At 74.1% G+C, this 55,455-nt stretch carries 54 protein-coding genes (1 of these 54 running past the window's edge); 27 read left to right on the top strand and 27 right to left on the bottom strand.

Annotated features, from left to right (window positions below):
• Positions 1–406 precede the first annotated feature (406 nt).
• Positions 407–784: a hypothetical protein gene (locus ABZ495_RS14145; protein WP_359812394.1), complete on the top strand. Its 378-nt coding sequence runs from the start codon at positions 407–409 to the stop codon at positions 782–784.
• A 274-nt stretch (positions 785–1,058) separates the two neighbouring features.
• Positions 1,059–2,297, top strand: a complete 1,239-nt coding sequence (locus ABZ495_RS14140) for a YncE family protein (RefSeq protein WP_359835907.1) — start codon at positions 1,059–1,061, stop codon at positions 2,295–2,297.
• A gap of 110 nt (positions 2,298–2,407) precedes the next feature.
• Here the strand turns inward: ABZ495_RS14140 and ABZ495_RS14135 are convergent, their stop codons facing one another.
• From ABZ495_RS14135 to ABZ495_RS14120, 4 genes are all read right to left on the bottom strand, one after another.
• Positions 2,408–3,727, bottom strand: a complete 1,320-nt coding sequence (locus tag ABZ495_RS14135; protein ID WP_359835905.1) for an MFS transporter — start codon at positions 3,725–3,727, stop codon at positions 2,408–2,410.
• A gap of 42 nt (positions 3,728–3,769) precedes the next feature.
• Positions 3,770–5,917 carry a PEP/pyruvate-binding domain-containing protein gene (locus ABZ495_RS14130; RefSeq protein WP_359835903.1) on the bottom strand — a complete coding sequence of 716 codons (2,148 nt, stop codon included), beginning with the start codon at positions 5,915–5,917 and terminating at the stop codon, positions 3,770–3,772.
• Positions 5,914–7,317 (bottom strand): ATP-grasp domain-containing protein, encoded by a 1,404-nt coding sequence (locus tag ABZ495_RS14125; RefSeq protein WP_359835901.1) that lies wholly within the window; start codon positions 7,315–7,317, stop codon positions 5,914–5,916. The genes ABZ495_RS14130 and ABZ495_RS14125 overlap by 4 nt, the downstream gene beginning before the upstream one ends.
• 924 nt (positions 7,318–8,241) lie before the next feature.
• A complete protein-coding gene (locus ABZ495_RS14120; RefSeq protein WP_359812146.1) occupies positions 8,242–8,406 on the bottom strand; it encodes a hypothetical protein in 165 nt (54 codons plus the stop codon).
• A 231-nt stretch (positions 8,407–8,637) separates the two neighbouring features.
• Here ABZ495_RS14120 and ABZ495_RS14115 point away from each other — a divergent pair, with 231 nt between their 5' ends.
• The gene (locus ABZ495_RS14115; protein WP_359812144.1) at positions 8,638–9,369 is read left to right on the top strand and encodes a helix-turn-helix domain-containing protein; all 732 of its coding nucleotides are present in this window, start codon (positions 8,638–8,640) and stop codon (positions 9,367–9,369) included.
• A 32-nt stretch (positions 9,370–9,401) separates the two neighbouring features.
• A complete protein-coding gene (locus tag ABZ495_RS14110; RefSeq protein ID WP_359812141.1) occupies positions 9,402–9,884 on the top strand; it encodes a DUF3291 domain-containing protein in 483 nt (160 codons plus the stop codon).
• 91 nt (positions 9,885–9,975) lie between these two features.
• On the opposite strand, the gene ABZ495_RS14105 is transcribed toward ABZ495_RS14110, so the two are convergent.
• Positions 9,976–10,389 (bottom strand): RidA family protein, encoded by a 414-nt coding sequence (locus ABZ495_RS14105; protein ID WP_329485206.1) that lies wholly within the window; start codon positions 10,387–10,389, stop codon positions 9,976–9,978.
• Positions 10,390–10,462: 73 nt separating this feature from the next.
• Here ABZ495_RS14105 and ABZ495_RS14100 point away from each other — a divergent pair, with 73 nt between their 5' ends.
• Complete coding sequence (locus ABZ495_RS14100) at positions 10,463–11,356, top strand: LysR family transcriptional regulator (protein ID WP_359835899.1); 894 nt, start codon at positions 10,463–10,465, stop codon at positions 11,354–11,356.
• 142 nt (positions 11,357–11,498) lie between these two features.
• On the opposite strand, the gene ABZ495_RS14095 is transcribed toward ABZ495_RS14100, so the two are convergent.
• The 6 genes from ABZ495_RS14095 to ABZ495_RS14070 form a co-directional block, all read right to left on the bottom strand.
• Positions 11,499–11,798 (bottom strand): hypothetical protein, encoded by a 300-nt coding sequence (locus tag ABZ495_RS14095; RefSeq protein WP_359806803.1) that lies wholly within the window; start codon positions 11,796–11,798, stop codon positions 11,499–11,501.
• A 203-nt stretch (positions 11,799–12,001) separates the two neighbouring features.
• The gene (locus ABZ495_RS14090) at positions 12,002–12,856 is read right to left on the bottom strand and encodes a glutathione S-transferase C-terminal domain-containing protein (RefSeq protein WP_359806800.1); all 855 of its coding nucleotides are present in this window, start codon (positions 12,854–12,856) and stop codon (positions 12,002–12,004) included.
• A gap of 103 nt (positions 12,857–12,959) precedes the next feature.
• A complete protein-coding gene (locus ABZ495_RS14085) occupies positions 12,960–13,082 on the bottom strand; it encodes a hypothetical protein (protein WP_359806798.1) in 123 nt (40 codons plus the stop codon).
• A 318-nt stretch (positions 13,083–13,400) separates the two neighbouring features.
• Positions 13,401–14,420: an LLM class flavin-dependent oxidoreductase gene (locus ABZ495_RS14080; protein ID WP_352297020.1), complete on the bottom strand. Its 1,020-nt coding sequence runs from the start codon at positions 14,418–14,420 to the stop codon at positions 13,401–13,403.
• A 269-nt stretch (positions 14,421–14,689) separates the two neighbouring features.
• The gene (locus ABZ495_RS14075) at positions 14,690–15,043 is read right to left on the bottom strand and encodes a beta/gamma crystallin domain-containing protein (RefSeq protein ID WP_329485212.1); all 354 of its coding nucleotides are present in this window, start codon (positions 15,041–15,043) and stop codon (positions 14,690–14,692) included.
• A 328-nt stretch (positions 15,044–15,371) separates the two neighbouring features.
• A complete protein-coding gene (locus tag ABZ495_RS14070) occupies positions 15,372–16,094 on the bottom strand; it encodes a TetR family transcriptional regulator (protein WP_359835896.1) in 723 nt (240 codons plus the stop codon).
• 131 nt (positions 16,095–16,225) lie between these two features.
• On the opposite strand from ABZ495_RS14070, the gene ABZ495_RS14065 reads away from it, so the two are divergent.
• Positions 16,226–17,389, top strand: a complete 1,164-nt coding sequence (locus ABZ495_RS14065) for an NAD(P)/FAD-dependent oxidoreductase (protein WP_359806791.1) — start codon at positions 16,226–16,228, stop codon at positions 17,387–17,389.
• A gap of 273 nt (positions 17,390–17,662) precedes the next feature.
• Here ABZ495_RS14065 and ABZ495_RS14060 read toward each other — a convergent pair whose 3' ends face one another.
• Positions 17,663–18,322 (bottom strand): response regulator transcription factor, encoded by a 660-nt coding sequence (locus ABZ495_RS14060; protein WP_359835894.1) that lies wholly within the window; start codon positions 18,320–18,322, stop codon positions 17,663–17,665.
• Positions 18,319–19,608, bottom strand: coding sequence for a histidine kinase (locus ABZ495_RS14055; protein ID WP_359835892.1), 1,290 nt, complete (start codon positions 19,606–19,608; stop codon positions 18,319–18,321). Before ABZ495_RS14055 ends, ABZ495_RS14060 begins: the two co-directional genes overlap by 4 nt.
• A gap of 326 nt (positions 19,609–19,934) precedes the next feature.
• Here ABZ495_RS14055 and ABZ495_RS14050 point away from each other — a divergent pair, with 326 nt between their 5' ends.
• Together ABZ495_RS14050 and ABZ495_RS14045 are read left to right on the top strand one after the other, a co-directional pair.
• Positions 19,935–21,428, top strand: a complete 1,494-nt coding sequence (locus tag ABZ495_RS14050; RefSeq protein ID WP_359835891.1) for a dienelactone hydrolase family protein — start codon at positions 19,935–19,937, stop codon at positions 21,426–21,428.
• Between the two features lie 216 nt (positions 21,429–21,644).
• Positions 21,645–22,934 (top strand): amidohydrolase family protein, encoded by a 1,290-nt coding sequence (locus ABZ495_RS14045; protein WP_359835889.1) that lies wholly within the window; start codon positions 21,645–21,647, stop codon positions 22,932–22,934.
• A gap of 66 nt (positions 22,935–23,000) precedes the next feature.
• On the opposite strand, the gene ABZ495_RS14040 is transcribed toward ABZ495_RS14045, so the two are convergent.
• The 4 genes from ABZ495_RS14040 to ABZ495_RS14025 form a co-directional block, all read right to left on the bottom strand.
• Positions 23,001–23,462, bottom strand: a complete 462-nt coding sequence (locus tag ABZ495_RS14040) for an ester cyclase (protein ID WP_359835886.1) — start codon at positions 23,460–23,462, stop codon at positions 23,001–23,003.
• Between the two features lie 105 nt (positions 23,463–23,567).
• Positions 23,568–24,071: a cupin domain-containing protein gene (locus tag ABZ495_RS14035; protein WP_359835884.1), complete on the bottom strand. Its 504-nt coding sequence runs from the start codon at positions 24,069–24,071 to the stop codon at positions 23,568–23,570.
• Positions 24,072–24,387: 316 nt separating this feature from the next.
• Complete coding sequence (locus ABZ495_RS14030) at positions 24,388–25,122, bottom strand: dienelactone hydrolase family protein (RefSeq protein WP_359835882.1); 735 nt, start codon at positions 25,120–25,122, stop codon at positions 24,388–24,390.
• A gap of 393 nt (positions 25,123–25,515) precedes the next feature.
• Positions 25,516–26,157, bottom strand: a complete 642-nt coding sequence (locus ABZ495_RS14025; protein WP_359835881.1) for a DJ-1/PfpI family protein — start codon at positions 26,155–26,157, stop codon at positions 25,516–25,518.
• A 71-nt stretch (positions 26,158–26,228) separates the two neighbouring features.
• Between ABZ495_RS14025 and ABZ495_RS14020 the strand changes: the two genes are divergently transcribed.
• Positions 26,229–27,182: a DJ-1/PfpI family protein gene (locus ABZ495_RS14020; protein ID WP_359835878.1), complete on the top strand. Its 954-nt coding sequence runs from the start codon at positions 26,229–26,231 to the stop codon at positions 27,180–27,182.
• A gap of 221 nt (positions 27,183–27,403) precedes the next feature.
• On the opposite strand, the gene ABZ495_RS14015 is transcribed toward ABZ495_RS14020, so the two are convergent.
• Both ABZ495_RS14015 and ABZ495_RS14010 read right to left on the bottom strand, forming a co-directional pair.
• Positions 27,404–27,625 carry a hypothetical protein gene (locus ABZ495_RS14015; protein ID WP_352298391.1) on the bottom strand — a complete coding sequence of 74 codons (222 nt, stop codon included), beginning with the start codon at positions 27,623–27,625 and terminating at the stop codon, positions 27,404–27,406.
• A 104-nt stretch (positions 27,626–27,729) separates the two neighbouring features.
• Positions 27,730–28,122, bottom strand: coding sequence for a hypothetical protein (locus ABZ495_RS14010; protein WP_359835875.1), 393 nt, complete (start codon positions 28,120–28,122; stop codon positions 27,730–27,732).
• Positions 28,123–28,337: 215 nt separating this feature from the next.
• On the opposite strand from ABZ495_RS14010, the gene ABZ495_RS14005 reads away from it, so the two are divergent.
• The 4 genes from ABZ495_RS14005 to ABZ495_RS13990 all read left to right on the top strand — a co-directional run bounded on the left by ABZ495_RS14005 (position 28,338) and on the right by ABZ495_RS13990 (position 33,569).
• Positions 28,338–30,719: an FHA domain-containing protein gene (locus tag ABZ495_RS14005; RefSeq protein WP_359806766.1), complete on the top strand. Its 2,382-nt coding sequence runs from the start codon at positions 28,338–28,340 to the stop codon at positions 30,717–30,719.
• Positions 30,720–31,030: 311 nt separating this feature from the next.
• Positions 31,031–31,834, top strand: coding sequence for an alpha/beta hydrolase (locus tag ABZ495_RS14000; RefSeq protein ID WP_359835872.1), 804 nt, complete (start codon positions 31,031–31,033; stop codon positions 31,832–31,834).
• On the top strand, positions 31,834–33,261 hold the full coding sequence (locus ABZ495_RS13995) for a SpoIIE family protein phosphatase (protein ID WP_359835870.1): 1,428 nt from the start codon (positions 31,834–31,836) through the stop codon (positions 33,259–33,261). The genes ABZ495_RS14000 and ABZ495_RS13995 overlap by 1 nt, the downstream gene beginning before the upstream one ends.
• Entirely contained in the window at positions 33,258–33,569 is a 312-nt protein-coding gene (locus tag ABZ495_RS13990; protein WP_329485233.1) for an STAS domain-containing protein, read from the top strand. The genes ABZ495_RS13995 and ABZ495_RS13990 overlap by 4 nt, the downstream gene beginning before the upstream one ends.
• A gap of 245 nt (positions 33,570–33,814) precedes the next feature.
• Here the strand turns inward: ABZ495_RS13990 and ABZ495_RS13985 are convergent, their stop codons facing one another.
• Both ABZ495_RS13985 and ABZ495_RS13980 read right to left on the bottom strand, forming a co-directional pair.
• The gene (locus ABZ495_RS13985; protein WP_329485234.1) at positions 33,815–33,988 is read right to left on the bottom strand and encodes a hypothetical protein; all 174 of its coding nucleotides are present in this window, start codon (positions 33,986–33,988) and stop codon (positions 33,815–33,817) included.
• Between the two features lie 116 nt (positions 33,989–34,104).
• Positions 34,105–35,418: a helix-turn-helix transcriptional regulator gene (locus tag ABZ495_RS13980; protein ID WP_359806757.1), complete on the bottom strand. Its 1,314-nt coding sequence runs from the start codon at positions 35,416–35,418 to the stop codon at positions 34,105–34,107.
• Between the two features lie 348 nt (positions 35,419–35,766).
• Here ABZ495_RS13980 and ABZ495_RS13975 point away from each other — a divergent pair, with 348 nt between their 5' ends.
• From ABZ495_RS13975 to ABZ495_RS13965, 3 genes are all read left to right on the top strand, one after another.
• Entirely contained in the window at positions 35,767–37,017 is a 1,251-nt protein-coding gene (locus tag ABZ495_RS13975; protein ID WP_359835867.1) for an Ig-like domain-containing protein, read from the top strand.
• Between the two features lie 137 nt (positions 37,018–37,154).
• Positions 37,155–37,559, top strand: a complete 405-nt coding sequence (locus ABZ495_RS13970) for a nuclear transport factor 2 family protein (protein ID WP_359806753.1) — start codon at positions 37,155–37,157, stop codon at positions 37,557–37,559.
• A complete protein-coding gene (locus tag ABZ495_RS13965; RefSeq protein WP_359835865.1) occupies positions 37,531–38,109 on the top strand; it encodes a nuclear transport factor 2 family protein in 579 nt (192 codons plus the stop codon). Before ABZ495_RS13970 ends, ABZ495_RS13965 begins: the two co-directional genes overlap by 29 nt.
• Before the next feature lie 99 nt (positions 38,110–38,208).
• Here ABZ495_RS13965 and ABZ495_RS13960 read toward each other — a convergent pair whose 3' ends face one another.
• Entirely contained in the window at positions 38,209–39,786 is a 1,578-nt protein-coding gene (locus ABZ495_RS13960) for an AMP-binding protein (RefSeq protein WP_359835863.1), read from the bottom strand.
• A gap of 429 nt (positions 39,787–40,215) precedes the next feature.
• Between ABZ495_RS13960 and ABZ495_RS13955 the strand changes: the two genes are divergently transcribed.
• Positions 40,216–40,854, top strand: coding sequence for a hypothetical protein (locus ABZ495_RS13955; RefSeq protein ID WP_359806747.1), 639 nt, complete (start codon positions 40,216–40,218; stop codon positions 40,852–40,854).
• A 283-nt stretch (positions 40,855–41,137) separates the two neighbouring features.
• Positions 41,138–41,368: a hypothetical protein gene (locus tag ABZ495_RS13950; protein WP_359806744.1), complete on the top strand. Its 231-nt coding sequence runs from the start codon at positions 41,138–41,140 to the stop codon at positions 41,366–41,368.
• A gap of 136 nt (positions 41,369–41,504) precedes the next feature.
• Here the strand turns inward: ABZ495_RS13950 and ABZ495_RS13945 are convergent, their stop codons facing one another.
• Both ABZ495_RS13945 and ABZ495_RS13940 read right to left on the bottom strand, forming a co-directional pair.
• Positions 41,505–41,969 carry a phage tail protein gene (locus ABZ495_RS13945; protein WP_352298337.1) on the bottom strand — a complete coding sequence of 155 codons (465 nt, stop codon included), beginning with the start codon at positions 41,967–41,969 and terminating at the stop codon, positions 41,505–41,507.
• 666 nt (positions 41,970–42,635) lie between these two features.
• Complete coding sequence (locus tag ABZ495_RS13940; RefSeq protein WP_359806741.1) at positions 42,636–43,592, bottom strand: LysR family transcriptional regulator; 957 nt, start codon at positions 43,590–43,592, stop codon at positions 42,636–42,638.
• A gap of 103 nt (positions 43,593–43,695) precedes the next feature.
• Between ABZ495_RS13940 and ABZ495_RS13935 the strand changes: the two genes are divergently transcribed.
• Both ABZ495_RS13935 and ABZ495_RS13930 read left to right on the top strand, forming a co-directional pair.
• Positions 43,696–44,589, top strand: a complete 894-nt coding sequence (locus ABZ495_RS13935) for an NAD(P)H-binding protein (RefSeq protein WP_359806739.1) — start codon at positions 43,696–43,698, stop codon at positions 44,587–44,589.
• A gap of 95 nt (positions 44,590–44,684) precedes the next feature.
• Positions 44,685–45,050 carry a darcynin family protein gene (locus ABZ495_RS13930; RefSeq protein ID WP_329485244.1) on the top strand — a complete coding sequence of 122 codons (366 nt, stop codon included), beginning with the start codon at positions 44,685–44,687 and terminating at the stop codon, positions 45,048–45,050.
• 250 nt (positions 45,051–45,300) lie between these two features.
• On the opposite strand, the gene ABZ495_RS13925 is transcribed toward ABZ495_RS13930, so the two are convergent.
• Positions 45,301–46,335, bottom strand: a complete 1,035-nt coding sequence (locus ABZ495_RS13925; RefSeq protein ID WP_359806736.1) for a hypothetical protein — start codon at positions 46,333–46,335, stop codon at positions 45,301–45,303.
• Positions 46,336–46,629: 294 nt separating this feature from the next.
• On the bottom strand, positions 46,630–46,800 hold the full coding sequence (locus ABZ495_RS13920) for a hydrophobic protein (protein WP_329485246.1): 171 nt from the start codon (positions 46,798–46,800) through the stop codon (positions 46,630–46,632).
• Between the two features lie 251 nt (positions 46,801–47,051).
• On the opposite strand from ABZ495_RS13920, the gene ABZ495_RS13915 reads away from it, so the two are divergent.
• Positions 47,052–47,363 (top strand): DUF4193 domain-containing protein, encoded by a 312-nt coding sequence (locus tag ABZ495_RS13915; protein ID WP_329485247.1) that lies wholly within the window; start codon positions 47,052–47,054, stop codon positions 47,361–47,363.
• Positions 47,364–48,357: 994 nt separating this feature from the next.
• Here the strand turns inward: ABZ495_RS13915 and ABZ495_RS13910 are convergent.
• Positions 48,358–49,266: a helix-turn-helix domain-containing protein gene (locus ABZ495_RS13910; protein WP_359806810.1), complete on the bottom strand. Its 909-nt coding sequence runs from the start codon at positions 49,264–49,266 to the stop codon at positions 48,358–48,360.
• Positions 49,267–49,407: 141 nt separating this feature from the next.
• Between ABZ495_RS13910 and ABZ495_RS13905 the strand changes: the two genes are divergently transcribed.
• From ABZ495_RS13905 to ABZ495_RS13880, 6 genes are all read left to right on the top strand, one after another.
• Entirely contained in the window at positions 49,408–50,001 is a 594-nt protein-coding gene (locus ABZ495_RS13905) for an MBL fold metallo-hydrolase (protein ID WP_329485251.1), read from the top strand.
• A 1,617-nt stretch (positions 50,002–51,618) separates the two neighbouring features.
• Positions 51,619–52,995: a nitroreductase family protein gene (locus ABZ495_RS13900; protein ID WP_359835861.1), complete on the top strand. Its 1,377-nt coding sequence runs from the start codon at positions 51,619–51,621 to the stop codon at positions 52,993–52,995.
• Positions 52,976–54,442, top strand: a complete 1,467-nt coding sequence (locus ABZ495_RS13895) for a class I adenylate-forming enzyme family protein (protein WP_359835858.1) — start codon at positions 52,976–52,978, stop codon at positions 54,440–54,442. The genes ABZ495_RS13900 and ABZ495_RS13895 overlap by 20 nt, the downstream gene beginning before the upstream one ends.
• A 27-nt stretch (positions 54,443–54,469) precedes the next feature.
• Positions 54,470–54,733 (top strand): hypothetical protein, encoded by a 264-nt coding sequence (locus ABZ495_RS13890; RefSeq protein WP_329485254.1) that lies wholly within the window; start codon positions 54,470–54,472, stop codon positions 54,731–54,733.
• Entirely contained in the window at positions 54,726–55,445 is a 720-nt protein-coding gene (locus tag ABZ495_RS13885; protein ID WP_359806726.1) for a dihydrodipicolinate reductase C-terminal domain-containing protein, read from the top strand. Before ABZ495_RS13890 ends, ABZ495_RS13885 begins: the two co-directional genes overlap by 8 nt.
• Positions 55,442–55,455: the 5' end (the start) of a class II aldolase/adducin family protein gene (locus tag ABZ495_RS13880; RefSeq protein WP_359835856.1), read on the top strand. 736 nt of this gene lie beyond the right edge of the window; only the first 14 of its 750 coding nucleotides appear in the window; it begins with the start codon at positions 55,442–55,444; the stop codon falls past the right edge of the window. The genes ABZ495_RS13885 and ABZ495_RS13880 overlap by 4 nt, the downstream gene beginning before the upstream one ends.

The following is a 55,455-nucleotide window of genomic DNA, read 5'->3' as shown; positions in this document are numbered from 1 at the left end:
CAGTCCTGTAGATTTTGGCTGGCAGCGGGCCGAACCGGCCCGGCCGGGGCGCGACCTGGTGGCGACACCGACGCGCCCGTGCCGACGCAGTGCCGATCGAGTGCTCCGGGGGAAGCGACCGTGGTCCCACCGCTCAGGCTCCGCCCGGAGGGCCGAGTCGGTGGCGGGCACGTCCTGGCCCGGGGTGACGGTCGGCGCACGCGGATCGGCAGCCGGGACCACCGCGGCCGTGACGGAGCGCGAACTCCGCGGCCGGCGTCGGCGGCGCGGGTGGGCGCCGCCGCCCGGGTGGCGGCGCCTCCCTGACGACGTGCCACCGCGCGCTGTCCGGACGCCCGCCTCTGACGGAGCGTGCCCAGGCCGAGAGCCGCGCCCGCAGGACACCATGGAAACAGCAGGAGGAACAGTGAAGTCGCGCATCATCGCGAGAGTCGTCCCCGCCCTCGTTCTGGCAGGCCTGATGCTGGGCTCGCCGGGCGTCGCCGCGGCCGCGCCGGCCGCGGTCCACGCGGCCGGGTCCGTCGCCCGGCCCGCGGAGTCCGGCATCGACCGGGCGGGGGCCGGAGCGGCGCCCGCCGTCGCGCAGCCGGTCGAGAACCGCTCGGCCCGGGCCGCCGCGCTCGCGGCCGACGACAAGAAGGAGAAGAAGAAGGGCGGCTTCTTCAAGAAGCTCGGCATAGCCGTCCTCGTCGTCATCCTGTTGATCGTGCTGTTCGCCGTCGGGCTCGTCGTCGCGATCGTCTTCGCGATCCGCGCCATCTTCCGCCGCCGCCGGGAGGCGTGAGCACCGGCCCGGGTGCCGGGGGCGGGCGGCCGTGCGGCCCCGGCCCGGGCCAGGACGAGTGCGCCGGGCCACCGCCGGCGGGCGGTGGCCCTCCCCCAATTGGTGCGCGCAGACGTCTTGGCAGAAGGAGGGGGCCTTCCCTACCGTCGAGTAACGCAATCGACCGACGCCCACCCCCCACTCTGCGCGTCTGCGCGAAGGAGCGGCGATGTCCCCGCACGCGTTATCGTCCGACGCCCGCCCGTCCCGCCGGTCCCGGCCCGTCAGGGCCGCCGTGGGCGCCCTCGCGGCCGCCCTCGTCCTGCCCCTCGCCGCCGTCGCCCCGGCCGCCGCGACGGCCGGGCCGGCCCCCGGGCAGGTGCGCGCCCTGCGCGAGGTGATGTTCGTCGGCAACAACTGGGACGGCACCGCGGACGTCATCCGCTCCACCGGTGACCTGGCCAGGATCGGCCGTGTCAACGTCGTCCCCGACAAGGACCAGCGGCTCACCGAGATCTACCTCAACCCCGTCAAACTCGCCTACTTCCTGGGCATCCGGCTGGGCCCGGGCGAGGGCCACGACCAGTTCGTCGACGACATGTACTCCACCCCGGACGGGTCCGCCGTGGTCGTCTCGCGCCCGAGCTTCGCCGACGTCGTCTCCATCGACCTCGCCACCGGGCGGATCAACTGGCGCTTTCCCGTGTCGGGCTACCGCTCGGACCACATGGCGCTCTCCCCGGACGGCACCCGCGTGGCGGTCTCCGCCTCCACCTCCAACACGGTCCATGTGCTGGACGTCCGCACCGGCGCGCAACTCGGCTCGTTCGCGACCGGGGACAAGCCCCACGAGAACCTCTTCACCGACGGCGGGCGGCGGATCTGGAACATGTCGATCGGCGAGGTCAACACCGCCCTCGACGCGCCGTGGCTGGACTGGACGAAGGGCGACCGCCGGATCACCGTGGTCGACGCCGACACGTTCGCGCCGGTCAGGGTCATCGACATGCGGGAGCGGCTGGACGCCGCCGGCCGCTCGGACCTCTCCGACGCGATCCGCCCGGCGGCGTTCACCCCGGACGGGTCGACGCTCTACTTCCAGGTGTCCTTCTTCAACGGCCTGGTCGAGTACGACGTCGCCGCCGACCGGATCACCCGGGTCAAGACCCTGCCGAAGAACCCCGCGACCAGCGAGGACCGCACCACCTGGGTCAACGACTCGCGCCACCACGGCCTGTCGATGAGCCCGGCCGGTGACAAGCTCTGTGTCGCCGGCACCATGGACGACTACGCGACCGTGGTCGACCGGGCCACGCTCCAGGAGGGCCCGCTGGTGCCCGCCTCGAAACCGTACTGGGCCACCGTGAGCGGCGACGGCACGGCCTGCGTGATCTCCGAGAGCGGCGCCGACCAGGTCACCGCGATCGACTTCGCGACCGGACGGAAGACCGTCTCCGTACCGGTCGGCGACCACCCGCAGCGGGTGCGCCTCGGCCACGTGCCGGCCGACTGGACCGGCCCCTCGGGGGCGTGACCCGGGCCGACCGGGCGACCGGACGTCCGGTCGGCCCCGCCGCCGCCCCCGCCGCCCGTTCGCCGCCCGTTCGCCGCACGGACACTGCCGGGACGGGCGCGGTGGAGCGGCTACCGGGACAGCGCCCGGTCCGACGGGGTGCCGGTGTCCGCTCCCGGACCGGGGCGGCGCCGGACCAGCCGCAGCGCCACCGCGACGGCGCCCAGCAGGACGCAGGTGCCCAGGGCGGCGTGCAGGAGCAGCGCGTCGAGCCGGTCCGCCGCCAGGTAGGCGCCGACGGCGAGCGCCACCAGGGCGCACACCCCGCGGTCGATGATCGACTCCAGGGACAGCAGGGTCGCCCGGTAGGGGGTCGGCGGGATGGCCGCGTTGATCAGGTAGCGCTGGACCGGGTAGGCGAGGCCGGTGGCGGCGGCGAACACGCACAGCCACGCGATGGTCGCCGCCGCACCGGACAGGGCGGTGGCGGCCAGCGATCCGGCCATCACGAGGCTCAGCACGGTCACGGCCGCGGTGTCCGAGAGCCTGGCCCGGATCCAGCCGGGCCGGGAGGAGCCCAGCGCCTCGGCCACCGTCATCGCGGAGAGCACCGCGCCGTGGTCGGCGACCGGGACGGCCCTGGCCAGCAGCAGCGGCTGGAACAGGTTGACCTGGCAGATCCGGGCCAGGGTGAAGATCGCCACGCCCTGGACCATCAGCGGTCCCAGGGCCCGGGAGGTCCGCAGCACCTTCCACGCCTGACGCACCGAGTCCAGGAACCCGCCGCCGGGCACGGCCGCGGCCGGCGCGCCGTTCCGGGCGCCCGCCCCGGCCGGCGGAGGCGCCGAGGGCGGCGGGGGCAGCGCCGGCAACGCGGCGGCGCAGGCCAGGGAGCCGAGGGTGCAGGCGGCGGTCAGCAGGTAGGGCGCCTGGTGGACCGTACTCATCAGCACGCCCACCAGCGGCCAGCAGGCGATCTTCGCCCAGAGGCCGAGGGCCCGCGCGGTGCCCTCCGCCTGCACGTAGCGCTCTCCGGCGCCCTCGGCGTGCAGGTACTCGTAGAGGTAGGCGCTGGAGGCACCGGAGACCAGGGAGCGGGCGGCGGCGATCGCCAGGAAGTGCAGCAGGAAGCCGGTCGCGGAGGGCAGCGCCACCGGCACCAGGTTGGCGGCCGTCATCACCGCGGCCCCGAGCCGCAGGCAGGTCCGCTGCCCGATCCGGTCGGCGATGAAGCCGGTGGGGACCTCCAACAGGCAGAAGGCGACGTAGTAGACGCTCTGGATGCCGAAGATCTGGCTGTCCGACAGGCCGGCCTGCCGCTGGTACTCGTAGAAGACCGGCATCCACCACAGCAGGTTGAACAGCAGTTGGAAGCCGTTGTTCAGGCGGACCACCCGGCGGACCCCGGGCGGGGCGGCGGGACCGCGCTTGGCTCGGCCGAGCAGGGACACGGGCTTGCCTTCCTTCGCGTCGGGGGGGGTTCCGCGGGCCGCTCAGCCGTTGTAGGGGCGCAGTTGCAGCAGGTGGACCCGGCCGCCGGGGGCCAGCAGCCACTCCACGTCGAGGGGTGCGGCGAAGGTGTAGTCGGCGGCGAAGTGGGACTGGAGCAGGCGTCCGGCCAGGGCGAGCCGGCCGAGGTGTGCCCGGGTCTCGGCGTCGAGGTCCTCGGCGGCGGCGCCGAGCGAGAGCGTCCGGCCGCCGCCCTCCACGGTGTTGTAGAGGTACTGCAGCGGCAGCGCGGTGCCGTCGACCACCGCCGAGGTCGAGCCGGGCGCGCAGTTGAGGTAGACGTTGCGGAAGTCCGCCCGGTTGGTGGGGTTGCAGGTGACCATCACCCCACCGAGCGGGGACGGCTCGTAGCGCTGGACGATCACCCCCATGAACGTGTCGTCCAGGGAGATGCCGGCCTCGTGGCGCAGCCGGACGCTGCGCGGCGACAGCAGCGAGGCCCACACCTGGCGGATCGCGTCGAGCAGGCCCGGCAGGTCGGTGACCTTGGTGTGCGACTCGTAGATGCCCGCGGCGGAGAAGCCCGGCAGGTCCTCGGCGTTGGAGGAGGAGCGCACCGCCAGCCGCCCGGCGCCGGCGAGGTGGCGCACCGCGTGCGCGTCCAGCGCCCGCACCAGGTCGTCGGGGACGGGGGTGGCCACGATGAGGTGCTGGAGCTGGACGCAGACCGAGTCGACCGCGTCCATCGCGCCGAGTTCGAGCGCCATCTTCAGCTTGCCGATGCTCTGCTGCACGGCCCGGGAGGAGTCCAGGAAGCGCTGCTGGACGGCGAACGGCACCGCGATCCCCTCGGGCGCGCTGACGTGCCGGGACAGGAAGTCCGCCGCCGCCTGGACGAGGTCGGCGTCCGCGGCCACCCCCAGCCGCCCGGCCAGGTGGCCCAGCAGGTCGGGTCGCGGCGCGCGGGGCACCGAGTAGTAGCCGGTCAGCCGGGCCGATCCGTGGCGCAGCACGTGGTGGAGTTCGCCCAGGTTGGCCGCCTTGGTGCCGTAGCCGCGGCGGTCCCCGGCGCGCAGCCGGGAGAGCGGCACGATCGGTACGTCCTCCACCCGGGGAGCGTCGATCCGGATGCGCTGGGTGTGCCAGACCGGCTGGGTGAGGTCGGCCGGCTCCTCGGCCCGCTCGATGGTGACGCCGTCGGCACTGACCTCGTAGCGGACCCAGCCGCCGTCCAGGTCGTCGGCGGCGATCCGGTCGAGGGCGCCGCGCACGATGGCGTTGGGTATCCCCCAGCCGGCGGCCAGCATGTTGGTGTGCGACAGCGGAGTGGTGGGCAGGGCGTTGACCAGGCCGGCCAGCCGGGGGATGTCGTCGGGGACGACCGGCATGGCCACGATGTCGTACCAGGTGAGGTCCGCCCGGGCGGCGCGGTACGCGTCCGCGTCGGCGAAGGCGCGCAGCCGGCCGGTGGCCGAGCCCAGGGTGAGCGGGACGAAGGGCCGCGCGGCGAGCAGCGCGTCCGAGCCGGTCCGGGGCAGGACGCTCTCGGGCACGGCCGCCAGGGCGTTCTCCTGCGCGTGGTTGGCCGGCTTCACCAGCAGGGCGAGGGACTGGTCGAGGTGCTCGCGGACGAAGCGGTGGAACTCGGTGAGCAGGTCGGCGCCCATGGTGTCCGCCTCGGTGGTCTCCAGGACCATGAACGGCTCGGTCGACCGGCTGGGCTGGTCGGCCTGGCTGGGCCGGTTCGCCTGGTCGCCGGCGTGCAGGGAGAGCACGCCGAGCAGGAAGCGCCGGTCCGGGTCCTGGTAGACGCTCCGGTTGAAGCCGTCGAGGTCGGCGTCGAGCTCCTCCAGGGTCAGGCCCTCGATCGTGGTGGCGATGTAGTCGACGTGGAACGGGTGCACGGCGCTGTCGAGGATGTGCCACAGCGCCTTGTGCCGGTCGACGACGACCTTGACGTAGGGATGGCCGCCGAGCGTGCCGCAGAGCCGTTCGAAGAGCGGCATGGTGAGACGCGCGCCGATCACCGCACCGGTCTCGGTGCCGGTGTCCGTGTCGCTCTCCGTGCCGAGCATCGCGTCGGTCTCCGTGCCGAGCGGCGCGCCGTCCGGCGCCGCGTTCGTGGCCTCGTTCGGCGCCGCGTTCGTCTGCGGGTCGGCGGCGCCCGCCGACGCGCCGGGGTGGGCGGTCACCGGCTCGCTCCGGTCGTCAGGTGGCCGGTCAGTGCCTTGGGCAACGCCTCGATGATCCGGGTGCAGTCCGCCACCAGGACGTCCGCCGACCTTGCGGTCAGGAAGCACAGGGCAGCCATGGTGTTGGCGCCCTCGGCCCGCTCGTACGCGGGCATCGGGGTGCCGGCGGGCAGGCTGCGTTCCCGGACCGGTTCGATCGTGGAGCCGGGGCTGAGCAGGTCCGTCCAGTCCACGGCGTCGAAGTCCCAGCGCGGCTGCTCGCTCCAGGGCTCGCCCGCGCGGTCGGCGGCGAGGATCACCAGCGAGCCGGCGGCCCCGGCGGCCCCGCTGCCCCCGGCGCCGGTGAGCATGGCGCCGGTGAGCATGGCGGGCGGGTAGGCGACGGGCCGCCCGAGCAGTTCGCGCGTCAGCATGCCGATCATGTCGAGTCCGAAGACGGCCTCCACCTGCCGGGTCGTCATCACGCCCCCGAACCGGGCGGCGGTCTCGATCAGCCACATGTCCCGTCCGCCGGGGGCGAGTTTGATCTCGGTGTGGGTGGCGCAGGTGTCCAGACCGAGCGCGTCCACGGCGGCCCGGGAGGCCGCCTCGATCCGGCGCTGGAGGGGCTCGGACAGGTCCGCCGGAGCGATGCTCGCGCGCTCGGTGAAGGGCGGGACGGTCGGCAGCCGGCCGGTGAGGCACAGCGGGTGGTAGACGCCGCCGGCGACGATGCCCTCCACGCTGACGTAGTCGCCCCAGCCCGGATCGGCGAACCAGCCCCGGGTGCCGCCGGTGACGATCTCCTCCAGCAGGAAGTCGCTCACCCCCTCGTCGGCGGCGTGCAGTTCGGCGTATCCCTCCTCGGCGGAGGAGGCCATCACGGACCGGCCGAGCCGCCAGGCGCGGCCCGCCTCCCGGGCGTCGCGCACGGTGAGGTGCGCGGTCGATCCGGCGCTCCACGCGGCCTTCAGCAGCAGCGGCGGGGTCAGCCGTCGGAACGCCTCGTCGATGTCGGCGGCGCCGTGGATCTCGGCGAAGCCCGGGACGGGTACGCCGGCGTCACGCCAGATCCGCCGCATCAGGCGCTTGTCGCGGGCCGCCGCGACGTGCTCCCCCGGGCCGGCCAGCCCGAGGCGGCGGCAGGCGAGGGCCACGGCCACCACCGCGTACTCGGAGAACGTCAGCACGGCCCGCGCCGCGACGCGTTCGGCGTGGTCGGCGATCAGCTCGACCAGCGCCGTCCCGCCCGAGGGCGGCGCCTCGGTGACCGACGCGCAGGCCGGCCGCCAGGTGTCCGCCGTGACCTGCGGCAGTGGCGCGAGCGCCAGCAGATGGACCTCGCCGTGCGCCGCCATGCGCGGGACCGCGTACTCCAGGGGCGGACCGCCCCTCGCATGCACGAACAGGATGCTGCTCATCTCGCTCCTCGGGGTTGGGCGGACAGGGACGTTGCCTGTCGTGTCGGGTGCCCGGTGGCCGGCCCGTCCTCGGGCGCCCGGACCACGGCGGGGGCGCGGCGCCCCGGTGCGGCGTGCACCGCACCGGAGGACGGATGCCCGGTTGTACCGTTGCCGACAGCAGCAGCTGACCGGCCGTCACGTGCTTTCGGCCTGACGTCGGCAGCGCATCTCCGCCTCGGGCCGGGCCTGTCTCTATCCTCAGCAGCCATGCTTGTCATGCACCAATCGGACTGGACCCCGACCGAGACTTTCCGCCACCCGGCACAGGCCACCGGCACCGGGCCCGCTCGGCAGCCCGACCCCGCCCGGACACGCCCGCACGATCGGGGCCGCGCCCGCACCCGCCGGGCGCCGCACTCCGCTCCCCGCGCCGACCACGACCGGCGAAGTCGCGAGCGGGCGGCACCGGAGAAGCGCCGGTACGCGGCGGCGGCGCCCGTTTAGGCCTCGGACCGCTGGGCCCGCCCCCGCCCGCCGTGGCCGCGGCGGAGCCAGGTGGCGGGCCGGTTCGACGCCCGGCGCGGGATCCTCCACCGGCATCGTGCGGGGCCGTCGGACGCCGGCCCCCACCAGCCCGTGCCGCCCGCCTCGCCGCAGCCGACGATGGCCGGAATCGTCTCCCGCCCGTGGTGGGTCGGGCACCGCTCGGCCCGGCGGCTGCCGGCCCGCCGTCCCGGGAAGGGCGTGGCGCTCCTCTCCGCAGGCGAGCGGCTCGACCTCCGCGCCACCCTCAGCAGGGCCGCCGGGACGCCCCCCGCCGACCGCGCTGCTGCTCGGCCCGCCAGCGCACGAAGCGGGGCGGGACCTCGCCCCAGGTGACGACGGCAGCGATGGGCCCCCTACGGGGTGGTCTCCGGGGGGCTCACCCCATCGCCGAGACCGTCAGTCGTCCAAGGGACGCTCGTGCCTCCAGTCCAGGCAGCCCGGCATCAGAAAGCACGCGTAGAGGACCTGGAGGACCACCAGCAGCACGGCCGGCCAGGACCCGAACATGAGCCCGACCAGCAGCGGGAGGGCACTGGGCACCAGCGCGACGACGGCTCCCACCCCACCACCCCGGCCCGCTCTCGGCGCCACCGCCAGAAGGAGCACGAGGGTGGGGAACGTCACCAGGCAAGCCACGATGGACAGCGGCCACACGTACGTCGCGAAGTCCGCCCGCACGAACCCGTCCCGGCCCCGTCCTCCCGGCAACGACCCGAGCGCGGGTCAAGCCGAGCAGCCCGGCCACCAAACGACCCTTCTATCTCCGATCCACGTTGTTCCTAGAATGGCGGGGTGAACGACATCGATGCGATCGCACTGTTGCAGGATCCGGTGCGGCGACGCCTGTACGAGTACGTGGTGGCGCAGGGCCGCGAGGTCGGCCGCAACGAGGCCGCCGAGGCGGCCGGGGTGGCGCGCACTCTCGCCGCGCACCATCTGGACCGGCTGACCGAGGCCGGGCTACTGGAGAGCGGCAGCCGTCGGCTGTCGGGCCGCTCGGGGCCGGGGGCGGGCCGTCCGGCCAAGGTGTACACGCGGGCGCCGGGCGAGCGCTCGGTGTCCCTGCCCGCCCGTGACTACCGGACCGTCGCCGAGCTGCTCGCGGAGGCCGCCGAGCAGGCCGGGCTGGATTCCGGGCTGTACGCGGCCGCGCGCCGCCGGGGGGAGGCGCTGCGCGGCTCGGCGGAACCCTGCGGCGGTCTCGCGGAGGCCATGGAGTTGCTGGCCGCGCGCGGGTACGAGCCGCGTCTGGACACCCCCGGGGAGGACCGGGGTACCGAGGGCGACGACGCCGCCGACGGCGTCGAGGAGGCGACCGGGGCGGCGGCCGAAGCGGGGGTGGTCCGCATGCGCAACTGTCCCTTCCACGCGGTCTCCGAGCGCTTTCCGCCCCTCGTCTGCGGCATGAACCTGGCCCTCCTGGAAGGGCTGCTCGGAGTGGACGGCCCCGTCCGCGCCCGGATGGACGCCCGGCCCGGGGACTGCTGCGTGATCGTCGAGCCTTCTAAAACCAATACTGATTGACATAGAAAAGCGAGCCGTGCTGGGATGAGGCCATGACCTCCTCCACGCACGCCCTCCACCTGGCCCAGCTCAATGTCGCCACCCTCCGGCACCCCCTCGACGACCCCCGCACCGCACCGTTCGTCGAGCTGCTCGAACCGATCAACACCGCCGCCGACGGTGCGCCAGGCTTCGTGTGGCGGCTCACCGAGGACGGCGAGGCCGACGCGACCGGACTGCGCCCGGCGGGCGAGAACGTCATCGTCAACCTGTCGGTGTGGGAGAGCCAGGAAGCCCTCTGGGACTTCACCTACCGCAGTGGCCACCTGGACGCGACACGACGGCGGCGCGAATGGTTCCACCGGCACGCCGAGGCACACCTGGTGCTCTGGTGGATCCCCGCCGGTCACCTCCCCACCGTCGGCGAGGCCTTGGCGCGACTGACCGACCTGCGGGAGCACGGTCCGTCTCCCCGCGCCTTCACCTTCGCGTCCTCGTTCACGCCCACCGAGGCCGCCCCGCAGCCCGCGCCGTGACACCGGCTCCGCAGCCCGCGCCAAGACACCGGCTCCGCCCTCGACGACGGTCGGCGGCCGGGCCACCCGGTCCGGGGCGCCGCCTGCCGGGTCAGTCAACGGCGGAGACGGTACCCGGCCCTGCGGGCCGGCGTGCGTCGACCTCGATCTCGATCTTCATCCGGGGGTCGGAGAGGCCGCATTCGAGCATCGTCGCGGCCGGTCGCACCGCCCCGAAGGTGCGGCGCAGGGCGGGCCAGCACGGCGGGAAGTCCTCGCGATCGGGCAGGAGGTACCTGACCCGGACGACGTCCGCGAAGGTGCAACCCGCCTGTGCCAGTGCCTCCGCGATGTTGCGCAGGCACTGCTCCGCCTGCTCCACCACGTCGTCGGAGATGGTCATGGTCGGGTAGTCGAACCCGGTCGTCCCCGACACGTGCACCCGGTCGCCGTCCACCACCGCCCGGGCGTAGCCGATCTCTTCTTCGAAGGTGGAACCGCTCAGGATCGCGCGTCGCTCTGTCATGCAGCGAAAGCTAGGCAACCAGCGGGTGATATGTCCAATAGCACGGAAACCCTCGTGTGATATCTCTGGCGGTATGGATCGCCCGGAACTCGGACTGCACCAACTCCACGCCTTCGCCGTGCTCGCCGAGGAACTCCACTTCGGACGCGCGGCGGAGCGGCTGGGCATCGCACAACCGCCGCTCAGTCAGCAGATCCGCCGTCTGGAGGCGAAGGTCGGGCACCCGCTGTTCACCCGGGCGCCGGGCCGGGTCGCGCTCACCCCGGCAGGACAGGAGCTCCTGCCGGCCGCGCGGCACGCGCTCGACGAGGTCGCCGCCGCACTGAGCGCGGCGCGGGCCGTAGCCGCCGGCGAGGCCGGTCGCATCCGGATCGGCTTCTCCGGATCACTCGCGCTGAGTGTCCTGCCGGGCCTGCTGCGCGCCTACCACGACCGGTACCCCGCGGTGGAGATGGAGATCCGGGAGATGACCACGGCGGTGCAGCTGACCGCCCTGCACGAGCAGGTGATCGACCTCGGGCTCCTGCGGGAGCCGCCGGACGAGCCGGGGCTGCTGAACGAGGTGATCCTGTCCGAGGAGTTCGTCGCCGTCCTGCCGCGGTCCCACCCCCTCGCGGCCCGACGCGTGGTCCCCGTCGAGGCGCTGGCGGGCGAGCCGTTCGTGCTGCTGCCCCGCAGCGCCGGACCGACCGTGCTCGACCGGATCCTCCACCTGTGCCGCGACGCGGGATTCGAGCCGCGCCTCGGACAGCAGGCGGTGGAGTGGCAGACGGTCTCCGCGCTCGTGGAGGCGGGGCTCGGCGTCTCGCTCGCCCCGGCGAGCATCCGCCGGATCCGGCTGAAAGGCGTCGCGTACCGCCGGATCGAGCCGAACACCACACGCACCACCGTCGCGATGACCTGGCGGCGCGACGACCGGAATCCCCTGGTCGCGCGGTTCCTGGAGGAAGCCCGTCGCGAACCCTGAACCCGTTCGGTGGGCAGGTGGCGGCACGCTCCGGCTGGGGGCCGGCGGGTGGTCGGGGCGGCCGGGCCGGGCACGGTCCGGCCGCCCCGGCGGGCGGCGCCGTACGAGCTCGGCGCCGCCGGGGTGCACGTGTCAGGAATCGCTATGCCGCACCGGTGATCCCGGGCGCGACGTACCGGCGGTGGAGCGGGGCGAAGGACACCTCCGGAGCCCCGCTGATCCCGGCCGTCGCGATCGCGGGGGTGAGGCGCTGGGCCATGAACGCCTCGAACGCCTCCCGGGACTCCCACACATCGGTCACGTGGAGACCCCGCGCGTCGAACCAGGCCACATGCAGCTGTCCCCCGGCCCCGGGGACCTGCTCCCAGTCCACGGCGTCCCGCACCGTGTCGTACTGCTCCGGCGTCGCGTCGGCCCAGAGCATCGACATCACCACGGCCATGACCACTCCTCCTTCATCGGCGTCCAGGTATCCACCCCGACCAGCCAACCCCCGGCCGCCACCACGCGCACGCCGTGACAGCCGACCGGACCAGCCGCCTCTCCGGCATCGACGGGAACGAGGCGGGCGACGGGGCGCGGCCGGAGCAACGAGCTACCGGCACAGGCAGGGGCTCGTGGTGACCTCCCGGCCGACGCCGCCGCTCAGCCGGAGTGCACCCGCCGCCGGGCGTGCTCCGCCCAGTCGACGATCTGGATCGCCGCGCCCGCGGCCTCCTCGCCCTGGCAGCGGGTGTGGTGGCGGCGGGCGATGCCGTCCAGATCGAGGTGGCGGCCGAAGGCGGGGTGTCCGGCGAGCCGCCGGGCGTGGGCCCACACCCGGGAGTGCTCGGCGATGCGATGCACGGCGGTGGCGTCCAGGTGCCAGCGGTGCACGGTGTCCAGCCGCACCAGGGTCACCCAGAGCTCCACGTCCGCGAGGGTCAGCTCCTCGCCCAGCAGGAACTCCCGGGTGGCCAGGCGGTGCTCGATCGCGGCCAGCCCGTCGAGCAGGCTCCGCAGGGCCGTCGCGCGCTCGGCCGCGGTGGCGTCGGCCCGGCCGGCGCGTTGGGCCGGGGCGTTGATGCTCCGTTCGCACAGCTCCCGGACCGCCTCGATCGCCGTGTCGAGGCCGCACGGGTGGAGGTCGGGGCCGGGGAACCGCCGGGCCAGGTCGGTGAGGATCTCGGTGGTGTCGGTGCTGACGATCCGTCCGCTCCAGCTGTCGCTGAGCACCGGCGCCACGGCCGGCCCGGGGTACTGGTGCGCGCTCGCCTCGTACAGCGGCCGCAGCGCCAGGTACCCGCCGGCGCCGTCGTCCGGCAGCGCCGGCAGCAGGGTCACCGGGAGGGTGTCGTCGAGGCCGAGCAGGCTGTGGGTGACGGCGATCTGCAGACAGTGCGGACAGGACAGCGTGAGGTGCAGCCGGTAGCGGTGCGGCACGGCGTAGTACCCGCTGCGGGCGTCGCGGCCGATCCGGCCGCGGAGGGAGGGGACGGCGGAGGAGGAGGCGTCGGACATGGGTCTCCCAGGGGTCGGGGGTGCGCGCACGCGCGTGCGACGCATCGGGTGCGGGAGGAGCGGGGAGGGCGGAACTCGGGGCGGGCGAGTGCCCGGTGGGGAATCAGACGGCGAGGGCCGCCGCGCCATGGGGAGCGGGCGCTCCTGCCAGGCTGCTGCAGACCCGCTGCAGGTCGATGTGGCGGCGGCACGTCAGCACCGGGCGCAGCCGGACAGCGTGGGCCACGCCATCGACGACCGGCTCCGCGTGCCTCACGGCTCTCCCACCCACGTTCGAGGATTCCTGCTCCGGAGTGTCATCCCGGATCCGCGCCGCGTCAAGGGCCCCGGCACCGGAGGACCGGCCGTCCCGCATGGTGGGACGCGCGTCCCGCTCCGGCCGGACCGGCGCGCCCGCAGAAGACGGAGGCTCGTAGCGAACGCCGGTGCGCCGGCCGTGGTTTCACCCCCCGGGCCCCGGCGGGGCCGCCGAGGAGCGGTGCCCGGCCGGAGCCCCCTGACTTCACGTCAGGCGCGCCGCGGGGACGGCCGCGGCAGGGGTGTCTCAGTGCGCGGGCCGCCAGCCGAGCGCGGGGCCGAGGCCGGTGGCGATGTCGGTGAGGATCTGGACGTAGTCCTCGAAGTCGAAGGAGAACGGCAGTGCGAAGACGACCTCGTCGACCTCCCGGAACCCAGCGTGGGCGTAGAGCTGCTCGGCGATCTCGGCGGACGTGCCGATCAGGTCCGGGGCGAAGAGCATCCGCGCCGGTCCCTGCGGGGCGGTGGTGCGCGGAATCCGACTCCGCACGTACGCGCGGTACTTGGCGCGCTGCTGCGCCGAGGCCCCGTCGGTGGGGATGACGACCAGCCCCTGGGAGACCCGGGCGCCGGCACCGGCGGGGTGGTGGGCGCGGAAGGCGGCGATCTGCGAGCGCTGGATCTCGGCGAAGTCCTCCGACTCCTCGGCCCGCACCACGCTGCTGGTGAGCAGGCTCAGCCCCTGCTCGCCCGCCCACCGGGCCGAGCGCAGGCTCCCGCCGCCGTACCACAGGCGGTCCGCCAGACCGGGCGCGACGGGCTGGACGCGGTCGGAGTACACCTCGATGCCCTCGGTCCCGCTGAAGTCGGTGGCCCGCTCGCCGCGGACGAAGTCCAGCAGCCGGCGCACCCGTTCGTAGCTGAAGTCCTCGGCCTCGGCGGTGTCGGGGTAGAGCGCGGGGGCGATCCGGTCGTAGTGCCCGGGACGGCCCACGCTGACACCGGGGTTGAGCCTGCCGCCGGACAGGAGGTCGACGGTCGCCAGGTCCTCGGCCAGCCGCAGGGGGTTCTCCCACCCCAGCGGGATGACCGCCGTGCCCAGGTGGATGCGGCTGGTGCGCTGGGTGGCCGCGGCCAGCACCGCGACGGGCGAGGAGATCCCGTACTGCAGGTGCCGGTGGCGCAGCCAGGCGCTGTCGAATCCCAGGCGCTCGCCGAGTTCGACGAGCCGCAGCGTCGACTCGTGCCCGTGGCGGGGATCGGCCGGGTCGAACAGGCCGATGGTCAGGAATCCCAGCTTCCGAAGCGGTTGCGAGGGCGAGGGCACCGGTTCCTCCGTCCTCCGCGACGGGCCCGGTCGGAGCTGCGCGGTTCGACTGTCACGGCCCGGATTTCGATCACCGGACGTCGGCCCCACACTCACACAAGGCCCGGCGGCGCTCAAGTGCTCCACCGGAAGCGCAATCCGGGGAAACACGCACGTGACGCGCCCGTCAAGGACCGCGCGGTCCGGGGGCGAGAGACGCCGCCCGGTCGGTTCCGCGGGGGCCGCCGCCCGCGCGCAGGGCGGCGGTCCGCCGCGGAACCGTCAACGCGTCAGAGGATCTGGATGTCCTTCACCTTCGGAGGGTTGTTGGGGAAGGTGATGTCGTGCCAGCGGTCGATCCGCACCGAGTCGCCGTTGGCGTCGTAGTAGATCAGGTCGTTGTTCCCGGTGGAGATGCGGTCGACCCACCAGTTGCCGAAGCTCGTCCTTCCGGCGTTCGCGTAGCAGTCGACGCTCTGGCGCCCGTCGAGGTGCGACCAGATCTTCAGGAAGTCCTCACCACCGACGCACTCCACGTGGTTGATGGCGTAGGCGTTGCCGCTCGGCAGGGTGATGGTGAACGCGGTGGCCGTGGCGAGTGCCACGGCCAGGGAACGCGCGAGCCTCATCTTCTTCGAAAGCACGAGCTCTCCTTGCTGGGGGAAACCGACGCATGGTGCCCGGCCCCGTCGGCGGTGTCGCGCCCTGGCCGAGCGTTGAGGTCGCCGAGGCACGGAACCGACGGGAGACCGCCCCGGGCCCCGGCCGGGGCCCGGGCCGAGGGGGTCCGGGACAGCCAACATAGCGACCGCCGTTCCCCCGTCCGGCGGATACGTTCCGGACACGAAGGACCGGGGAGGAATTTCACCCGTTCGTGGAGAGCGGCTCCCACGAGGCCGGCCGAGGAGCCGGGGATTTCCGGATCCGGAGCCAGTCGCGACGGCGCGGCACCCGGCGGCCGGACGGCCGGGGTCAGACCTCGCGCGCGGGCCCGGCCGCCGGCGGGGCCGCCGCTCGGAGCCGGGCGGTGATGCCGGTCAGGATCAGGTCGACACCGGTGAGGAACTCCTCGCGGTCGTCGTGCTCGCGCATCTGGCCGGCGACGGTGCGGACGAACGCGAACTCGTCGGGGTCGAGCTCCGCCCAGGCGGTGGAGGTGGCGGCCAGGAAGGCGGTCCGGCTCGTCGGCGGGCGGTGGGTGGCGGCCGCGACGGCGTTGGCGGCGTTCTGGTTGCTCACCCCCAGGATGTAGTGCAGCAGGGCGGACGCCGAGCCGAACAGCTCGGGTTCGGGGACGCCGAGGGCCTGGACCTGGCGGCCGAGGCCTTCCATCAGGCGCAGCAGCGGCGACGGCGAGAAGGGCCGGGCGAGCTGGGCGCCGACCCAGGGGTGGGCGTCGATCGCGTCGAAGACGCCCAGCGCCAGGGAGCGGACGGCCTGCTGCGGCGTGCTGCCGGGGGCGGCGGCGGTGAGGGCGCCGGTGAGGACGGCGGCGGTGGCCGCGCCGAGGAGCTCGTCCTTGTTCGCGATGTGCCAGTAGATCGCGCCGGGGCCGGTGGCGAGCTGCTGCGCCAGGGCGCGGAAGGTGAGACCGCCCTCGCCGGAACGGTCGAGGAGTTCGACGGCCGTCTCGACGATGCGCTCGCGGGAGAGCGGCTCGTCCCGCCGCTCGGCGCGGCGCGCGCTGGTTGCCATGCCTCCATCCTGGCACACCTGGAACACCGTTCCAGCTTGACAGGACTGGAACGGTGTTCCATTCTGGCCCTGGAACGACGTTCCACGGTTCGGCCGGGCGGAGACCGCCCGCGAGCAGAGAGGGCACCGCCATGACCACCGCACCGACCGTGCCAAACGCACCCGGCACTCCCGTCACGATCATCGGCGCCGGGCTCGGCGGGCTGGTGCTCGCCCGCGTCCTGCACGTCCACGGCATCTCCGCGACGGTCTACGAGGCCGAGCCCTCCCCGCAGGCCCGGACGCAGGGCGGCCAGCTCGACATCCACGAGCACGACGGGCAGCGCGCGCTGGCGGCGGCCGGCCTCACCGAGGAGTTCCGCGCGATCGTCCACGAGGGCGGCGAGGCCTCCCGGGTGCTCGACCGGCACGGCACGGTGCTGCTGGACGAGCCCGACGACGGCACCGGCCGGCGCCCCGAGGTGCTCCGCGGCGACCTCCGCCGGATCCTGGTCGAATCGCTGCCCGAAGGGACGGTCGTCTGGGGGCGGAAGGTCGCCGGGGCCCGGCCCCTCGGCGGCGGCCGGCACGAGGTGGCGTTCACGGACGGGTCGGCCGTGACCACCGGACTGCTCGTCGGCGCCGACGGCGCCTGGTCCCGGATCCGGCCCCTGCTCTCCGCTGCGGAGCCGGAGTACCTCGGCACGTGCTTCGTCGAGACCTACCTCTACGACGCCGACGAGCGGCACCCGGCGGCGGCCGCGGCGGTCGGCGCCGGGTCGATGTTCGCGCTCGCCCCCGGGCAGGGGATCTCCGCCCACCGGGAGGCCGAGGGAGTGCTGCACACCTACGTCCAGCTGACCCGCCCCGCCGACTGGATCGCCGGGATCGACTTCGCCGACGCCGACGCGGCCAGGGCCGCGGTGGCCGCGGAGTTCGAGGGGTGGGCCCCGCAGCTCACCGCACTGATCACCGAGGGCGAGAGCGCACCCGTCGGGCGCGCCCTGCACACACTGCCGGTCGGTCACCGCTGGGACCGCGTGCCTGGGGTGACGCTGCTCGGCGACGCCGCACACCTGGCGCCCCCGGCGGGCGAGGGCGCCAACCTCGCGATGCTCGACGGCGCCGAGCTCGGGCGGGCGATCGCCACGCACCCCGGCGACACCGAAGCGGCCCTCGCCGCGTACGAGGCTGAGCTGTTCCCCCGCAGCGCGAGCGCCGCGACGCGTGCGTCCGCGATCCTGGACCTCTGCATCGGCGACCGGGCACCGTACGGGCTGGTCGAGTTCTTCACCGGCGGCGGACCGGTGGGGTGAGCCGCCGGTCCGGCCGGAATCTCCCGCCGAACAACGTGGTCGAAGAGCTTCCCATCCCGTTCCGCTGCGGCGATGTCCGTCGCTGTCGGACGCAATCCCCGGTCATCGATCAGTTACAGCGTCCCCTCCGCAGCTGACCACCGAGCGCCGCCGGTCCCGTCGGCTCACCGTGTCGGTGTGGCGGGACGCCCGGTCGCCGGCGCGTTGGAGGCCTGAAGGGTGCCGGCCCCCGACGTGGGCGCCCGGCCGGCGCCGCCACCGGCGGCGCCGGCGTCACGCCGGGTGGATGAGGCGGCTGTCGTAGGCGAAGATCACAGCCTGGACCCGGTCGCGGAGTTCGAGCTTCTGCAGGATCCGCCCCAGATGGGACTTCACCGTCCCCTCCGCGAGGTACAGGGCGGCCGCGATCTCGCTGTTGGACAGGCCGCGGCCCACCTGGACGAGCACCTCGCGTTCACGGGCGCTGAGCCGGCTCAGCCGGTCGTCGCCGTCGGTGCCGCCGCCCGGGATGTGCGGGCGGAAGTTCTCCAGCAGGCGGCGGGTGATCCGCGGGGACACCACCGCGTCGCCCGCGGCGACGTTGCGAATCGCGGTGAGCAGTTCCTCTGGCCTGGTGTTCTTCAGCAGGAAGCCCGAGGCTCCGGCATTGAGTCCGGCGAAGGCGTATTCGTCCAGGTCGAAGGTGGTGAGGATGAGCACTCTGCTCTGCGGGGCGATCTCGACGAGCTGCCGGGTCGCCTCGATCCCGTCCGTCCCGGGCATCCGGACGTCCATCAGGACGACGTCGGGGCGCAGCTCCCGGGCGAGGCGCACCGCCCCGGCGCCGTCGGCGGCTTCGCCGACCGGTGCCATGTCGGGCTGGGCCTCCAGGACGGTGGCGAAGGCCATCCGGAGCAGGGCTTCGTCGTCGGCGATCAGGATGCGGATGGTCATACGGACGCCGCTCCGCCGCTGCCGAGGAGGAGGCGGGTACGGACTCCCCAACCGCCCTCCGGAAGAGGTCCGGCCTGCAGCGCGCCCCCGTAGGCGGCCGAGCGCTCGCGCATGCCGGGGATGCCGTGGCCGGACGGTGCGGCGGCGGGCCGTGGCCGGTGGGGGCCGCTGTCGGTGATGTCCACGGTGACGGCCTCGGTCGAGCACCGGATCCGGACCGTCGCGCGGGTGCCGGCGGGGGTGTGCTTCAGGGTGTTGGTCAAGGCTTCCTGTACCAGGCGGTAGACGGTGAGTTGCGCGGTGGCGGGGATGTGGGTGTAGCCGCCGTGGACCTCCAGGCCGGTCGGCAGCCCGGCGGCGCACATCTGGTCGGCGAGCGCCTCCAGTTGGGCGATGCCGGGCAGCGGGTGGCGCTCCGCGTCCGGCTCGTCGGTCCGCAGGATGCCGAGCGAGCGCCGCATGTCGGTCAGGGCCTGTCGGCCGGTCTCGGAGATCTGGAGCATCGCGGCGGTGGCCTTGTCGGGCGACCGGTGCTGCGCGTAGACGGCGGCGTCGGTGAGCGCGACCATGACGGACAGGTTGTGGGTGACGATGTCGTGCATCTCCCGGGTGATGCGTGTCCTCTCCTCGGCGACGGCCAGGCGCGCCTGCTGGTCCTGTTGCTGTCTCAGGCGGTCGGCCCGTTCCTCCAGGGCCGCGAGGTAGGCGCGCGTGGTCCGCACGTTCACACCGAGCACGGCGGCGGCGACGACCATCGCGGTGACCGCGACGAAGGGGGTCAGGAACGCGCCGTGCGGCGCCCAGCGCAGGCAGGCCAGCAGGGCGCCGGCCTCGACGAGGGCACCGGCGACGAGCGTCCCGCGGCGGCCCGAGTTCGCGGCCGCCGTGTAGAGCGCCACCAGCAGGGCCACGTCGGCGGGCAGTTGGATGCCCATCAGCCACTGGACGAAGGCCGCGGCCGTCACGGCGGCGAACACCGTGAGCGGGGCCCGGCGCCGCCACAGCAGGGGCAGCGCGAGGGCGGCGGTGAGGGCCACGGCCGCCGGGAACTCGTGCGACCCGTCCGTGGTCACGATGTTGAGCAGCAGGAGCGCCGGCAACAGCGAGTCCCAGACCAGGGGTGGCAGCCGGACGCCCCGGCGCCAGGCGGCGGGTACCGGTCGCGCCGCCCGCCCGGTGGCCGGGTCGGCGTGCCGCGCCGGCCGCAGGGCCGTACGCGCCCACCGCCCCCGGTCGCGGCGGCGCACCGGGTGGGTGGCGCCGGGTTCCGCGGCCGCCTCGGTCATCACACGTCCCTGTCGTTCCAGCACCGGCGTGGCCCCGGCCGGGGCCACGTCCGCGTACCGCCCGCGGCCGAGGCGGGTACGGGAAGCGTCCGCCTCGCGCCGCACGGCAGGTACCGCGGCCCTGTTCACGGTAGGTCACGGGCCCCGCGACGCACATGAGTCCAGCGACTGATCGGCACCGGGCCGCATACGACCGCAGGAGGAGTCGCGCCACCTCCCGTGGTCGCAGGCCGGCCGCTGGTCCGGCGCAGTCGGTTGCCACCGCGGTCGTACGGGGCCCGCTCCGGACGACGACCGCGGTCGTACCCGGCGACGACCCGGGATCGATGTGGCGGCGCAGGCCCGGCGCCGACGATGGGCGGGTGACCGAGATCATCACGGGGCTGTCCATGTCCCCCCTGGAAACAGTTGTCCTGCTGGGCGCCGTCGCACTGGTGGTGGCGCGCTGGCTGCCCCCCGCCGCCCGCCCGCGCGTCACGATCGCGGCCGGGGCGGTCGAGGTGCTGTCCGCGATCCTGCTGGCCGTGGCGGGAGTCCGCTGGCAGATGCTGCCGGTACTGGCGGGCGCCGCCTTCGCGTTGCCGTTCGCCGTCCTTCCCCTGCGGCGACGCCCTACCGGCCGACCCGCGTGGCGGGCCCGCTGGTGGCTGGCGCTGCCCGGATCACTGGCCTGCGCCGGCCTGATCGCCACCGGCCCGGCGGCCGCCTGGGCCTTCCCCGTACCCGTCTTCCCCGAGCCGTCGGGCGACTTCGCGGTCGGCACCCGGGTGGTGCAGTGGACCGACCCGCTGCGCCCCGAGACCTTCACCGCCGACCCGGACGACCGGCGCACGGTCGTGGTCCAGCTCTGGTACCCCGCGCAGCGGAGCCCCTCGGGCACGCGGCGGGCCCAGTACCTCGGACGCACGGAGCAGGAGGCGCGTACCGTCTCCGACGCCCTCGCCCAGGGGGTCGGCCTGCCGGGCTTCCTGGTCGACGGGGTTCCGCACGCCCGCTCCCGCTCGGTCTTCGACGCCCCGGTGGACGGTGGCGGGGGCCGGTTCCCCGTCGTGCTGTTCTCTCCCGGGTCGGGCGGGGTGCGTACCCAGAACACCGCCTGGGCGGAGGAGCTGGCCAGCCACGGGTACGTGGTCGCCGCCCTTGACCACCCGTACGACTCCGCCGCCGTCGTCCTCGCCGACGGCCGGACGATCACCACCGAGACCGCCTCCAGCGGCGACCCGGACGAGGACGAGAAGCTCGCGGCCGGGTGGACCGCGATCCGGGCCGCCGACCTCGGCTTCGTCCTCACCCAGTTGGACGGTCTGGACCGCGGTGCGATCGCCGACCCGCTGAACGGACGCCTGGACACCGGCCGGGTCGCGGTGGCCGGCCACTCCATGGGTGGGGCAGCGGCGCTGCAGGCGGCCCGGCAGGACCGCCGGTTCGACGCCGTCGTCGACCTGGACGGCTTCCCCCACGGCCCGACCACGCCGTCCCTCGTCCAGCCGGTGCTCGCGCTCACCCAGGCCATCACCCCGGCGACCGACGCCCGCTACCTGCCCCGCCTCACCGAGGCGCTCGGGTCCAGTACCGCGACGAGCTACCGGCTCACCGTCCCCGGCGCCGCGCACCTCACCTTCATGGACGGCCCCCTCTATCTGCCGCCCGTGCCCTCGATCGTCGGCACCCTGGGCCGCGTCGAGAGCCCGCGCGTCGTCGCCGCGGCCACCCGCGCCTTCCTGGACGCCGTCCTGCGAGGCGCACCCGGCGACCAGGCCCGCGACCTGGCCGCCGTCCTCCCGGCGTACGGCGAGCTCAGCGTCCACCGCCCCGGATAGCCGCCGCCGAAGAACCGCTGAGCAGCGTTGGTCGGGCGAGCGTGGTGAGCTCGTGCGGGGTCGGTGCCGTCCGCGGACGGCACCGACCCCGCACCGGTGGGTGGCGCGGGTCGTAGACTCCCTGCGTGGCGGGCGGCTTCCGCGCCGGTGAGGTCGAGGACCTCGGGTGGTCTCTCGCCGTCCCGCCCTACTCAGGATCCCCCGGGGGTGGACGCCATGGCCGCGGCAACGACGATCGTGAACGCCAAGGTGTTCGACGGCACGAGGTCGCGGGACTGGACTTCGGTCCGGTTCGCCGACGGGCTGATCACCGAGTGCTCGGCGGCCCCGGCCGCCCGGGACGGCGACGACGTGGTCGACGCGGGTGGCGCAACGGTGTTCCCCGGACTGATCGACGCGCACGTGCACCTCGTCCCCGGCGCCCTCGCACAGTCGTTGACCTTCGGCGTCACCACCGTTCTCGACATGTTCAGCAAGCCCGACCTGGTGGCGCGGGCCAAGGAGCAGGCCGGTTCCCGTCCGGACGTGGCCGATGTGCGTTCCTCGGGTGTCGGTGCCACGGCGCCCGACGGACACCCGTCGCTGATGTACGCCCCGTTCCCGACCCTGACCGCCGCCGACCAGGCCGAGCGGTTCGTCGCGGAGCGGATCGCGGCGGGTTCGGACTATCTGAAGATCATCTCGGGCACCGGCGGTCTCTGGCCGTCGCTGGACTCCGGGACCGTCACCGCGCTGGTCACCGCCGCTCATGCCCGCGGCCTGCTCGTCGTCGCCCATGTGAGCTCGGTGGCCGGTGTCGAGGAGGTGGTGGCCGCCGGTGTCGACGTGCTGGCCCACGTCCCCGTGGACGCCGAGCTGGGCGAGGCTCTGGTCGGACGCATGGCCGAGGCCGGGATCGCGGTCGGTCCGACGCTCGCCACCATCGAGAACACCCTCGGTGAACCCGGTGGCGCGGCCGTGGCGGGCGACCCGCGGCTCGCCGGGCCGCTCGGCGAAGCCTGGACACGGCGGTTGACCTCGGCCGCCCCGGGCCGGCGCGGCCGGGCGATGCCGCCCTACTCCCGGGCCGAGGAGAACGTACGGCGGCTGGCCGACGCGGGGATCACGCTGCTGGCGGGCACCGACGCCCCGAACCCGGGGACCGTGTTCGGGGCGAGCCTGCACCGGGAGCTGGAGCTCCTGGTCCGGTGCGGCATCGGCCCGGCGCGGGCCCTGGCCGCCGCCACGGCCGAGCCGGCCCGGGTCTTCGGCCTCGCCGACCGGGGACGCATCGCGGCCGGGCGGCGCGCGGATCTGGTCCTGGTCTCCGGTGACCCGTTGACGGACATCACCGCGACCCGCGCGATCGAACGGATCTGGCGCGGGGGCACGGCCTGTGACCGACGCACCTTCGTCGCGAGCCCCGCCGAGGCCGAGCAGCTCGACGCCTTCGACGCCCAGGTCGCCAGGGCGGTGGCGGCCGTGCGCGAACGCCGGTCCCCCTTCGCCCCGAGGAGGGCCCGCTGACCGCGAGCCGGCACGACGCGCGGTCCCCGGCCGCTCCGATCGGCGCAGCCTGGGCATGGCAGGGTGTCAGCTGGGACCGCTCCCGGGCGCCGCTCTCGCGGCGGCCCTGATCTCCTCGGTCGACAGTCCGGCCTGTTCGCAGAGCGTGGCGAGGTCGAAGTAGATCCGCTCGCCCGCCATCCGGCCGTCCTTGAACGGCGCGACGTTGGCGAACGGCACCACGAACGACCCGCCACCCGGCGGGACACCGAGCCAGGGGCCGCCGCTCGTGCCGCGCAGCTCGCCCCAGACGACGATCACGTCGTCGCCGAAGGTCATGCCCTGGTCGACGGGCACGATGTCGGGGAAGGCGGTGAAGAAGGCCGCGTAAGCGGCACGGGTGGCCGCCTTCCCCTCGACCCGGCGTCCGAGGGCCACCGTCTCGAAGAAGCAGTCGTCGGTGAAGGTCGCGAGCACGGCATCGAAGTCGCGCGCTCTCTCGGCTTCGCGGTGGACCTCGAAGAGGCGCAGCATCTCGTCACGTTGCATGCCAACGTTCTCCCGTCGGCCGGGCCCCGCCCAACCCATGGGACCCGTTCATCAGCCGTTCGGCCCCCGGCGTCAGGCGACGGGCAACGGGCGGCGGGGCGGGGCTCAGACCGGTTCGGAGGAGCGGCAGTAGCGGTGGATGAGCTCCTCGTGGCCCGGGAACCGGGCCACGAGGTCCGCGGGCCGGCCGAGGGTCATGTCGGCGAAGTCGAAGCCAGGTGCGACCGCCTCGCTGATCAGCCCGTGGTCGCCGGACGTGAGGTGCGAGGCCTTCCAGACACCGCCCGGGACGGCGAGCGTGAGGTGCTGCCCCCGGGCCGGGTCCTGGCCGAGGACGGCGGTCTCCGCTGTTCCGTCAGGGAGCAGCAGGTGGTACGTGATCGGGTCACCGTGGTGGTGGAAGTGCAGGATGTCGGACCGGTTGAGATGCCAGTGGCCGATCGGCGACCAGGAGGTCAGCAGGTAGTGGATGGAGGTGAGGGTGTACCGCTCACCCGCCGGCGTGCGCACCCGGGCGCGGTGGTCCGCCTGGAACGTACGCCGGAAGTACCCGCCCTCCACATGTGGCTCAAGCCCCAGCAGCTCGATCCACTCGCGTGCCGTCGTCATCCCACGCTCCCTCGCCTCGGCACCCCATTGTCCCCCGCGGCCCGACGGCGAGGGCGGCGTTCGTGAGGCCTCGGGCCCGCAGGGAAGGTGCGGGGATCGGGGAGCGCGGCGCCGGCGGGAACCGTGTCGTACACGCTCCCGGCGACGCCGCGGCCGCGATCCGGCGGCGGTCCGCACCCCCGGCGCGGCTGGACCGTTGGCCGGAAGCGCACTCCGCGGAAGCCGCGGTCGGATCGACCTGACCGCCCGCCGGGGCGACCGCTCCCGTCGGGACTCCCCGGCCCGGTCCGTCAGGTCGGTGTCCGCTCGGGAGGCCTCAGCCCTTCGCCACGGTGCGGTCCAGGAGTGGGAGCAGCCGGTCCCAGTGGCGCTCCAGCCCGGACGGGCTGAAGGCGTCGGTGTCGGCCATGGTGAAGCCGTGGAGGGTGCCGGGGTAGATCTCGGAGGTGTGGTCGACACCCGCGGCGTCCAGGGCCCGGTTGAGCTCGGCGAGTGCCTCGGGTGTCATGTCGCCCTCGGCATGGCCGAGGTGGACCTGGGCGGTGAGCCTGGAGAAGAGGCCGGGCCCGTCGGCGCCCACGGGGCCGTGGAACGCGGCGACGGCGGCCACCCGGCCGGGGTGGGCCGCGGCGGTGCGCATCGCCAGGAGACCGCCGATGCAGTAGCCGGTCACCGCGACCGGACCGTCGCCGACCTCGGGCCGGGCGGTCAGGAACCCGAGGTAGGCCTCGGCGTCGCTCAGGGCGCGCTCGGCGGTGTGCGCCTCGATCAAGGGCATCAGCTGGGCGAAGACCGCGGGCCGGGCCTGCGCTCCGATGTGCGCGGGAAGGTCGAGCACCGGTGTCGGGCCGTGCCGGTAGAAGACGTTGGGGACGAGCACGTAGTACCCGTGCCCGGCCAGTTCGAGGGCCAGCTCCCGCAGCACGGGCCGGATACCGAAGCCGTCGGCGTACATCAGCACCCCGGGGTGCCGCTCGCCGTCGTCGGGGAAGGCGGCGAACGCGTCGGCCTCGCCGTCCGGGGTGGGAATCCGCAGCGTCTCGATGGGCATGAACTCTCCTGTCGTGGTTGATGTGTCGAACCCGTGGTCCACACGACAAGGGGCGGAGCCCGGGCGACGCCGGGCGCGGGCCGAGGGTCCGGGCGCCGCGACGCGCCGGGCGGGCCGGTCCTCGGCCGGCCGGGCCCTCGCTCGAACAGCGGGCCCGTACCGGCCCGTTCGGCGCTCAGGAGAGCACCGGGTCGCCGATCCGTGTGTGGCGCGAGGCCGTCCCGGTAGTCATGGTCACGAAGCGTAGTCCACCGGACCGGGCCGCCGCCGGGACGGCATGCCGACTTGGCGGTTGGCAAGGATGATCTCGGCCAACGGTGCGGGGGGCGACCTGGCGGCGTCCGGCCCGCCGCCGCTCGACCGGGCCGGACGGGATCCGGAAACCCACCGCGATCAGGGCCGCCCGGCCCCGGCGGCGGTGCTCTCGGGTGTCCAGGTGTACTCCATCTGGCGGGCGGTGCGGCGGGCGAGCCGTTCGCCGAAGAGCCGGCCCACGAGGTGCAGGCTGGCGTCGATCCCCGCGCTGATCCCGGCGGAGGTGACGATGTCGCCGTCGTCGACCCACCGGACGTCGGTGCGCACCCGGACGCCGGGCCAACGCCGGGCCAGCTCCTCCTGGTCCTCCCAGTGGGTCGTGGCCGGGCGGCCGTCCAGCGCTCCGGTGGCGGCGAGCAGGAAGGCCCCGGTGCAGATGCTGAACGTCAGCGCGGAGGTCTCCCGGCGCCGGGCCAGCCAGTCGATCACCTCCCGGTCCGCCTCCACCGCCGTGGTGACACCGCCGGGGATCACCAGCACGTCGAAGGGCGGATCCTCGTCCAGGGTGTGATCCGCCAGGATCCCGAGCCCGCCGCGCGCACGGACCGGGCGGTCGCCGGCCGCGACCGTCACGACGCGCAGCAGGGGCCTGTCGTCGGCGGTGCGGGCCAGCCGGCCGGCGGTGCTGAAGACCTCGAAGGGGCCGCCCATGTCGAGGACCTCGACCTCGTCGAAGAGGAGCATTCCGAAGGTGAGCGGTGCGGTGCTGTCGATTGGCATGCCACCAGGTTCGGGCCTCGCGGGCCTCGCGGGGCAGTGTCGGAAAAGACGCGTGCCGCTAGGATTCCGCCATGCGTAGCCACCGGATCGCCTGCCTGGCCTTCGACGGCATGGCCCCGTTCGAACTCTCCACGGTCGCCGAGGTGTTCGCGGTCCCCCGGCCGGAGCTGGCGGTGGACTGGTGGTACCGGTTCGAGCTGTGCGCCGAGACCCCCGGACCGCACCGGGTCGTCGGGGGCTTCGACATCGTGGTGCACCACGGGCTGGACCGCCTCCGGTACGCCGACACCGTCATCGTCCCGGGGGTCGCGGACGTGCGCCGTGAGGTCGCCCCGGCCGTGCTGTACGCGCTGCGGGACGCGCACGCGCGAGGAGCGCGCGTGGTGTCCATCTGCAGCGGCGCCTTCGCCCTGGCCGCCGCCGGCCTGCTGGACGGGAAGGAGGCGACCACGCACTGGCGGCACGCGCGGCTGCTCCAGGAACGTCATCCGGCGGTGGCGGTCGACGCGTCGGTGCTCTACGTCGACCACGGGTCGGTCGTCACCGCCGCCGGAACCGCCGCCGGCATCGACGTCTGCCTGCACCTCGTCCGCACCGACCACGGCGCCGACGTCGCCGCCCGGGTGGCCCGCCGCATGGTCGTGGCCGTACACCGCGAGGGCGGCCAGGCCCAGTTCGCGGAGCATCCGGTGGGCAGGGCGCCGTCCGACGATCCGGTCGACACCGCCATGCGGTTCGCGCGGGACAACCTGCACCGGCGCCTCGCCGTCGAGGAACTGGCCGGGCTCGCGCACCTGTCGGTCCGGCAGTTCGAACGCCGCTTCGTCGACGCGGCCGGTCTGCCGCCGGGACGCTGGATCACCCGGGAGCGGATCCGGGCCGGCGCCGTCCTGCTGGAGTCCGCGGACCAGCCGATCGAGGGGGTGGCCGCCCGGGTGGGACTGACCGTCGCGGGCTTTCGCCACCACTTCCGGGAGATGATGGGCGTCAGCCCCGCCGTGTACCGGCGCCAGTTCCGGCGCTGACCGGCAGGGTCGACGCCTCCGGGCGTCACGTGGTCCTGACGGTTCCGGCCCGGCGACTCGCCGGGTGGCCGGTCCAGGTCCGGCAGCCCGGCCGCGCCGGCGAAGCGAAGTCGCCGAAGAGAGGTCGCCGGAGTGACGTCGCCGGAGTGAGCGCGGCGAACGCCCGGGTGATCGGGCGGCCGCCGCAGGTCAGGACCGCGCGGCGGCACGCACGGAGCCGGTCAGATCTGCCGGTCCGGGTCGGAGAAGGTCAGGCCGCCGACGCCGAGCGGGCGCCGCACCGGGGCGGGCTCGTCGACGGTCTCGGTGGGCGGCTGGCGGAAGTCGGCGCCCTGCTCGACCGGCAGCAGTCGGCGGCCGCCGGACTGGGCGGGCACGGCGGAGGCATCGGCGACGGGCTCGGAGAACGCGGGCAGCCCGAGGCTGCGACGGTCAGGGGTCATGATCCCAGTCTCGCAGCAGAGCGGCGCGAACCAAAGCACGATCGACGTGACGAAGATCCGGCCCCGCCGGCGGCACGGACCCCCGGCCCGCTTCGTCGGGCCCGCTACCAGAGGGTGGCCGGTCCGGTGAGGACCCAGCCGGTGTCGGTGGGCCTGACCCAGAAGCCCAGGGCCAGCTCGATCCTCCGGCCGCGGCAGGTGAGCTCCACGTAGAGGTGGCTGCCGGTGGGCCCCCAACTGAAGTCGGCGAGGTCGAGGTCGCCCAGCCAGGACAGGTCCCGCTCCCACGCGTCGGCCGCGGGGCCGCGCCCCGCCCCGGCCTCCTCGGCGCCGGTTTCGCGAGCGCCCGCCCACAGGGACGTGAGCACGTGCCGGACCGGCGCGTGCTCGACGAGCTGTTCGGCCTCGGAGATCCTTCCGAACCGCAGCAGGCCGAAGTAGCGGCGGACGACGGCTTCTACATCGGTCTCGGCGGGGAGCTCCGTCCAGGTCTTCACCAGCAGGATCGTAGACGCCCTCCGGCGCCGGTCCGCGCCGGGCGGCCGACCGGGGCACGGGCGGGCTCGTACGCGGGCCGCTGTCCCGGTCCCGGGGGGTGACCGGAACCCCGGCCGTCACCCGCCGTGGCCGAGCGCCGCCCCCACGTCCGCGGCTCCGCCGGGGGCCCGGCCGGCTGGGGAACTATCGGGCCGACTCGTCTAGCATCGGTGGTATGGCAGAGCGAGAATTCGCGCTCACCGCGCCGCAGCTCCTCATCGAGACCGACAGTGACTCGCAGGTGATGAGCCCGGGGCACAGCTATGCCGTCGGGCGTGACCCCACCAGCGACGTCGTGTTCACCGACCCGAGGGTGTCCTGGCACCACGCCGTCCTGCACGTCGACGACGGCCACTGGATGCTCGACGACGCCGGCTCCACCAACGGCACCTTCTGCCAGGGCCACCGCGTCCAGCACCTGGACGTCGGCCCCGGGTACATCCTGCGGTTCGGCAACGCCTCCGACGGCCCCTGTTGCACCCTGAGCGCCCTGCACAGGCCGACCGTGGTCAGGGACCCGCAGCCCTCCGCGCTGACCGCCATCACCGGCCTGGACCGGCCGCCGACCAGCGTCCGCCGGCTGCCCGCCAAGGTGATCCGGATCGGCCGGGCGCCCGACAACGACCTGGTGCTCGGTGACCTGTCCGTCTCCCGGCACCACGCCGAACTGCGCGCCCATTCCGACGGCCGGTACGAGATCGCCGACCTGGACAGCCACAACGGCACCTACCTCAACGGCCTGCCGATCCGGCAGGCCCTGGTCGGTCCCGCCGACATCGTCGGCATCGGCCACTCCGCCTTCTGCCTGGTCGGCGACCAGTTGCAGGAGTTCGTCGACACCGGCGACATCGACCTCGACGTCGAAGGCCTCACCGTCGAGGTGGGCGACGGCCGCGTCCTGCTCGACAAGGTCTCCTTCCCGGTCGGCCAGCACTGCCTGCTCGCCGTCGCCGGTCCGAGCGGCGCCGGCAAGTCCACCCTGCTCAACGCTCTCACCGGCCTGCGTCCCGCCGACCGCGGCACCGTGCGCTACGACGGCCGCGACCTGTACCACGACTACGCGGAACTTCGGCACCGCATCGGCCTCGTGCCGCAGGACGACATCCTGCACACCCAGCTGACCGTCCGCCGGGCCCTCGGCTACGCCGGTGAGCTGCGCTTCCCCGGCGACACCGCCCCCGCCGAACGCTCCGCCCGGGTCGAGGAGGTGATCACCGAACTCGGTCTGACCAAACGCGCCGACCAGGTGATCTCCACCCTCTCCGGCGGCCAGCGCAAACGGGTCAGCGTCGCCCTCGAACTGCTCACCAAGCCGTCCCTGCTCTTCCTCGACGAGCCCACCAGCGGCCTCGACCCGGGCATGGACCGTTCGGTGATGCAGATGCTGCGCGGCCTGGCCGACGACGGGCACACCATCGTCGTGGTCACCCACAGCGTGCTCAGCCTCGACCTGTGCGACCGCCTGCTGCTGCTCGCCCCCGGCGGGCGCCTCGCCTGGTACGGGCCGCCCGGCGAGACCCTCGACCACTTCGGGTTCAAGCACTGGTCCGAGGCCTTCGAGGCGTTCGAGAACGAGACCGACCGCGACTGGGCGGGCCAGTACCGCGCCTCGCCGCCGTACAAGCGCTACATCGCGGGCGCGACCGCACGACCGCCCCAGCCCGGGCAGCTCGGACAGGCCGGGCAGCCCGGCGGCGCCGCTCCGGCGGCCGCCGTGGTGCCGCCCCTGCCCAAGCCCAAGCCGAGCGGCTGGAGCAAGCAGGTCTCCACCCTGGTACGGCGGTACGCCACCGCGCTCTCCGCCGACCGCACCTTCCTCGCCGTCATGATCGCTCTGCCGTTCGTCATGGGCGCCCTGACCCGGGCCCTGGCCGGCAGCCGCCTCGACGACTCCACCGCCCTCAACACCCTGCTCATCCTCTGCGTCAGCGGCGTACTGATCGGCGCCGCCAACGCGGTGCGCGAACTGGTCAAGGAACGCAGTATCTACCAACGCGAGAGAGCCGTCGGCCTGTCCAGATCCGCGTACCTCTGCTCGAAGATCGTGGTGCTCGGAACCATCACCGTCGTCCAGTCGGTGGTCCTCACCATGGTCGCCCTGGCGGGGGTGCAGCTCGGGCCACCGGGCACCGAGGGCGTCCTGCTGCCCCCGCTGCTCGAAATCACCCTCGCCGTCGCCCTGCTCTCGGTGACCGCGATGATGCTGGGCCTGGTGATCTCGGCGCTGGTGAAGAAGGAGGAGGTGACCATGCCGCTGCTGGTGCTGGTCGCCATCGTCCAGGTCGTCTTCTGCGGCGCGCTGCTCCAGCTGAACGGCGCGCCGGTGCTCAATCAGCTCTCCTGGCTGGTCCCCTCGCGCTGGGCCTTCGCCGCGATGGCCGCCACCCTCGACCTCGGCGCGGCCTTCCCGGCCACCTTCAGCGACGACCCGCTCTTCACCCACTCCGTCGGCACCCTGCTGCTCGACCTGGGCATGATGGTCGTCCTCTCGGTGCTCTGCGGGGTGCTGGTCAGCCGACTGCTGCGCCGCCACGAACCCGCCATCATGCGCGGGTAGCGAAAGCCGCGCCGGGCGCCGTGCCGCCCCCGACGAGGGCCGTCCCCGCTGCCCGGCGGGGACGGCCCTCGAACGCGGCCCACGCCCACCCCTCGGCCCCGCGGAGCGGGGCCCGGCGGAGCGGGGCGGAGGAGTGGGCGGGGTCGGGACGCGGGGCACCCCCACGACCGGGCGCAGCGAACATTCCCTGTGTATCCGCCCCACGAAAGGGTGGGGCCGGCCGGGTCCCGCAGCCGGCGCGGTGGCCGGGCGGGCCGTTCTCGTCGGGCCGACGGCGGTCACCTCCCCGGCGAGGTGGCAGGATGCGTGGCATGGACATTCGCCGCAGGAACAACGTGAGATTCGCCGGCCCCGCCGACGGGCCGGTGGTCGTGCTGGCGCACGGGTTCGGCTGCGACCAGAACATGTGGCGCCTGATCGTGCCGGCCCTGGCAGAGCGGTACCGGGTGGTGCTGTTCGACTACGTCGGCTCCGGTGGGTCCGACCTCTCGACCTGGAGCGAGGAGCGGTACTCCTCGCTCCGGGGCTACGCGCAGGACGTGGTGGAGGTGTGCGAGGAGCTGGACCTGCACGACGCGGCCTTCGTCGGGCACTCGGTCAGCGCGATGGTGGGGGTCCTGGCCGCCGAGGCGGCGCCGCAGCGGATCGGCGCGCTGGTGATGGTGGCCCCCTCACCGTGCTACATCGACGGGGAGGACTACCGGGGCGGCTTCAGCACGGAGGACATCGAAGAGCTGCTGACCTCCCTGGAGTCGAACTACCTGGGCTGGTCCTCCGCCATGGCGCCGGTGATCATGGGAAACCCGGAGCGGCCGGAGCTGGGGCAGGAGCTGACGAACAGCTTCTGCGCCACGGACCCGGACATCGCCCGGGTCTTCGCCCGGACCACCTTCCTCAGCGACAGCCGCGGGGACCTCGCGAGCGTCCGGGTGCCGACCCTGGTCCTGGAGTGCTCCCAGGACGTGATCGCCCCGCGCGAGGTCGGCGCGTACGTGCGGTCCGCGATCCCCTCCTCGCGCCTGGTCACCCTGGACGCCACCGGACACTGCCCGCAGCTGAGCGCGCCCGAGGCCACCGCCGAAGCGATCCTGGCCTTCCTGGAGGAGCGCCGGTGATGACCCGCCCCGGTGACGGACCGGAGCGGGCGGGAGCCGGCGATCAGGCCGCGACGACGGCCGCGTTCAGCGCTCTCCTGGAGGACAGCGCCGAGGACCTGTACGAGTCCGCGCCCTGCGGCTACCTGTCGACGCTGATGGACGGCACCATCGCCAAGATCAACACCACCCTGCTCGACTGGCTCGGCCTCGAACGCGCGGAGGTGGTGGGCCGGATGCGCTTCGCCGACCTCCTGACCGTCGGCGGAAAGCTGTACCACGAGACGCACTTCGCGCCGCTGCTGCAGATGCAGGGCGAACTGCACGGCATCGCGCTGGAGATGAGGACCGCGGCCAGGGGCCGCCTGCCGGTGCTGGTGTCCTCCGTGCTCAAGCGCGGCACCGGCGGGAAGCCGCTGCTGATCCGCAGCACCGTCTTCGACGCGTCCGACCGCCGCGCCTACGAGGCCGAACTCCTGCGCCGCCGCCAGGACGCCGAGCGGGCCCGCGCCGAGGCGGAGCAGGCCCAGGCGGAGGCCGAGCGGGCCCGCGCCGAGGCCGAGCGGGCCCGGGCGCAGGCCGAGCGGGCCGGCGCCGAGGCCGAGCGCGCACGGGCGCAGGCCGAAGCCGCCCTGCGGCAGGCCGAGGCCGACCGGCAGCGGTTGGCCGAGGCCCTCACCGTCCTGCAGAAGTCCCTCGTCCCCTCGTCACTGCCCGCCGTACCGGGGCTGGAGGCCGCCGCCTACTACCACACCGCCTCCCCCGACCGGCTCGGCGGCGACTTCTACGACCTGTTCCCCCTCGACGACGGCCGCTGGGCGTTCTTCCTCGGTGACGTGTGCGGCAAGGGACCCCAGGCCGCCTCCCTCACCTCGCTCACCCGCTACACCCTGCGCGCCGCGGCCCTGCACGACCCCGAACCCGCCATGGCACTGACCACCCTCAACGCCGTCCTGCACGAGCACTACGCCGCCGCGGGCGACCCGCGCTACTGCACCGCCGTCTTCGGCGTCGTCGAACCCGCCGACGACGACGGCCGCGTCGGCGTGCGCATCGCCTCCGGCGGCCACCCCCCTGCCCTCGTCCTGCGCGCCGACGGCAGCACCGAGTACCTTCCCACCCCGGGCGGCCTGCTCATCGGCATCCTGCCCGACGCCCCGTTCACCACCGCCCGCACCACCCTGGCGCCCGGCGAGACGATCCTCCTCTACACCGACGGCCTCACCGAGGCCCGCACCGGCCCGACCCGGGAAAGCCTCTTCGGCGACGACGCCCTGCTCGCGTTCGCCGCCGACCACGCCCCCGCCCCACCCGACGAGACGATCAGCGCCCTCACCGCACTGCTGAAGAGCTTCGGCGACGGCCTGGACGACGACACCGCTCTGCTCGCCCTCGGCGTCCCCGCCACCGACTCCCCCATCCGCCCGACGACGAACCCACGGCGATGAACCCACTGAACATCACCCACCGCGACGCGCCCACCGGCCCCGCTCTGCAGGTCGTCGGCGACCTCGACTACGAACACGCTCCCACCCTGCGCGCACGCGTGGAGTACCTCGCGCTGCGCCCCGGCCAGTGCCTGGTCATCGACCTGTCCGGCGTGGAGTTCTGCGACTCCAGCGGCATCACCGCCCTCCTCGCCGCCCGCCGCCACACCCAGGCCGCCGGTGCCGAGCTGACCCTGACCGCGGTGCCCGAGAACACCCTGCGCATCCTCGCGATCACGGGTCTCACCCAGATCTTCACCATCGTGTGAGGACGGGGCACCGAGCGGGCGCGGCCGACCGCCCCGGGGCCGGCTCCGCGCGACGGCTCCGGGACGGCTCCGGGACGGCTCCGGGGACGGCTCCGGGACGGCTCCGGGGACGGCGAGTCCGAGCACACGCAGCGGTTCGTCCGGGCAGTCGCCCTGCGTCGACCACGTCCGCGGCGCTTACGACCGCACCCTGGGCGTGGGGAGCGCCGGAGCTGGCCGACGTCAGGCTCCGGAGCGAGCGGCTGTCAGGCGGAACCACCCCGGCGGGAGGGCCTGGCGTGCCTCGGCCTGCGGATCCGGTCGTCCCGGACCACCGCCGCCCGTGGCCGCCGGTGGTGATGCGCCGGGGACGGAGCCGTGGCGGCCAGGATCGCCGCCAGCACCAGCGGGCCGAGCAACAGCACGAGGTTCACGGTCATGTGCGCCTCCCAGGGGTTCCGGAACGGACACCGGCCGTCTGCCCCACACCTCCGGGCCCATGCCCCGCCGGCTCAGACTCCCCGCTGCCGTCCGTGCGCGGCGCGCCGGGCCGCCGTCACTGCTGGAACGGACTCGGCTCCCAGGCGTGCCCGCCGATCGGGTAGACGAACAGCGGCCGGCCCTTCACCGCGCTGGTGCGAAACGGCGTGCCGTGGCCCAGGTCGACCGGGACCGTCCCCTTCCGGTCGCCGCTCGACCACTCCAGTTCGAGGTACCAGCTCACCTCGTGCGAGGTGGTCTCGGCGGAGACCTCGATGACCTCCGGGTCGTTCTCGCTCACCTTGACCGGCAGACCGGTGCTGCCCTCGGTCACCACCGCCCGCGGGCGGACCGCGTCCAGATCGAGGTCGTAGGAGTGGACGTCGACTCCACCGCCGCAGCCCTCGCCCATGGAGTAGGCGTTCCAGGCGAGGGGAGGCCCGATCCGGACGACCCGGACGTTGAGCTTCGAGAGCACCACGGTGTCCTTGCCGGTGCCCTGCACGACGACCTCGATCGACTGGTAGTGACCGGGAACCGCGCCGACCTGGGAGACCCAGCCCGCCACGTCCGGTAGCTCGGGCGGGCGGGGGACCTCGGACGGCGGGCGGTCCACCACGTACTGGTCGCAGGCGCTGTCCCAGCCGGACGGCCGGACCGAGACCGTGAACGGGGGGCTCGTGTCCGCCCCGCCGGTCGGCCCCGGCGAGCCCGGACCCGCTCCGGCGGACGGGGAGGCAGGGGCGGAGGCGGAGGCGGAGACCGGGGCCGGGGCGGAGACCGGGGCCGGGGCGGACGGCGAGTCGTCAGCGCCCGGGGCCGGGGAGCCCGCGGACGACTCCAGCCCCGTGGCGACGGCCCCGACGGCAGCCAGCACCGCGGTGACCGTCACCGCGGCCAGGATTCCCCGCCGGCGGACCCGCCTGAGCCGCTGCGCGGCCCCGGGAACCGGGTCCGGTCCGACGCGGTCGGCGACCACCGGCCCCACCTCGACGGCACCTCCCGGGTCCGGAGCCTCCGGCGTCACCGAGACCATCGGAGCCTCTGGCGTCACGGAGATCACCGGTGCCACCGGAGCGACCGAGGTCGCCGCTTCCGTCCGAGTCCCCGCCGGATCGGCCGGTCCGGACCCCGGTGACGTCCTGCTCCCCCGCGCCGCGTGGACGATGACCCACAGTCGGTACAGCTCGACGAGTTCCTCCGGCGTCGCCCTGCACAGCCGCGCGAGGAGGTCCAGCGGGGCGAACTCCGTCGGCACCACGTCGCCGGTGCAGTAACGGTGGAGCGTCGAGGTGCTCAGATGCAGCCTCTTCGCCAGCGCCCCGTAGCTGAGCCCCGAGCGGCTCTTCAGCTCCCCGAGCAGCCGGGCGAGCTCGTCCCGCTCCCCCATCTCCCCCAACCCCTCCGCCACCGTTCCTCCGCCCCGCTCTTCCCTGTCCGCAGTGCTCGCGCCGTACGGTCTCCGGCCGCTTCCGGCGGTCGGACTCGGCGCTGTGGCGCCCCGCCGCGGCCGGATCACCGTGAAGCGATCTTCGGAAGAGAAGCACGCCGCTCACCGTCCCACGGTTCCCGAGGCCGGTCTCGCCGTTGCGCCGTCCCGTGGACGCGTCCCAGGAAGGTTACGTCCTCCCAGCTCAAAGCCGGTAAAGCCGTCCCCGCGTCCCAGATCGCCCGGCTGCCGTTGCGGCTGGGACGAAGCGGCCGAGAAGCTTCCGGCGAACACCGAAGAGGAGCACAAGTGAGCACTGTTCAGGCACCCCGGACCGCGATACGCCCCGGCGACCGTTTCAACCGCGGCGCGGTGGCGCTGACGATGGGCGGCATCCTGCTGCTGACCGCGGCCTGCGGCGACGACGGGGGCAAGGGCGACGAGGCCCCCCGGGCAGCGGGCACCGCCGCCGCCGACGGGCCGGCGGCCACGGCCACGGCCCTGCCCAAGACCTCGGCCGCCGTGCTGGACGTCGCGCCGAAGGACGGCGCCCGGGGCGTCGCACCGGACGCGCTCCAGGTGTCCGTCTCCCACGGCAGGCTCACCAGCGTCGACGTGACCGACAAGAACGGCACGCCCGTCCCCGGCTCGATCAGTGCGGACGGCACCGGCTGGAAGCCCGCCGCCGCACTCGCCCCCGGTACCGCGTACACGGTGAACGCCCAGGCGCTGGACGCCGACGGCCTCGCGGCCGCCTCCACGAGCACCTTCACCACCCGCACGCCCGACAAGCAGGTCTCCACCAACGACAACATCGCCGACGGCCAGACCTACGGCGTGGGCATGATCATCAAGGTGGAGTTCAGCAAGAAGATCACGAACAAGGACGCCGTCGCCAAGGGCATCACCTTCGAGACCGACAACGGCACCGAGGTGAAGGGGCACTGGTTCGGCGACGACCGGCTGGACTTCCGCCCCGCCGACTACTGGAAGCCCGGTACCAAGGTGACGATCCACTACCGGCTGAAGAACGTCGAGGTCTCGCCCGGCGTCTACGGCGACGTGGACAGGGACGAACCGTTCACCGTCGGCCGCTCCCAGGTCTCCACGGCCGACTCGGCCGCCCACACATTGACGACCGTCCGGGACGGCAGGAGCACCACCGTGCCCGCCACGCTCGGCGACGACAAGCACCCCTCGTGGGGCGGCACCATGGTGATCATGTCCAAGGAGAAGGTCACCCACATGAACTCCCGGACGGTCGGCCTCGGCGACGAGTACGACATCCCCGCCGCCCCGCACGCGATGCGGCTCACCAGCAGCGGCACCTACCTCCACGGCAACTACTGGTACAAGGGCGACCCGTTCGGCAAGGCGAACACCAGCCACGGCTGCGTCTCGCTCAAGGACGTGGAGGGCGGCAGCGACACCTCCGTCGCGGGGGCGTTCTTCAACAACTCCCTGATCGGCGACGTGGTCACGGTCGTGAACACCAAGGAGAAGACCGTGGCGCCCGACAACGGACTGGGCGGCTGGAACGTCCTCTGGGCGAACTGGTAGACCCCGGCGGCCGTTTCATCCCCCGGGAATTACGTGCGTTGCGCACGCTTTTCCGCTACAGTGATAAGCGTGCTTCAAGCACGCTTCTCCGAACCGTCCCCAGCGGGACGCGCCCGCACCCGGCCGAAGGAACTCCCATGAACCGCACCACTCTCCGCACCGACATCCGCGCCGCCCTGACGGACCTGCTGCTCACCCCGGGCCTGGACCTGGCCGAGGCCGCCGACCGGCACTTCGCCCCCGACTACCGCCAGCGCACCGACGGGGAGTGGGCGGACCGCACCGAGTTCCTCGCCCACATCGCCCACCTGCGCACGGTCGTCACCGGCGGCTCCGTCGAGGTCCACGACGAGCTCGTCGACGGCGACCGGTACGCCGACCGCCACACCATGGAGATCGTCAAGGCCGACGCCTCCGTCGTCCGCATCGAGGTCTACGTCTTCGCCGAACTCGCCCCCGACGGCCGCTTCCGCCGCATCGAGGAGACCACCCTCATGCTCGAAGGCGCCGACGGTGACCGGAACCTGGGCAGCGCCCGCTGACAGCCGGCGCCGACCCAGGATCGTCTCGCCGGCACAGGGGACCGGCGAGACGATCCCCGGTGACGGTCACCCGCTGACGGCCCGGGACACCCCTCGGGCCGCGGAACCGGCCGCCGGGCGGGCCCCCGGGTTTGCCCGGCGGTGGGCGAGGTACGTCTGCCGAAGCTTCGCCGGGCAGAGTACTCGGCGGCCCGAGGAACCACGGAGGTTCGATGAACACCAGCCCCGCCGCGGTGTCGAAGCGGCGTTCCGCCACTACCGGGCACAGGACCGGGAAGCAGCCCTGCCGCTGTACGCCGACGACTTCACCTTCACCAGCCCGCAGGACGACCACATCGAGAAGGAGGCGTTCTTCCAGCGGTGCTTCCCCACCGCCGGGCGCTTCAGCGAGCAGAGGCTGCTGCGCGTCACGCCCGCCGACGAGGAACTCGTCCTCGTCCAGTACGAATACGAGCTCGGCACCGGCGGCCGGTACCGCAATGTCGAGGCGATCACCGTGCGGGACGGCCTGATCCACGAGGTGCAGGTCTACTTCGGCGGCAGGGCGTAAGCGGGGCCGCGGGCTCGGGAGCGGCCGCCGGGGCCGCGGGCACCACCCCGGGTGTGGCGCCCGCCTCCGGTGCGGAGCGAGCGCCACACCTGGGCCCGGTCAGCCCGGAAGGGTGTCGCGCAGGCGCTTCCTGTCCGGCTTGCCCACGGGGGTGAGCGGGATCTCGGGCACCAGGTGCAGGGCCTCCGGGGCGTAGATGCGGCCCTGGCGGGCGGTGACGAAGGACCGGATCTCGTCCAGCTCCGGGTGGTGTCCCGGGGCGGGGACGACCACGGCGTGGACGTGTTCGGCCTGCTGGGCGTCGCGCAGACCGAGGACGACGCACTCGGCGACGGCCGGGTGGGTGAGGAGCAGGTCCTCCAGCTCGGAGGGGTAGACGTGGCCGCCGACCACGATGATCTTGTCGGTGAGGCGGTCGGCCAGGTAGAGGAAGCCGTCCTGGTCGAGGTGGCCGATGTCGCCGGTGTTCAGCCAGCCCTCGCGCAGCACCTCGGCGGTGAGGTCGGGCCGCTTCCAGTACCCCGCCATGAGGGTGCGCGAGCGGACGTGGATCTCGCCCAGCTCACCGGCTGGCAGCTCGGTGCCGTCGCCGGAGCGGATCGCCACCTCGACGCCCGGGAGGGGGCGGCCGACGGAGAGCCGGCCGCCGTGCCCGACCCGGTCGTGCTCGTGCGGGCCGAGGGCGGCGATGTTCTGCGCCTCCGACATCCCGTAGCCGCTCGCCAGGATCGGCCCGAACACCTTGATCGCCTCGCGGACCCGGGTCGGTGAGGCGACGCAGCCGCCGTACAGGATCCGCTCCAGGCTGGACAGGTCGGTGCCGGTGATCGCCGGGTGGTCCAGCAGCCGGTAGAGCAGCGGAGGCAGGACCCACAGATCGGTGATGCGTTCGCGCTCGACGGCGGCCAGCACCTCCCCGGGGTCGAAGGAGCGCTGCAGGAACACCGAACCGCCGTGATACAGCGTCAGATCGACCAGCACGCCCGCGAGATGGGCCAGCGAGGTGGCCGCCAGGAGGCGGCGCTTGTCACCCTGCGGGCCGAACGGGACGTCGAAGACCCTGCGGTAGGGGCCGTGCAGACTGAGGATGCCCTTCGGGATGCCCGTGGTACCACCGGTGTGCCGGATGCCCAGGTCGTCGTCCGGGCCGACCCGCACGGCCGGGGGCTCGGCGGGCCGGCGGGCGGCGGCGGCGATCACGTCCTCACCGATCGCGTCCCCGCCGACCGCCCCCGGGCCGGGGCCCAGGGTCAGCACGGTCGGTACGTCGACCAGGGCGAGCAACTCAGGTGCGCTCGCGTACCGTTCGGCATCCACGAGGAGGACGGCGGTGTCGACGCTCGTGACGATCTCGGCGAGCACCGAGGCGCTCATGCCGTCGTACAGGTTGACCAGCCGGGCGCCGGCGAGTCCGGCGGCGTAACGGGCGCTGAGCGCCTCGGGTGTGTTGCCGCTGAGCAGCGAGACGGTAGAGCCCCGGGTGACGCCCCGGGCGAGGAGTTCCTGGGCCAGGCGGTAGGTGGCGTCGACCAGTTCGCCCGCGGTGACCGTGGCACCGTCGGCGGTGGTGACGGCCGGCCGATCGGGGTCGCGGGCGAGGGACCGGAGGATCAGCGCGGGGGCGCTGACGAACTCCGCGTCGTACATGGCCACTTCTTCTTTGTAGTTTGCAACCATATCGACAGGCTAACCCCAACCCGGCTGCCGCGATGCCGATTCGGGGACGGGGTGCACACCGGCCGGGGGCTCCGCTCCGGCCCGCCCGGCGAACCCGTCCCATCCGCCGGGCAAGTGATGGGCAAGGCGCGGTAAAGGCTGTGCGCAGCTCCTTGAGGGATCCGACGGCCCGTCAGTAACGTCATGACCACTTCAGCAGATGGTGGGTCCGCCGACATCCCGCACGCATGTCACGGCCCCGACGGTGAGAGGCGCCCCCTCAGACTCAGGGCGCCCCGGTCCCAGTACAGCGCGCCGCACCAGCCGGCCCGCGGCCGACCGCCGGGGCGGGCCCGCACATGCCGAGTACCGTCAGCACGGGCCCGAGCCCGTACCGGCGCGCACCCCCGCCGGCACCGGCCGCGCCCTCGCCCCACGGAGGGTCGACCTTTGCGCCACCACTCCCCCCGCAGCCCGCGTCCGTCGCGGCCGCGCGGACTCCTCGCCGTCCTGACCGCGCTCGCCGTGGCGGCCACCGGCCTGCTCGCCGTCGCCCCACCCGGCGCGGCGGCCGCCACCTCCGACGCGTCCGGATCGCCCTCCTCCGGGTGGACGGCCACCGGCACCGGCGACAGCTGTACCGGCATCCAGCTGCTCGGCAATCCCGGCTTCGAGACCGGCAGCGCCGCGCCCTGGACCACGACCGCCGGCGTCATCGACAACGCCGGTCGGGAGCCCGCCCACAGCGGCGGCTGGAAGGCCTGGCTCGGCGGCTACGGCTCGTCCCACACCGACACGCTGTCCCAGTCGGTCGCCCTCGCGGCCGGCTGCCGTGCCACCCTCGGCTTCTACCTGCACATCGGCACCGCCGAGTCCGGGGCGACCGCGTACGACAGACTGACGGTGTCGGCCGACGGCACCACGCTGGCCGCCTTCAGCAACCTCGACGCCGCTCCCGGCTACACCCTGCGCGGTTACGACCTGTCCGCGTTCGCCGGCCGGACCGTGACGATCACGTTCACCGGCGCCGAGGACCCTTCGCTCCAGACCACCTTCACCGTGGACGACACCCTCGTCCGCACCTCCTGACCGCCGCCGGGTGGGCTGCGGCGCCCGGTCCCCAGCCGACCGTCCGCGCCCGGCGCGGCGGGCGGGCCGCGGTACTCGGCCGGGCCGCGCTCTCACCTGCCGTATTCGCTCCATCACGCTCGGCGGCGGCTTGCTTCATGAGTCGAATGATCGACTGAGAAGGTGCTGCGGAATCCTTCGAAATCGGCGAGCTCTGGCGTACCTTCAAGGAAGCAGAGGCCAATCGAACAGTTTGTTCGTCCACTTGTTGAACTCAAGGCCGAGGCGGTCAGAGGAGGGTTCCATGGTCAGCAGTGCCGGCGACGGCCCGGTCCGCGGCGGGAGGCCCACGGCGAGGTCCGGCCGGACGACGGGGCGGATGTGGATCCGCACGTACCGGGTGGACGCCGACGGGCGACCGCTGGACGCCGTCGAGCGGCGGGAGGAGTACGCGCCCGTGGCCCCGGTGCCGCTCGCCAAGAGCACCTGGCCGCCCTGCGCGTGCCCCCGGCACAGCGCTTCGCGGTCCGCATAGCTCCCCGGGGCCACCGGCGACGCCGGCGACGGCCGCCGGGCAGGCCGGCGACCGCCGCTCACGAGGTGCGCCCACAGCGGCAGGCCTCGGGCCCTGTGTCGGGTTCCGCAAGATCCCTTTCCGGCTCGGGCGCGGCTCAGTACTCGTTCTTGATGACGAAGTACGATCCACGGATCGTCCCGGCGAGCTTCGACTTCTGGCGGGCGAACTTGAACCGCTGGGCGAGCTCCTCCGGCACGTCCATCCCGTCCGAGAGCTTGAACCCGACCGCTCGCTTCCTGGCGTCGTCGACGGTGTACATCACGTTGACCGACAGTCCGCTCTCGTAGAAGACGTAGGCCATCCGGATGTCCTCGACCTGGAAGGACGTGGCCTCCAGGGGCCTGGACGCGATGACGATCTCGCGTTCCTCCCGCAGGATCCGGTGCACCCAGTCGACGACCTCCGCGGCCTGGTCCGCGGGCTCCACGGTGAAGACGTGGTCGTACTTGTTCTTGAAGTAGCGGGCCTCGTTCGCCCGCAGGCCGGCGAGTGCGTCCGCGACGGGCGACGACTCCAGACCGACGGTCGATACGGTGCCGAAGTCCACGGCGTAGGTCATGGCGGATTCCTTCCCAGGGGCACGGGCGGACGGCAGGGGCTTGGGGCGGTCCGCGCGAAGGGCGAGGTCACGCCCCCGAAGCGGCGCGGAACGGCTCGACCGGCGGGCGTGCCGAGCACTGGTTTCGCGCGCGGCTCCGGCGACGGAGGCGGGTCCTCGGCGGGCGCCGTCCGTGGCTCCGCCCCGCACCGCTTCACCGGCGCCGATCGTACTGGTCAGGAATGCCGCGGGCCCGGAGCGACCGACCGGCGTGTCCAGTGTGCGGCGAAGTGCCGTTGATGCCGATGCCGCCGGAGTCGCGGGCCGGGATCCGCCCCGGGCTGCCGGGCGCCGAAGCGGACCGTGCGCCGACGACGGCCCCCGGCGCGGGGGGCAGGACGCCGGCCGGAGCGTGGTGGGGCGGTGTCGAACTCGGTCGCCCGACGGTGTTTGCCCGACGTGATCGGGGTCAGAAGAGCGTCGGGGCGTCGCACCTCCCGACCGGGCCATCCCCCCGGGCCGGCCGGGATGAGCGCGCGACGCCCGTGCGGTTCCCAGGACCGTCGCCGTCCCCCCTGGCGGCGGCCCTGGGCCCGCCCTGCCCGACCGCCACGCGTCGGGCGTGGCCGGGGCGGCACGGCCCCCCGGCCACCCATCACCGACGCGGACGCGGACGCGGACGGCCTCTCAGGTGGCAGCGGGGTTCCCGGGTGGGCCCAAGGTCCGGCGGACGGCGTCGCGAAGCCAGTGGTGGGCCCGGTCGGCCGCATGGCGCGGGTGCCACGCCATGCCGATCGTCACGGGCGGCAGTGCCAGCGGGATGTCCAGCAGGCGCAGTCCGAGGGCGAGCGCGTCGTCGGTCAGGGGCGAGGGCGCGGCACCGGGGAGTGCGGCCGGTACGAGGCAGACGACGTCACTGCGGGCGGCGAGGGTCATGGCGGCCAGGTGGCTGGGGAGGACGACGCCGACCCGCCGCTGGAGGTCCTGCTCGGCCAGAGCGGTGTCGAGGGGGCCGGTGAACCGGCCCCGGCGGCTGACCGCGACGTGCGGGGCGGCGGCGAGCCGAGCCGCGGTCAGGGGTCCTTCGGTCAGCGGATGGCCGGGCCGGACGGCCGCGACCATTCGCAGGCCCACCAGTTCCTCGACCCTGGTCTCGGGGTCCACGTGGTCGATGGACCCGACCTCCAGGTCGATCCGCCCGTCACGCAGGGCCGGGCCGGCCTCCAACTCCTCGGCCAGGAGCCGGAACGAGACTCCCGGCGCCTCCCGCTCCGCCAGGCGCAGCAGCCCGGGGGCCAGGGCCGCGCCGACCAGGTCGGCCGCCTGGAGGGTGAAGGTGGTGCGCAGGGTGGCGGGGTCGACGCCGGTCCCGGGGCTGAGCAGGGCTCCGAGGCGCTGCACCACGGCCGCGGCCTCCTCGCGCAGGGCCTGGGCGCGCGGGGTGGGGACCATGGTCTGGCCGGCCCGGACCAGCAGCGGATCCTGCAGCGTGCGGCGCAGACGGGCCAGCGTGCGGCTCATGGCGGCGGGCGAGGTGTGCAGCCGGGCGGCGGCGCGGGTCACGCTGTGCTCGGCCAGCAGGGCGTCCAGGGCGACGGCGAGATTGGCGTCGAGGACCGGATTCGGGCTGCTCACCAGCATCATTCCATTTCAGTCAATGATTGCGTGCCGAAGTTCCCATTGTGGCAGCACTGGAGTCGTCAGCAGGATGGGGGCCTACCGACCGGCACGAACCACGAGGTTCTTCATGATCGTCATTACCGCTCCCACCGGCAACATCGGCCGTCCGCTGCTGTCCCGGCTCCTGGAGTCCGCCCCCGCCGCGGGCGAGGAACTGCGCGTCGTCGTGCGCGACCCCGCCCGGCTTCCGGACACGGCGCGCGGACGCGTGGAGGTGATCGCCGGCTCGCACGGGGACGCCGAGGTCGTCGACCGGGCCTTCCGGGGCGCGGACGCCGTCTTCTGGCTCGCCCCGCCGGACGCCTCCCTCACCCCGCACGACGCCTACAGCGGCTTCAGCGGACCCGCCGTGCGGGCGCTCGCCGACCACGGCGTCGGCCATGTGGTGGGCGTCTCGGCGCTCGGCCGCGGCACCCCGCTCGCCGACCGGGCCGGCCTGGTCACCGCCTCGCTCGCGCTGGACGACCTCATCGCCCACAGCGGTGTCGCCTACCGGGCCCTGGCCAACCCGTCCTTCTTCGAGAACCTGCTGGAGGAGGCCGACTCGATCCGCGAGACCGGCGTCTTCACCGACGTCGTCGACGCCGACCGCAAGGCCCCCTTGGTCGCCGCCGCCGACATCGCGGCCGTCGCCGCCGGTCTGCTGCTGGACCGCTCGTGGACCGGCAACGGCAGCGTGCCCGTCCTCGGGCCGCAGGACCTGTCCCCCAACGACCTGGCCCGCATCATGACCGAGCAGTTCGGCCGCCCGGTCCGCTACGAGCGCCAGGCCTTCGACGACCTGTACACCACCCTCGTCCACTACGGCCTCAACGAGGCGTTCGTCCGGGGCATCGTCGACATGAAGCGGGCCAAGGACCAGGGCCTGGACGCCGGTGTCGTCCGTACTCCGGACACCGCCTCCCCCACCGGCTTCGAGCAGTGGTGCGCCCGGACCCTCAAGCCCGCCGTCCTCTCCTGAGGCCCCGCCGGCCTCTCCCGAGGCCCCACCGTCCGCCGCCGGGACACCCGGTGGCGCGACGTACCGAGACCACCTGCCGCTCTGGAGGCACCCCGATGTCCGCTGAAGTCACCGAACCGCCGGTCACGGCGTTCATGCTCGTCAAGACCACCCCCGAGTGGCTCGCGCTGACCGTCCCGCAACGCGTCGAGGCCTTCACCACCCAGGTCCTGCCCGCGATCGAGGCCAGGACCACCGGTGTCCGGTCACGCTTCTACGACACGGAGTTCTACTCCGCGCGCGTCACCGACGTCTGGGTGTGGGAGGCCGACAGCCACCACGCCTACCAGCTGCTCATCGACGCACTGCGCGAAACACCGTTCTGGGACCGCTACTTCGAGGTCGTCGACCTTCTCGTCGGCACCGAGAACGGCTACGCCCGCACCTACGGCCTGGAGCCCGTCGCCACCATCGCCACCTGACGGACCGGCCCCCTCGCGCCGCCCTCCGGCCATCACCGACCGTCACCGGCCGAAGGGCGGCGCGGCCGCGTCCCCGGGCCTGAGGCCGCTACCCACACACCCGCCCCGGCCCACGCCCCCGTCAGGGGTGTGGGCCGGGGCGCGGTCACCGCGGCCGGGCGCCGACCCGGGACGAGCCGCCCACCGGGCGGCGGCGCCACCGGGCCGCGACGGCGAGCGGATCACGCGCCCGCGCGGCCCGCCACGGGTGTCAGGTACGACGGACGGCCCGGCGGCCGGCTCCGACGCTCGTACGGCGACGCCGGGGGGTGAGCGCGTGGGTGAGCGTCAGCACGAGGACGGCGGCCTCGCAGACGAGCGCGGCCGGCCCGAACCGGCCCTGCCACTCGATGATGCCGACCGCCACCCGCACGGGGACCATGGTGTCGAACAGCAGGTAGCCGGCGAACGCGGCCGCGGCCGGCACGACGCCGGCGATCCACGTCCACGGCGTGCCGCGCACGCCGAGCGGGACGGCGAGGAGCAGGCACAGGACGCTGAGGCCGGCGACCATCGAGACGTCCGGGTTCTGGCCCCAGAGAGCGGCCACCAGCGGCACGTGGAGCGCACCCGTCATCACCAGGGCCGCCGCGGCGGGCCACCGGAGCGGCGGGCGCTCCTCGCGGGGCCGTGCCCTCGACAGCACCCGCGCCGGCGGCAGAGCGGCGGCGTCGGGCGCGGCCTGCTCCGTGGCGGCCGCCAGGGGTTCCGTGTCGTCACCGCTCGTCGAGGGCCCGGCCGGCCGGTCCGCGACCGGGGCGGGCCGGAGCAGCTGGACGAGGTGGGCGACATCGGCCACCGGGCGCAGCGACGCGGCCGCGTGCAGGGCCGCCTGGATGCCGCTGTCGGCTTCGGCCGCGAGCAGGGCGGTGAGGTGGGCGACGTCGCCCGTGGGTCTGGTGAGGACGGCGGCGCGCAGGATCTGGTCGGCGCCGGTGCTGTCGCGGGGTCTCAGGAGGATCAGGAGGCGGACCAGGTCCTCGACCGGGCGGGCGGCGACCGCTCCGTGGAGGACCGGGGCCAGGGTCGGTGTGTGGGCCGGGTTCAGGTGGCAGAGCAGATCGGCGACTTCCTCCACCGGGCGGCTGGCCGCGGCGCTCATCATCGCCGCCGCGAGGTCGCCGCCGAGCGGGACGGGGGACGGCTGGTTCACCCGCAGGGGAACGGGGGTGAGGTCGGGGGCGGCGGTGTCGGGTACGGAACCCGACCCCGAGACAGGCAGGGTTATGGTCAGGGGGCGGGACATCGAGGTCTCCTGGATCGGGGGAACGGGCCGGCGCCGGGCCGGGCCGGCGAAGGAAGCAAACGGATCTGCCCGGTTCAAGCCTGGCCCGCATTACGCCGACTGCCACTCCAGGCGATCATTCGGGCGACGCCCGAGCCGCACCGGTGCGGCGTTCCCCTCCCGGGTGAGCTGTCCCAGCACGGCCGCCTGCCGCGGCGACCGCCCTTTCGGGGAGGACCTGGTCCGCACACACGGCGGCGGGGCGCACGCTCCACGCGTGCGCCCCGCCGCCGGGCCGGATCCTGAGGGCGTGACCTACCAGCGGTACCACCGGTGGCGCCGGCCCGAGGAGTGCGTGCCACGGGCCACGAAGCCCACCAGCCACAGCACCAGTACGGCGATCGCCACCCACCAGAGAATCTTCAGTGCGAACCCGGCGCCGAACAGGAGCAGAGCGAGCAGGAGAACGAGAAGAAGGGGAACCATCGGAACCTCCGCAGTCGGTGTCGAGCACCCGACTGCCCCGGGGGCCGCTCGCCTATTCGTACGAATCTTTCCGGCCGTCCGGGGCAAGGGCCTCGCTTGTTCGGCGGCGGCGGGCCGTCGGCGACCGTCGCGGACGCCCCGGTCGGCGACCCCGCCTGCGTGATCGGCGGGCGCGGGGGACAGTGGTCCGAGGCGTGACGATCCGGTCCGCCCCCCGCGCGTACCGGATCCCTCCGACGGAAGGTGCAGCAGTGGCAACCGACTACGACGCCCCGCGTACGAACAGCGACGACGAGGAGGTCGACAGCGTCGAGGAGTTGAAGAGGCAGCGTGCCGAGCGTTCCGGCGGGACGCCGGACGTGGACGTGGCGGAGGAGGCGGAGTCCGTGGAGCTGCCGGGCGCCGACCTCTCCGGGGAGGAGCTCACCGTCCAGGTGGTGCCCGTCCAGGGGGACGAGTTCACCTGCGCGCGGTGCTTCATGGTCCACCACCGCAGCCGCTTCTCCCGTGAGGAGGACGGGCAACCGGTCTGCCGGGACTGCGTGCCCGCCCCCGGCGACTGACCGGGCGGGCGGTGAGCGGGCGGCCCGCTACGTGCACCAGAAGAGGAACGGCGTGCAGGTGGGCGTCGGCTTCGCGGTGACGGTGGCCGAGGGGTGCGGAGCGGCTGTCGAGGGCTGCGGAACGGTGGGTGGGGCCGTACTCGAAGCGGCCGGGACGGGAGGCGGCGACTCCGGGGCACGACTGCTCGTCGGCGCGGGCGGGGCGGTGCTCCTGGTGGCCGTGGCGGTGGCGGAGGCGGTACGGCTCGCGCCGGTGCGCTGTGTGGTCGGCGCGGCCGGGACCGTGGTCCCGCCCGTCGCGGTGGGGGGCGCGGCGGAGGTCGGGGCACTCGGCGTGGGCGTCGCGACCGGCCCGCCCGCGGCCGGCGCGGGCGAGGCGCCCTCACTGCCGTTCGCGGCGAGGGCCGCGACACCGAGCCCCGCGACTGCCAGGCCGACGACGGAGAGCGCGAGCACGCCGGCCCGCCGCGCCGGCCGGCGCCCGGAACGCCGGGACCGGGCCGGTGCGGCGGACCGGCCGGCCGCCGGAGGCGGTGGCACAGCGGGCGGTGGCACGGCGGCCGGTGGTCCCTGGGGCAGCGTCAGGGTCGCGTCCGGCAGGGTCTCCCGGGTCGCCGCGGGGGCCCCGCAGCCGGGGCAGGTCATCGCGCCGTTCAGATGGCGGCGGCAGGGTGCGCAGTAGTCCATGTGGTCTTCCCGTGCTGCCGGGGTGGCCGGCCCACACCGGTCGTCGGCGGCTCCGCGCACGTCGTCGTGCGCATGCGGAGCCTAGGCAGCCCAGCTGTGAGGGTTCCAGACCCAGCTGTGACGCTTCTGCGAAGATTGCGCACCCTCCAGAGCGGCGAGTCCCCGTACCCGCGGGGGATAGGAGGAGGGTCCGACAGCACGGCCGCCGTCCGCGAACGCCCTCGTGCCCCGTACGGCGCACGGCCGGACGTCCGCCCGGCGGATGGCGACGTTGGACGCCGGGGGCCGGGGCGGACCTGCCGGACCGTCACGGCGTGCCGGTGAAAGCGCGCCGGTAGGCGCGGGGCGGGACTCCCCGGCGCCGCACGAACTGGTCGCGCAGGACGGCGGCGCTTCCGTAGCCGACCCGGCGGGCGATCTCCTCGACCGGCAGGTCGGTGGCTTCGAGGAGTTCCTCGGCCCGGCTCAGGCGCAGGTCCCGCAGCCAGGCGTGCGGGGTGGTGCCGGTCGCGGCGGTGAAGCGGCGGGCGAAGGAGCGCCTGCTCATCAGGGCGCGGCGGGCCAGTTCCGTGACCGGCAGGGGCTCGTGGAGGTGCTCGCGGGCCCAGCCGAGGACCTCGGCGAGCCGCTCGTCCTGGCCGTTCCCGGGGACGGGCGCGGCCAGGTACTGGGCCTGCCCGCCGTCGCGGTGGGAGGGCAGCACCATGTCGCGGGCGACGGCGTTGGCCAGGGCGGCGCCGTACTCCCGCCTCAGCAGGTGGAGGCAGAGGTCGAAACCCGCGGCGGCTCCGGCGCCCGTGACGACGTCTCCGTCGTCGATGTAGAGCGCGTCCGGGTCCACCGTGACGTCCGGGTAGCGGCCGGCGAGCAGGTCGGCGAACCGCCAGTGGGTGGTCGCCCGCCGGCCGGTGAGCAGTCCGGCGGCGGCGAGCGCGAACGTGCCGACGCAGTGGGCCGCGACCACGGCGCCGCGCGCGTGCGCGGCCCGCAGCGCGTCGAGCACGGCGGGGGCGGGCGGTTCACGGAATCCGGCCCCGGGCAGCGCGATGAGCAGATCGGCGCCGGCGAACCGGTCCAGTCCGTGCGGGACGGCGAGCGGCACTCCGCAGTCCGTGGGTACCGGTCCGGGGCGGTCGGAGCAGAGGGCGAAGTCGAAACCGGGCACCGCCGCTCCGTGCGGACCGAACACCTCGGTGACGATGCCGACGGCGAGCATGCCCGCGCCGGGCGGGACGTAGGCGGCGACGGTCCGGAAAGGCGGCACGCAGGCAGTGTCGCACAGGGTTGGCACGAATCCTGCGGTCACCGGCAGACGTGCCACTCGTGAGCCGCCGTCAAGACCGGAAGGATCGAAGCCATGACAGACGCACCGCTCGGCCGCAGCGCCGCCTTCAAGGTCCTGACCACCGGCTACGTGGGCTCCACCGGCCCCGGGGTCGCCGCCACCGTCTCCTACATCTCCGACGCCGGACGGCACGTGATCTTCGACCCGGGCATGGTGGCGAGCCGTGACCACATCCTCGCCCCGCTCGCGGAACTGGGCCTCGGCCCCGACGACATCACCGACGTGGTGCTCAGCCACCACCACCCCGACAACACCATGAACGTGGGCCTCTTCGGCCGGGCCCGGGTGCACGACCACAAGGTCGAGTACCTGGGCGACCACTGGACCAACCGGGACGCCGAGGGCTACGAACTCACCCCGTCGCTGCGGCTGATCCGCACCCCGGGCCACAGCCCCGAGGACATCACCCTGCTGGCGGGCACGGACTCGGGCGTGGTGGCCTTCGCCGGCGACCTGTGGTGGCACGCCGACGGCCCGGCGGACGACCCGGTGGCCCCGGACCGCGAGGTGCTGCGCGCCTCCCGGCTGCGGGTGCTGGCCGCGGCGGACCTGATCGTGCCAGGCCACGGCGGGCCCTTCGTGGCGGACGACACCACCCCGCGGTAGCGGTCCGGCCGGCCCGGTCGGGCGCCGCCCGGCGGAGTCCACCGGGACCCGGAACCGCCAGGACACCAGGACGCGTCCTGGCCCGTACGAACTGCGCCGATCCCAGGGGGACCGTACGCACTCGCACGAGTGCGCATCACCACGACGGGCGGGCCGAGTCGTGGGGCCGGTGGTGCCGCGCCGCGCGACCGGGCCGCCCCGCCGCCCACGCCCACCGGCGCCGAACCCGAACGCGGCACAACGGCGAGCCGAACGCCGCGGAACGGGGAGCCGATCGCCGACGAAGGAAACCTCCGGCGCTTCGGCGGGCGTCATGGACCGGTCGGTGATGTCGGCGCGCTCCCCGTGCGGGAATGCGGGACGCGCGGCCGGTTCGCGCGTGCGGACCGGCCGGGTTCGGCGCAATCCCGGCCGGTCCGACCCGAGGGCGCCCGCGGGGATCTCCAGCCCGCCTTCCCCGGCGCGGTCGCCCAGGTGGGCGCCCTGCTCGGCGGCGCTCCGCAGGTCCGTCGGCGCGGGTTCGGTTCCGCCGTCCCCGGCCTCGGAATCCGCTGGGCAGAGGCGGTCGGCCGACGAGTCGCCGGGCCGCTCGGAGCCGGTCCGGAATTCCCCGGTCGGCGCCGACCGGACCCCGCGCCCGGGCGGCCCGTGACGATGGATCACCGGCGCCGTCGGGCACGTCTCGGAGCGGGCGGATGCGCGGCGTTCCGACCGATACCGATTCCCCGCGACCAGGGAATCCGGCCCACGCCGGATATCGCCCGTTCCGGCGATCACCGGAAATTCCTCGGACACACTTCGCGCCGTTTCACCCAGGGTATTCGACGGATTCCCGGCCGAGGCCGAGGGACATTCCGTCCGGCTCCGTTCCGGTTCGAATCACCGTCGGGCCGGTCCGCTGATACCTGTCCCGCGGTATCGGCGGGGGCGGCGCGGACCGACCGGTCTGCGCCGGCCCGGCGTCCGGCCGGCGGGGCGGACACCGGGGGCGGACACGCGGGTCGTCAAGCGACCGCATGGGTGGGTCTCCGCCACCGCCGGGAGCGAGCGCTCCGGCCGGCGCCGGGTTGCGCCGTCCGGGACGGGGGGCTTGGGTCCAATGTCGGTATTGTCCGCGAACCCACGTCTGCGGCAGCCGATTTGAGTAACCGCCAGCTCTGCGCCTCGGTCACTTTCGGCAGGTCGCGACCGCCCCGCCGGGGGCCGCCCAACAGTCCCTCGATGGTCTACGCCAATCCTTGACAGCGCTCACGTGGGTGCCACAGGATGATCGCCAGCCGCCGCTTACCCAGGGCGCGGAACAGGTGATTCATCCACTTCACACAGGCCGTTCACGGGGGACGGGCTGTCGACGCCCGCAATGACGCGGGCGGCACAGTCATGTCGAAGTCTGTACACAGTTCCCTGTAGCCGCCGCATGCCATCTGCCGAACTGGCCGGGGGGCTTTCGCCTGCCCTCTCGCAGGCCCGGTCGGCCGTGCCACCAGACGAGATGAGGCTTCGTCAGACGTGCAAGGCAATGCAGACACATCAGCCATACCCGCCGTACGAGCAGTACCCCTCGCCCGTAGACCCGAGCACGCGCCGCCGGACTTCGAAGCCGACATGTGGGCCCGGATGGCCCTGCCCGCGGCACCGTCCGAGTCGCCCGCCGAGCCGGCCGCGGCTCCGGGCCTCAGACTCGCGCTGTCCCTGCTGGAGGAAGGCGCGCTGACCAGCCGGGCCGACCGTTCCCGCAGGTCGCACGGGGCTCGGGCGGTCCCGTCCGCCGGGGCCGTGTACCCCTACGAGTTCGCCGTCCTCACCATGGAGAACGGCGCGCCGGCCGCCTTCCGGGTCGACGCCGACCGCCGTACCTGCACCCGGCTGGCCACCGGGGACGTCGCCGGAGCACTGCACGCCTCGACGCTGGCGATCCCCGGAGACGGCGGCGCGGTCATCGTCACCCTCACCCGGCCCTGGTTGTCCATGCGCAAGTACGGCGACCGCGGCTACCTGTACACCCAGCTCGACGCCGGGCACGCCGCCGGGAACCTGCTGCTGGCCACCACCGGCCGGGGCGCGCCGGGGACGCTGCGGCTGCGCTTCCCCCGCTTGCCCCTCTCGGACCTGCTGGAGGCGGGCGAGAACTGCCGGGAGGTGCACTCCGCCCTCCTGGTACCGGCGGCCGAGGCCGACGACGCCTGGACCCGCTGGACGGTGCACGACGGCGCCGCCCGGGACGGACACGCGCCCACCTGGCGGTCCTGGCTGGAGCAGACCTGCTGGGACTCCCTCTCCGCGCGGGCGGAGCACCCCGGGACGGACGGCGCACCCGACGCCCTCGCCCCCCTCGCGGACCTGCGCGACCGCGGGCGGGCGGCCGGTGGGCAGCCCGGTCTGGGCGATCCTTCCGAGTGGCCGAAGCTGCTCGCCACGCGGGCCTCCAGCAAGGCGTTCGTTCCCGGCACCGTCCCCGCGGCCGACGTCTGGCAGGCCGTCTCGGCCCTCTCCACGCCGGTGCGGACGGACCTGCCGGCCGCCTCGCCGATGGGCGCCACCCTGGTCCTGCGGTCGGCCGAGGAACCCGGGCAGAACGCCGTGCACCCGTTGACCGGCGAGGGCGCGCGGCGCACCGGCCGGCTGCCCTCCGCCGACGAGGTGGTGCGCGCCTGCATGCGGCAGCGCACCCTCGCCGGCGCCGCCGCCGTGGTGCTGCTCCACGCACCGCGCACCGCGCTCACCGACAGCGCCGGCGACTCGGCCGCCGGCGCCGAGGACCTCCGCGAGCTGGCCTTCCGCTGCGGCGCCTTGGGGCAGCTGCTCTATCTGGGAGCGAACCGCGCCCGGATCGGCGTGACCGGCGTCGGCGGGTTCGACGCGGCGCTCTGGCACACCCTGGCCGGGCTGCCGGAGAGCGACGAGATCCTCTACGTCCTGATGCTCGGCCGTCCGGACGACTCCGGCGTCAAGCTCGACCGGCTCGCCACCGCCCATGCCCAGAACGAGCGGTGAGGCCACGATGAACGCCGTCCTTCCCCACGCCTTCACGGACGCCCTCGCCCGCCACGGCGACCGCGTGGCGGTCACCGACCCCGACGCGTCGCTCAGCTACGCCGAACTGGCCGACCGGGCCCGGGCCGCCGCCGCCCGGCTCGCCCCGTACGGCGTGGCCGGCGACCGACTGCGGATCGGCCTGTACGCCACCAACTCCACCGACTACGTGGTGGGTTACCTGGCGGCACTGTTCGCCGGCGCGGTCCCCTTCCTGGCCGACTCGGCCTTCGGACCGTTCGAGCTGTCCCGGATCGCCGAGGACTGCGGGCTGGACCTGCTGATCCACGCGCCGGACGCCGACGTCGAGCAGGTCACGGCGGAAGTCCTCACGGCGGGAGGCGAGTTCGGCGCCCTCACGGTCAGCCGGGTGCGCCGCTCCGCCACCCCTCCCCCGCCGCTGCTGCCCGGCACCGAGGTGTGCCGCTTCACCTCCGGCTCCACCGGCCGGCCCAACTGCATCGAGTTCTCCGGCACGGCCGTGCTCGCGGCGGCCCGCAACTGGGCCGAGGGCACCGGACTCTCGGCCCAGGACCGGATCGCCTGCCTGGCCGCGCTCTCCAACGGCCTGGCCTTCAACACCTCGCTGCTGGCGGCCTTCCTGCCCGGTGCCTCGCTGCACCTGTCACGCGGCCTGCCGACCGCCTCCCGGATCGTGCGGCTGCTGGAGAGCACCGGCGCCACCCGCCTGGTGGCGTTCCCGGCACTGTACGAGTCGATCGTGCGGCGCTCCTCGACCGGGGGCTTCACGGGTGTCCGGGCCGCGATCTCCTCCGGCGCCCCGCTGCGCGACAGCGTCCGCGAGGAGTTCACCCGGCTCACCGGCGTACCGGTCCACAACTACTACGGCGTGGCCGAGGCCGGGCCCCTGACCTACGCGGCCGACGGTGACGGCACCGGGCTCGGCACCGCGCTGCCCGGCGTGGAACTGATCGCCGACGAGCAGGGCGTCCGGGTCCGGAGCGAGTCCATGGGCTCGCGCTACCTCAACGCGCCCGGCGTCTTCGAGGAGCGGATCGACGCCGAGGGCCGCTACCGCACCGGCGACCAGGGCCACCTGGTCGACGGCGTGCTCCACCTGACCGGGCGCACCGGGCGGCTGGTCAACGTCGGCGGGCGCAAGATCGACCCGATCGAGGTCACCGAGGTGCTGCGCGAGGCCGCCGGGGTGCTGGACGCGGTCGCCTTCGAGGCCGAGAGCCGGCACGGCGAGCCGATCCTGGCCGCCGTCGTCGCCGTCGGGCCCGGTCCGACCGCGCAGTCCCTGCGCAGCCACTGCTCGGCGGTGCTGCCCTCCTTCAAGGTGCCCTCGGTCCTCCACCTGGTGGACCGGATCCCGGTGAACTCGATCGGCAAGCCTTCCGTCGAGCGCCTGCGGCGGCTGCTCGCCGACGCCCAGAGCAACTGACCCCCTCCCCCAGCCCAGGAGAACCCCATGGACAACAGCTCCCTCCACACCAAGATCCTCGACCTCGCGGTCGCGGCCGGCGACGGCAGCTTCACCGCCCGCGAGCTCGCCGAGGCCGGCTACTCGCTGCGCGCGGTCAGCTTCTCCTCGCTCTCCTACATGCGCCTGATCGACAGCATCGAGAACGACCTCGGCGTCTACCTGGACCCGGAGGTCGACGCCGAGCACTACGAGACCATCGACAGCGTCGCGGCGCTGGTGGTCGCCAGCGGTGTCGGCGCCGATGCCTGAGGCACCCGCGACCGGCGGCCCCACCCTGGGCGTCGTCGGTCGCGGGCGGCTCGGCGCGGCGCTGCTCGCGACCTGCCGGGCGGACGGCACGCGGGTTTCGCTGACCGCCTCCCGCGCCGGCGGCTGGCAGGTCGACGCCGTGCCCGACGTCCTCGTGGACGCCAGCGCGCCCGACGCGCACCCGGCCGTGCTCGACTACTGCGCGGCGCACCGGGTGCCGCTCGTCGCCTGCGTCTCCAACCTGACGGACGCCCAGTGGACGTCCCTGGCGGAGCTGGCGACGGTGGTCCCGGTGGTCCGGGCCACCAACCTCTCCTTCGCCCACTACCTCCAGCTGCGCATCGCCGAGTTCACCGCGGCCCTCACCAGGGGTCCGCTCGGCGCGGCCACCACCACCGTCCGGGAGCGACACCCGATCGGCAAGGCGCACCGGCCGAGCGCCACCGCCGTGGTCCTGGCCCGGGCCTGGGCCGGCGCGAGCGGCCGGGAGGTGGCCGACATCGCCGACGAGCGCGCCGGACTCCCCGTCAGCGAACACGAGTTGACCCACACGTGGGACGGCGAGTCGCTGCACGTACGGCACCACGTCGGCAGCTGGGCGGTGCCGGCCAGGGGTGCGCTGACGGCCGCCGACTGGGCCCGCACCGCGCCTCCCGGCCTGGTCACCATGCGGACCGTCTACGACGACCTGACAGCAAGGAGCACGCCATGACCACCGCAGA

Origin of the sequence: Kitasatospora sp. NPDC005748 (assembly GCF_040630735.1) — a bacterium.
In the GTDB taxonomy this organism is placed as follows: Bacteria; Actinomycetota; Actinomycetes; order Streptomycetales; family Streptomycetaceae; genus Kitasatospora.
Note: the sequence above shows the minus strand (reverse complement) of the source record. Positions and strands in the feature narration are given on the sequence as shown.

Excerpts from the sequence above, each read along its gene's own strand:
- ABZ495_RS14125 (WP_359835901.1), bottom strand. The coding sequence starts at position 7,317 with ATGAGCAGCATCCTGTTCGTGCATGCGAGGGGCGGTCCGCCCCTGGAG.
- ABZ495_RS14110 (WP_359812141.1), top strand. The coding sequence starts at position 9,402 with ATGACCTCCTCCACGCACGCCCTCCACCTGGCCCAGCTCAATGTCGCC.
- ABZ495_RS14105 (WP_329485206.1), bottom strand. The coding sequence starts at position 10,389 with ATGACAGAGCGACGCGCGATCCTGAGCGGTTCCACCTTCGAAGAAGAG.
- ABZ495_RS14100 (WP_359835899.1), top strand. The coding sequence starts at position 10,463 with ATGGATCGCCCGGAACTCGGACTGCACCAACTCCACGCCTTCGCCGTG.
- ABZ495_RS14095 (WP_359806803.1), bottom strand. The coding sequence starts at position 11,798 with ATGGCCGTGGTGATGTCGATGCTCTGGGCCGACGCGACGCCGGAGCAG.
- ABZ495_RS14090 (WP_359806800.1), bottom strand. The coding sequence starts at position 12,856 with ATGTCCGACGCCTCCTCCTCCGCCGTCCCCTCCCTCCGCGGCCGGATC.
- ABZ495_RS14070 (WP_359835896.1), bottom strand. The coding sequence starts at position 16,094 with ATGGCAACCAGCGCGCGCCGCGCCGAGCGGCGGGACGAGCCGCTCTCC.
- ABZ495_RS14065 (WP_359806791.1), top strand. The coding sequence starts at position 16,226 with ATGACCACCGCACCGACCGTGCCAAACGCACCCGGCACTCCCGTCACG.
- ABZ495_RS14060 (WP_359835894.1), bottom strand. The coding sequence starts at position 18,322 with ATGACCATCCGCATCCTGATCGCCGACGACGAAGCCCTGCTCCGGATG.
- ABZ495_RS14055 (WP_359835892.1), bottom strand. The coding sequence starts at position 19,608 with ATGACCGAGGCGGCCGCGGAACCCGGCGCCACCCACCCGGTGCGCCGC.
- ABZ495_RS14050 (WP_359835891.1), top strand. The coding sequence starts at position 19,935 with ATGTGGCGGCGCAGGCCCGGCGCCGACGATGGGCGGGTGACCGAGATC.
- ABZ495_RS14045 (WP_359835889.1), top strand. The coding sequence starts at position 21,645 with ATGGCCGCGGCAACGACGATCGTGAACGCCAAGGTGTTCGACGGCACG.
- ABZ495_RS14040 (WP_359835886.1), bottom strand. The coding sequence starts at position 23,462 with ATGCAACGTGACGAGATGCTGCGCCTCTTCGAGGTCCACCGCGAAGCC.
- ABZ495_RS14035 (WP_359835884.1), bottom strand. The coding sequence starts at position 24,071 with ATGACGACGGCACGCGAGTGGATCGAGCTGCTGGGGCTTGAGCCACAT.
- ABZ495_RS14030 (WP_359835882.1), bottom strand. The coding sequence starts at position 25,122 with ATGCCCATCGAGACGCTGCGGATTCCCACCCCGGACGGCGAGGCCGAC.
- ABZ495_RS14025 (WP_359835881.1), bottom strand. The coding sequence starts at position 26,157 with ATGCCAATCGACAGCACCGCACCGCTCACCTTCGGAATGCTCCTCTTC.
- ABZ495_RS14020 (WP_359835878.1), top strand. The coding sequence starts at position 26,229 with ATGCGTAGCCACCGGATCGCCTGCCTGGCCTTCGACGGCATGGCCCCG.
- ABZ495_RS14015 (WP_352298391.1), bottom strand. The coding sequence starts at position 27,625 with ATGACCCCTGACCGTCGCAGCCTCGGGCTGCCCGCGTTCTCCGAGCCC.
- ABZ495_RS14005 (WP_359806766.1), top strand. The coding sequence starts at position 28,338 with ATGGCAGAGCGAGAATTCGCGCTCACCGCGCCGCAGCTCCTCATCGAG.
- ABZ495_RS14000 (WP_359835872.1), top strand. The coding sequence starts at position 31,031 with ATGGACATTCGCCGCAGGAACAACGTGAGATTCGCCGGCCCCGCCGAC.
- ABZ495_RS13995 (WP_359835870.1), top strand. The coding sequence starts at position 31,834 with ATGACCCGCCCCGGTGACGGACCGGAGCGGGCGGGAGCCGGCGATCAG.
- ABZ495_RS13990 (WP_329485233.1), top strand. The coding sequence starts at position 33,258 with ATGAACCCACTGAACATCACCCACCGCGACGCGCCCACCGGCCCCGCT.
- ABZ495_RS13985 (WP_329485234.1), bottom strand. The coding sequence starts at position 33,988 with ATGACCGTGAACCTCGTGCTGTTGCTCGGCCCGCTGGTGCTGGCGGCG.
- ABZ495_RS13980 (WP_359806757.1), bottom strand. The coding sequence starts at position 35,418 with ATGGGGGAGCGGGACGAGCTCGCCCGGCTGCTCGGGGAGCTGAAGAGC.
- ABZ495_RS13970 (WP_359806753.1), top strand. The coding sequence starts at position 37,155 with ATGAACCGCACCACTCTCCGCACCGACATCCGCGCCGCCCTGACGGAC.
- ABZ495_RS13960 (WP_359835863.1), bottom strand. The coding sequence starts at position 39,786 with ATGGTTGCAAACTACAAAGAAGAAGTGGCCATGTACGACGCGGAGTTC.
- ABZ495_RS13950 (WP_359806744.1), top strand. The coding sequence starts at position 41,138 with ATGGTCAGCAGTGCCGGCGACGGCCCGGTCCGCGGCGGGAGGCCCACG.
- ABZ495_RS13945 (WP_352298337.1), bottom strand. The coding sequence starts at position 41,969 with ATGACCTACGCCGTGGACTTCGGCACCGTATCGACCGTCGGTCTGGAG.
- ABZ495_RS13940 (WP_359806741.1), bottom strand. The coding sequence starts at position 43,592 with ATGATGCTGGTGAGCAGCCCGAATCCGGTCCTCGACGCCAATCTCGCC.
- ABZ495_RS13935 (WP_359806739.1), top strand. The coding sequence starts at position 43,696 with ATGATCGTCATTACCGCTCCCACCGGCAACATCGGCCGTCCGCTGCTG.
- ABZ495_RS13930 (WP_329485244.1), top strand. The coding sequence starts at position 44,685 with ATGTCCGCTGAAGTCACCGAACCGCCGGTCACGGCGTTCATGCTCGTC.
- ABZ495_RS13925 (WP_359806736.1), bottom strand. The coding sequence starts at position 46,335 with ATGTCCCGCCCCCTGACCATAACCCTGCCTGTCTCGGGGTCGGGTTCC.
- ABZ495_RS13920 (WP_329485246.1), bottom strand. The coding sequence starts at position 46,800 with ATGGTTCCCCTTCTTCTCGTTCTCCTGCTCGCTCTGCTCCTGTTCGGC.
- ABZ495_RS13910 (WP_359806810.1), bottom strand. The coding sequence starts at position 49,266 with ATGCTCGCCGTCGGCATCGTCACCGAGGTGTTCGGTCCGCACGGAGCG.
- ABZ495_RS13905 (WP_329485251.1), top strand. The coding sequence starts at position 49,408 with ATGACAGACGCACCGCTCGGCCGCAGCGCCGCCTTCAAGGTCCTGACC.
- ABZ495_RS13900 (WP_359835861.1), top strand. The coding sequence starts at position 51,619 with ATGGCCCTGCCCGCGGCACCGTCCGAGTCGCCCGCCGAGCCGGCCGCG.
- ABZ495_RS13895 (WP_359835858.1), top strand. The coding sequence starts at position 52,976 with ATGCCCAGAACGAGCGGTGAGGCCACGATGAACGCCGTCCTTCCCCAC.
- ABZ495_RS13890 (WP_329485254.1), top strand. The coding sequence starts at position 54,470 with ATGGACAACAGCTCCCTCCACACCAAGATCCTCGACCTCGCGGTCGCG.
- ABZ495_RS13885 (WP_359806726.1), top strand. The coding sequence starts at position 54,726 with ATGCCTGAGGCACCCGCGACCGGCGGCCCCACCCTGGGCGTCGTCGGT.